Source organism: Magnetospirillum gryphiswaldense MSR-1 v2 (genome assembly GCF_000513295.1).
GTDB lineage: Bacteria > Pseudomonadota > Alphaproteobacteria > Rhodospirillales > Magnetospirillaceae > Magnetospirillum > Magnetospirillum gryphiswaldense.
In genome coordinates this window covers 2,042,006-2,087,500 of record NC_023065.1, presented here as the reverse complement: position 1 = coordinate 2,087,500, position 45,495 = coordinate 2,042,006, and the positions used below count along the sequence as shown (strand labels likewise).

Genomic DNA, 45,495 nt, shown 5'->3' with positions numbered 1-45,495 from the left:
TAAGCCTGCGAAGGCGTCATCGTGAGAGGCGCTGGAGGTATCGGAAGTGAGAATGCTGACATGAGTAGCGACAAAGAGTGTGAGAAACACTCTCGCCGAAAGTCCAAGGGTTCCTGCGCAAGGCTAATCCGCGCAGGGTGAGCCGGCCCCTAAGGCGAGGCCGAAAGGCGTAGTCGATGGGAACCACGTTAATATTCGTGGGCCTGCTGGAAGTGACGACCTTCGTAAGTTGTACCTGCTTATCGGATTGTGGGTGCAGCGAAGAGGGTCCAGGAAATAACTCCAGCGTATAGACCGTACCCGAAACCGACACAGGTGGACTGGTAGAGTATACCAAGGCGCTTGAGAGAATGGTGTTGAAGGAACTAGGCAAATTGACCCCGTAACTTCGGGATAAGGGGTACCTGTCCTTACGCAAGTAGGGATAGGTGGCACAGACCAGGGGGTGGCGACTGTTTACTAAAAACACAGGGCTCTGCGAAGTCTGTAAGACGACGTATAGGGTCTGACGCCTGCCCGGTGCCGGAAGGTTAAAAGGAGGAGTGCAAGCTCTGAATTGAAGCCCCGGTAAACGGCGGCCGTAACTATAACGGTCCTAAGGTAGCGAAATTCCTTGTCGGGTAAGTTCCGACCTGCACGAATGGCGTAACGACTTCCCCGCTGTCTCCAACACCAACTCAGCGAAATTGAATTCTCCGTGAAGATGCGGAGTACCCGCGGCTAGACGGAAAGACCCCGTGCACCTTTACTACAGCTTTGCAGTGGTACTAGGGAATGAATGTGTAGGATAGGTGGGAGGCTATGAAACATCGGCGCCAGCTGGTGCGGAGCCATCCTTGAAATACCACCCTTTTGTTTCCTGGTATCTAACCGCGACCCGTGAAACCGGGCCCGGGACCCTGCATGGTGGGTAGTTTGACTGGGGCGGTCGCCTCCTAAAGAGTAACGGAGGCGCGCGATGGTGAGCTCAAGCTGGTCGGAAATCAGCTGTCGAGTGCAATGGCATAAGCTCGCCTGACTGTGAGGCCCACAAGCCGAACAGAGACGAAAGTCGGTCATAGTGATCCGGTGGTCCCGCATGGAAGGGCCATCGCTCAACGAATAAAAGGTACGCCGGGGATAACAGGCTGATCTCCCCCAAGAGTCCACATCGACGGGGAGGTTTGGCACCTCGATGTCGGCTCATCACATCCTGGGGCTGGAGCAGGTCCCAAGGGTTCGGCTGTTCGCCGATTAAAGTGGTACGTGAGCTGGGTTTAGAACGTCGTGAGACAGTTCGGTCCCTATCTACCGTGGGTGTCGGAAACTTGAGAGGACCTGTCCCTAGTACGAGAGGACCGGGATGGACGTACCTCTGGTGTACCGGTTGTCATGCCAATGGCATTGCCGGGTAGCTACGTACGGACGAGATAACCGCTGAAAGCATCTAAGCGGGAAGCTCCCCTCAAAACAAGGTTTCCCTATCAGAGCCGTCGTAGACCACGACGTCGATAGGTGGCGTGTGGAAGTGTGGTAACACATGAAGCTAAGCCATACTAATAGCTCGATCGGCTTGATCGCTCCTAACTAGCGGCAAGCCCGATATCAATGACACTCTTCGAAATACAGCGCTGCACGCGGATCAGAAAAACCTTACATTCTTCGACGACCTGGTGGTTATAGCGGGGAGCCTGCACCCGATCCCATCCCGAACTCGGACGTGAAAATCCCCAGCGCCAATGGTACTGTGTCTTAAGGCACGGGAGAGTAGGTCGCTGCCAGGTCTTCCAAGAATGTAAGTAAACCTAATCACGATACAAACGCCTAGGCCCGGTCAAAAACCGGGCCTAAAACTTTTCCGCGGGGTGGAGCAGCCCGGTAGCTCGTCAGGCTCATAACCTGAAGGTCGCAGGTTCAAATCCTGCCCCCGCAACCAGAAAAATGGCGCTAAGTCAAAGGCTTAGCGCCATTCCCATGTCCGGAGCCGTGTTGCAAGAGAACGCAACGCGAAACCACGCGATTCCAAACAGTTACGGACGGTGACGGCGATTCCGTGCAACACCAATGCGACACGGGAATCTGCCGATGTTGCCCTGATGTTCGCGGAATTACGCGGCGACCGTCGCCACCCCGTCCAGGCGCACCCGCACCGTGGTGGCGCCGTTGCCGGAGGCCGTGATGGCGATGCCGACCGGATAGAGCCCGACGCCGGGCGGGGCGATCACCTTGGCGGTGTCGTCCCACGCCACCCGGTCGCCCTGGGCGAACACCGTGGCCGGGGTCTTTGGCAGGTCGTAGACGCCGGTGGTGGCGATTTCCACATTGGTCCCTTCCTGAGCCGTGGTGGCGGCGATGCCGAACAGCCCGCCGAGGATCATGCCCTGGCCCGAGGCGATGCCCCCGGTCGGGGCCGGCATGGTGATCATGGCGCCGGCCTGGATGAAGTTCTTCATGCTCTCATACTCCCTTGCTGGAATTGATCCGCACCTGGGTGACGCGGGCATTGGTGCCGAGGCGGCGCTCCAGGTCGGCCAGGGCCGAGGCCATCTCGGAATCGGAGCGGTACTCGACCTTGCGCCCGTCGCATTCCACCGTGCGGGTGCCGGCGTAGCGGGCGCGCAGCAGCGCCTCCCGCCAAGCCAGAAGCTGGTCGCTGTCGGCCATTACGCGGCCCCCGCATTGGCGTACCAGCCACGGTGATCGACGAAGCCGGCGCCGAAATCGAGGATCACCCGGATCTCGACGCCGTCCACGTCCCAGCCCGATTTGGATTCTACCTGCGGCCCCTCGCTGCCCGACAGATAGGCGAATTCCAGGCCGTCGATCTCGGCCGGATCGGCGGTGACGTACCACCGGCCGGCGCTGGACAGGCGGGGCTCGACCACCATGGTCAGCGAGCCGGCGAAGGGATTGACGTCGGCCGCCTTGGCCGCCGCCACCGAGGCCAGCCAGCGTTCCGCCTCGGTCTCCAGGGCGGGCGGCACCAGCAGGTATTTGGGCGTCACCCGGATGATGCGGTCCTCGATGCCCTTCTGGGTGCGAAGGGCCAAGCGGGCGGCGGACAGGGTGGTGTCGGAGATGGCGGCACCCGAGCCTGCCTTGTTGCCGTGGTCGGCATGGAACAGCGGCTTGCCGTCGGCGAGCTTCGGCCCGTTGCCGGAATTGGCCTCCACCAGTTCGACCAGCAGGCGGGCTTCGGTCTCCGCCGCCCCCTGGCCCATGCGTCGCGCGAGGTCGGAGAAGGCGCCGAGATCGTCGTTGACGATCACCTGGCGGGTGATGCCGATCTTGCGCGCCCAGGTCTCGATCTTGTACGCCTCGCGAGCCTCGGCCATGGTGCCGGCCTTGATCTCGCCGTGCTCGCCCAGCTTCTCCAGCAGGGGCGCCTCGCCCAACATGATCTTGTTGACGGCGCGGAAGTCGCGGGCCGAGGTCTGGCGGCCCAGCTGGCGGATGCCCGAGGGTGCGGCCTGATAGGCGGCGCGCAGGGTGCGCCCCACCGTGTCGCCCAGGATGATGCCGAAATCGCTGGTGGTGTGCAGGGCGCGGGTGACGATGGCTGCGGGCGACAGGCCGGTGACGGCATGGCCACGCAGGGTCAGCAGTTCTCGCGCCATCTCGGCGCAGGTGGAATAGGCATAGCGCCGGGCCGGTTCCGAAAGCGCGTGCGCCGGATTGATGCGGGCATAGAGCGCCTCGCCCATCTCGCGGGCGCGGGCGTCGGGATCGTCGTGGCTGGCGACGTGCTCGACCCGTACCTGCTCGGTGCGGATGGTGGGGCCGCTGCGCTGGGCCAGTTCGGCGAAGGCGGCGCGGCGGGCCTCGTCGGCGCTGGCGTCACGGTCGATCAGGCCATCGACGAAGTCTTGCCCCAGCCCGGCAACGCGGGCGACGGAGCGGATCTCGGCATTGATGGCGGCGCGGGTGTAGACACCATCCCCTTCGGGGATGGTGGGGACGGCTTCGGGCATTCTCTCCTCCATGCGGATATGGGCGCCGGGATCGGCCGGCGTCGGGACCAGGGAAATTTCAATGGGTGTCCAGCGGGTGGCGGTCAGCACCCGCACGCCCTTGTCCAGGCTTTCGGCCCATTGCTCGACGGTGTAGCCGACCGAGATGTGGCGCAGGATGCCGCTCATAACGTCCTGCCAGACCGGCTCCACCTCGGGCCGGGCCGAGAACTGCACCAGAGCCACGCCCTGGGTTCCATCGACCGAGGCCCCCCGCACCGTGCCCAGCACGTCGCGCACCGCGTCCTGGCGATGGGCATCCAGGACCGAGGCGCCGATCAGGCGCGACAGGTCTACCGCATCGGGGGCCAACGACAGCCGCTCCTCGTAGGGGCCGGAGAGGTCACGACGGCGCACACCGGCCCCGGTGCTCCACACCACCTCGGCGGTGCGGGCCTCAGCGTCGATGCTGGCCGGGGCCAGGGTGCTGCGGCGGGTGATCAGGTCAGCCATTGGGCGCCTCCATATTCAGGCCGAGGCGCTTCTCCCGCTCGCGGTCGGCGGCGATGGCGGCATCCACGTCCTCCGCGTCGTAGCCGCGTTCGGCAATGCTCTGGCTGCGGCTTTTCAGCCCCGCCTTGATCTGCTCGATCTCGGCCCGCGCGTCCTTCAGCGGATCGACCCAGTCCCATTTGGGCGGCAGCCAGTCGCAGGCGAGGAAGGCGTACGGATCGCGGTCGAAGCCGGCGGCGGGCAGGTGGCCGGCCAGCACGGCAAGCCGCACGAAGCGTTCCCACACCGGGCGGCAGAACTGATGCACCAGCACCGTGTGCTGCACCTGCTCGATGCGGCGGCGGAATTCCACCAGTCCGGCCCGGATGCTGGAATAGGTGACGCCCTCCAGGTCGCCCGAGACCAGTTCGTAGGGCAGGCCCAGCCCGCTGGCGATGGCGCGGATGTGGGTCTTGGTGTAGGCGCCGTAATCGCCGGGATCGGCCGGATCGGAGAACTGGATGTCGGCGCCGGGCGGCAACGGAATCAGGCTGCCCGGTTCCATGCCCACCTGCAACACACCCCCGATGCCGCTGCCGTCGTTGAAGCCGGCCACCGTGCCGTCGGGATCGCGGATGAAGCCGGTGAACAGGGCGGCGACCTTGGCCTTGACCAGGGCCGCGTCCTCGTATTGGTCGAGTTCGTGGACGCGCAGCAGCACCGGGGCCAGCCAAGTGATGCCGCGCACCTGCCCCGGCGCCAGCGGCTGGAACAGGTGGGCCACGTCGCCGGCCGGCAGGCGCACGGTGTTGAGCGACAGCGGTGCCAGGGCATCGCCGGGACGGTTGGCATAGCAATGGTAGGCGACGCGGCGGCCATTGCCGTCGAACTCGATGCCGGCCTGGATGCGGGCGCCGGCCCCGATGTCGCGATGAAGGTCCAACGGCACCTGTTCGCGGTCGAGCAGGTCGATGGCGAGCGGCAGGGGGGAAACATCCTCGGCGATGCGCAGGCGGGCGAAGCTCTCGCCGCTCTCCACCATGGCGCGGAAGGCCAGGGCCTGGAGGCCGTAGAAATCGGTCAGGCCGGCGGCGTCGGCCCGATCCGTCCAGCGGTCCCACAGCGCATGCAGAGTGTCGCGGACCTTGGCATCGGGATGGCGCGAGCGCGGCTTAATGCCGGCTCCCACCGCATTGGCGGCCAGCGACTGCACCGCCGCCGACACCCAGGGATTGTTGCGGGCATACCAGCCGGCCCGCCGCGCCGCCGTGGTGGCGCCGGCCTGGATCGAGCCGTTGAGGCCGTCCACCGTGCGGGCGCCATCCCAACGCCGACCACCGCCAGCCGCGTCAAATGAGCGGCGGCGGTCGAGGCCAACGGCACGGAGAAGGGATTTCCACATGCCACCGATTATCGGAGACGGCGGATTCCCTGGCTATTCGGAGAGTTTTGGAATGTTTGGTGCAGGTTCGTGATCGGCGGGTGTAATGGTGGTGCGCTTTGTGTAATTGCTCACGGGGCCGGCGAAAAGACTATGAAAGCAGGAGCTTGCATCAAAACGAGCGGTCAGCCCGTAAAGCTTAGACCCCATCTTCCTTCTATGCTACGTCTATTTCCTGGGCGTGTTTTATCCACCATACACTTCGCGTAATGTCTTAGGGTTTCCATCTCCCAGTCCAAGGAAACCTCGTCCTTCAGTGAACACCAGAACATCAGGGTGTTTGCGCGCAAATTCGATTACAGATAACCCCTCCTTTTGCGCATATTGCTTGAGAAGTTCATCTTGAACCATGAGCTCGGGAGTTTTGTAGCGGTCGCTGTCAGCTTGATATGCGGACACAATAAGTGAAACAGTCTTATTAACCTCGGATAAGGCATCTTCAATATTTGAATTTGCCTTTTTTGCATTATCTATGATGGCGTGCACGCTTTTAAGTGCTCTTGCTGTGCCTGTGTCTCCAGACGCTTCAGCAAGATAAGAAACAAGGGTGGAGAGAGAATCTAGTTTATCTACAGCAGGGGCATTTGATGACATTACGTCAGAAAATGCTGATATTTTCTGAGACATGTTCTTTAGCGTTTGGATGTCCCTTGGAATATCGCGAATTCCATTTATTGCATCTCTAGTTAGGTCTGGAATGTCTTTTAAAAGTTCATATGATCCCTTCGCCAGTGACGCGATGTTAAAGGCAGACGAAATGCCTGAGCTCACATCGGATAGAGCGCCAAGGGCTTGGGATGTGGCATCAATGGCGCCACCTGAAGCGCCAATAACTCTATTAACTGCCCCTGAATGCTGTGCAACGAGATAGTCTGAGCGCATGTGACCGCCTGAATACCAGCTGCCTATGTCTTCTGCTATGGATCTCTGAAGGGCGGCGACTGCGCTTGGATCTCTCTTCATCAATAAAGATGCATCCGACAAAAATGAGCCAAATGCGTCGTTAAAGGCAAGAAGGGCTCCAGTAGGAGTTGATGCCTGCATAATTTGTGAAACAATGTTTGGGTCAACCTTTGGAGGGGTGTACCCGGGATTTGGCGTCGGTGAAGGCGTCGGTGAAGGCGTCGGTGAAGGCGTCGGTGAAGGCGTCGGCGATGGAGGTTGCCCATTCAGATCGCTGTTAGACGGAATGTAGGTGGCCGCGCCGGTTCCGACCTGTGTGTTTTCTTGTGCCGTTTGGGCTGCGTTGCGAGCTGATGCGGTACGCAACATGGCGCGTCCGCCACTCATGACCCAAGGTCCGGTTTGGCTGAAGTCAAATCCAGAATAGGATATTGGAGACATTAGCTCGGAATTTGCCAAGCCTCTTACGTTTAATAGCGATGCAGCGCTGCCGCCTGTGACGGTACCCGGCACTCCAGAGGCTCCAGTATACCAATACGAGTTTCTTATCGATGTTGGGTTTCCGATATTTGTAAATATTGATGTTGAGTATGTGCCAAAGACGCTGCCATATACATAGCTATTAACAATAGAGCCTCCGGATAGTTGACCGGCTATACCGCCTGTAGTCGACTCTCCATTTACCTCGCCAGAAAATAATGAATTAGTTACTGATATGTTGTTTCCAAATCCAACCAACCCACCAAACCATGTTGGGGTGTCGCTAGCATTGCGCCGGACTGATCTGACGACACCAGAGCTTTGGATGTAATGAAGATTGACCCCCTGTATCTCACCGACGACACCTCCTGCGAGATCACTTCCAGTAACATTCAGGTTCGAATTAATGTCTGATACCTTTGTCGTGAAAGTGGTGTTTTCATTGCTGCCGGATGTCGGCCCTTCCATTTTCCCAGCTAACGCTCCAACTCGTGCTCTGCCAATCACATCTCCATTCGTAAGGGTTACGTCATAAATAGAGGCACCGTTTGTATATCCAAAAAGTCCGACATAATCTTCCGTTGGCCTATTAATGTGAAAGTCTGTTATCGAATGGCCATTGCCATTCAGAACTCCGGTGAATGCATTGGAAATGGAGCCAATTGGAACAAATCCAGCCCCAAAATTTGATGTCTCTGTTGCGCTCGCATCAATGTTTTTTCCTAGCACATATTTTCCACTCAGATTGCCGTTCATCAATTGCAACTGCGTCAAGCTGTTGACCAACATAAACGACGGATTGGAGTGCTGCATTCCGTCATGATAGACGTAAGAACTATATGGGTTACTTTGGCTATTGGAGCGGGTTGCGGGATCGATATAGCTCCCAGGGTTATAGTGAATGCCTACGGCCCCTTCCCCGGTTACATCAACCCTGCCACCTTGCGAAAAGTACACCGTTCCTATTCCTGTTCCCGTATTGTCAGAACGCAGCAATACAGATCCGGCGCCTTGCCCATTAATGGCAGACATCACATGAATATCTCGGTAGGCATCAAGCGTTAATTTATTTCTTGAGCCCCAAATTATTGGAGATAGAACAAATATGTCGCCGGCGCCCGGTCCATCTGCCTGTGTTTGAATCCTAACATTATTGGAGTCTAGCAGACTCCGTATGCTGGCGCTCGAAATATCACCGCCATCTCCAATGGTATAGTCAGTCGGATCAAGAAGGTAGCTACCAACCTCGCCACGTTCCGCCCTGGTGTTAACTTTGATCCCATCCACCCGCAGAAAATGACCCGAGGTTTCGATGGCGCCGCCATTGCCTCCGTATTCGCCGCCCTTGGCTCGCAAGAGGCCGAAAACTTCGGTGTCCGCGGCGATCACGGAAATCTCGCCGCCGTTGCCTATTGTTTTGGCTGAAGCATCGACTGTCGCATCCGAGGCCATACGGGCGGTGCTGCTGTTCCAGCCTCCCACCGTGACCTTGCCTCCACCGACATCGCCGCTGGCATCAAGCGAGGCGCCGTCGGCAAGGGTGACCCCGTCACCCTGAACGGTGATCTTGCCGCCCGTCTGCCCTGTGCCGACTCCGGACACATCAAGACGGCCCGCCACCTGGACGGAACCGCCGTCTTCGCCTTTCAGCACGATCTCACCACCCTGCTGCTCGACGGCGCGGGCGCTGATCAGGCCAGTGGTGTTGATGGCATTGTCCACCACGCCCTTGGCGGCATTGGCGCTCATAAGCACCCGCCCGCCATCGGCGTAAATCTTGCCGCTGTTCTCGATCAGGCTGGCGACGGGTTGGCCATCGGCTCCGACGATCTGGTTGGCGATCTTGTCGCTGGCCTGAAACAGGATGAGGTTGTCGCCGTACAGATCCAGGGTCACGCCATTGGCGGCGGCAAGCGCCACCTTGCCCAGGCGAGCGGAGATGATGCCGGAATTGCGGAGATAGGGGGACACGATGGCGACCAAACCGCCATCGGCGGCGGTGATGGTCCCTTCGTTGATGATCTGGGCATTTGCCTTGCCGGGGATATCGAACTTCATGTTCCCCGCCATGAAGTTCTCGTTCTTGATATTGGCGGTGGAGGCGACCAGGGCGGCAACGTCGATCTTGGAGCCCGCGCCGAAGACGATGCCGTTGGGATTGACCAGGACGACGCGGCCATTGGCCTGAAGGTTGCCGAGAATCTGCGACACCTGATCGCCGGTCACCCGGTTCAGGGTCATGGACGAGGACGAGGGCTGAATGAAGCGGGTGGTTTCGCCCGCTGCGATGCTGAAGCTTTTCCAGTCGATGACGGCGCGGTCGCTGGATTGGTTGACCTGCACCGTCTTGGCATCGGGCTGGCTGATGACGGCGGAGCCTTGCGCCACCGTGCCGCCCTGCGGATTGGCATGGGCCAGCGAAATCGTCAGGCCGAGCATGGGCAGGCTCCCCACCAGAGCGGTGGTGGAGCGGAGCCACTGGCGGACGAGGGAGCGGCGGGCGGGAAGGGGGCTCATGGCTTAATACCTTGCCGAGATGCTGAAGAACAGACGGGGTTCCTTGCCCTTGCCGCCGGGGAGGTTGGCGGATACCGGGCGCGTCAGGGGCTTGTCGATTTCCAGGCTGCCGCTGAAATAGTCGGTCAGGCCGAAGCGGATGCCGATGCCCGCCGAGGTGCCGGTACGCACGGCATTGGTGTTGACCGGATCGCGGTCGTGGGTGAGACCGGCATCGTAGAAGATGAACGGCTGATAGTATTTCAGCCCGATATCCTCGACCTGGTTGGTGTACTGGAGCTCCAGCTTTCCGGCGATGCCGTTGTCGCCGGTGATTTCGGACGAGTCGTAGGCGCGACCGTATTGCGAGCCGCCGTAGCCGAATTCCTCGGACGACAGCAGGGCATTGGCCGACCATTGGCCGGTCATGCCGATAATCAGGGCAAACTGATTGGGCAGTTGCTGGGTGCGCGACGCATCCAGGGTCAGCTTGGTGAAATCGGCGCGGCCCCGCGCCCGCGACTTCAAGCCGTATTCATAACGGGTGGCCCCCAGGCCGTCGATGCCCCGGTACAGGTCAAGGGCGAGCAGGTTGACGCCGTCCCAGGAATCCGAGAAGTCGTAGGAGCCGCCGAGCTTGAACGCCCTGGTATGGTCGCTGGACGATATCTGCCCCAACTGCTCGGAGCGTGAATCCCGCGACGTAAACCCGGTGGACAGGGAGAAGTTTTCCGCCCTGGTGCGGATTAGGGGATGAGAGAGGGCGGCGCTGAGGGTGACGTTGCGGGAGCGCTGTTCCAAATCGCGCAGAGACTCGCCCGGCTCACCCCGGCTACGGTTGCCCGACAGGGTGAGCTTGGTTCCCTCGGAATTCAGCACCTCGTCATGCTGGATCGCCAGATAGCGCAACTCGCTTTGCTCGGTGGTGTTGATCCAACTGACGGAAGTCTTCTCGTATAGTCCCAGGACCGAATTGATCCCCGCACCCAGGGTGTATTCACGCGGGCCGCTGGTCTTGGTGCCCCGGTTGTCGAAAGAGGCCGACAGGTCGATATATTTATGCTCGATGACGAACACCACGTCCGACGCGCCCGGTGTGGTTTTGGACGGGCGCAGCACCGCCTTGGCCTTGACGCCCGGCAGGTCGTTGGCGAGGAGCGAGTAGCGTTCCAGTACCTTGTTATCGAGGGGCTTGGATTCCTTGATCCGCTCGCCCCATTCGTGGAATAGGGCGGCGCGACCGTTGGCCTCACCCTCAATCAGCACCTCGTTGACATGACCTTCCACCACGCGGAGGGTGACATTGCCGCCCGCAATGCGCTGGGGCGGGACGATGGCCTTGGACAGGATATAACCGGCATTGCGGTATTTGGCGGTGATTTCGTCCGCCACCTTGTAAATCTCGGTTAACGAGACTTCCTTGCCCAGCTTGTCGGCATGAAAAACGGAGAGCTCGGGAACGGAAAACACCGTTGCGCCCTCGATACTCACCCCGTTCAAGGTGAGGCGGATTTTATCCGATTGGTCGGGCGGCATCTGCTCGTCGATCTCGGGGGCTTGGGGCTCGATGACCGATTGCGGCTTGCGCGGGGCTTCATAGCGCTTCTCGATCCGGCCAGGATCGGCACCGCCGGGAACGACGGCGACGTTGACTTGCGCCCAGGCGTTGGCGGTCGCAGTCAAGGCGGCAAGGCAGACGCCTGCGGTCAGAACCAGACGGGAGCGGCTCATTTCTTCTCTTTCTCCTTCCCGGAGGGGAGAAGGATGATGTCGTTTCCGTCCTGAATGATCTGGGGCGTATTGTCCTTGCGGACGGTGGGCACCGGATGGTTGCCGGAGCCGGGAGGGGTGGACATATCCGTGGGCGTTTCGCCGCGCAGCATGTCGGCAGGGGATGGGAAGCGACGCTCGATCCGTCCCGGATCGTCCGAGGCTGGGAGGCGATTTTGCGCCAGGGCGTCCGGTATCACTCCGAGCGAGACAACAGAAGCAGTCGCGACCAGAAGGCGAACTTTTCCGGCAATTCCTCGTGTCATCACCAGCACGGATTTCCCCCTCGACCAAACACCGAAGATTGCATACACCCCGCCGTGTATATGGCACATAAAAAATGCGGGTATCAACCTGCTATTTCTACCAAGGAGACTCCCTTTGCAGGGCGTATGAGAGTCCCTGGCTGCTTCTTGTGATTCATTCTAAACTTCACCGTTGTACGGCTTGCCGTACCGCGCCCATCGAATCGTGAACGAGCAAAGAACCTCACGCGCGGGCGGCAGGGGGATGATAACGAGTGATTTTCACCCATTCAAGCATGATTAATACACTTTCAGTTTTCGTGTGCGCCTTGGTATCGCCTCATTGCGTGCATGATATCAGCACGCCAAATTCGGGCCGCCAGGGCACTTCTGGGATGGTCTCAGCAAGAACTCGCCGACAGAGCAATTGTATCGGTGAACGCAATCCGAAGGCTTGAGCGTTCACAAGTCGATCCACGATTGAGCACTATTGCCGCCGTCAAGGCAGCCCTTGAAAACGCGGGCGTCGAGTTTCAGTTTACAGACACCACAAGAGGGGAGGGCGTCCGACTGCGCTCACCTCAATAGGGCCGGGCATATGGAATGCCCCCACCGTTTGGAAATTCGGAAATTCAACCTCCCCCCTCCATGCGCATTGGATGCTGTAACGGGCTACCCCATCCACCGCGACCGGATCGGGGCCAGCGCCGGGCGGGCGGCGGGGGCTGTGTTCGTCGTAACCGGTACCCCCCGTGTCGGCAGCATCGCCATCGCCGCCGCCTCGTCGTTCAACCGCAGTCCCATGGCAACGAGGCCATGCAGGGCGGCGGTGGCGTAGACGAAGGTGTCCAGGGCCTCGTTGCGCTCGCCGTCCCGCTTGGGCTGCCACGAACGGATGGGGCGGCCCCGGTCGTAGCGGGTGACGACTCGCTCGGCGGTGAGCTGGCGGAAGTAGTCGGCGTCCATGCTGCGCGGGAAATGCACGGCGCCGGGGCCGGGTTCGCTCAGGCGCAGGCGGGCATAGAGGGCGTCCTTCACAGCATCGACACCGACGATGAACAGCGGCACTTTGCCGCGCACGCGGGTGGGACGGCGGGGCCACACCGGGATGCTGGCGCCGCCTCTGCCCTTGATTGCCCAGATGCGCCGCGCCAGCCGGGTGCGGCAGAATTCGTAGGCCGCCTTGGTGTGGTGGCCGCCGGTGTCGATGCAGGCGGCGCGGATGGACAGGTCGGCGACGGATTTGGGATGGGCGAAGGTGGTGGCCAGATAGGCATCGAGATCGGCCCAGACGCGCGGGCCGGAGGGATCGCCCCACAGCACGCGATAGTCGACCACCCAGGATTCCTCGTCGGCGCCCCAGGCGACCACCTGCACCTCCAACCGGTCGCCCTGGACATCAACGCCAGCGGTCAGCACGGCGGCCGCCTCGGGCAGGCGGTCGCCCCAATCCTCGCGCCGGGCCATCAGCGGATCGGCGGGCACGGTGTCGCCGGCCTGATCCTCCCAGGATTCGCCCAGCTTGGTGTTGACCCAGACCTGGAGCCGGGGTGGGTCGGACTTGACGCGGCCATGCTCGATGGCGATTTCGGCCCAGGTCTCCCAGGGGGAATAGAGGGCCGACAGGTGGAAGCCGGCGGTGCGGCCATCGCCCGCCGCCGTGGGGTGCCATTCACCTGCCGCCAGCAGAGCGGGCTTGTCGTGCTCGTGGTGGATGCCGCCGCAGGACTCGCAGATCAGGAACGCCTGATCGCGGCGGCCCTCGGGCCAGCGGATGCGTGCCCAGGTGATGGGGGCCATGTCGCCGCAATGCAGGCACGGGACATGGAAGTAGCGTTGGTCGGATTCCAGGAACGCTGCCTCGATGCGGGAATGGCCCTTCAAGGTCGGCGTTGAGACCATGTAGATTCTGCGCCGGCCCCGGAAGGTGGCGGTGCGCTGGATGGCGAGATCGACCGGATCGCCCTCGCCGTCGGCATCGCCGGGATAGCCGTCCACCTCGTCCAGAAACAGATAGCGCACCGGGGTCGAGCGCAATCCGGCGGCGGAATTGGCCCCGGTCATCACCAATTGCCCGCCGGGGAAGGATTTGCGGAACAGGCTGTTGCCGGCGTCCCGTGACCGAGCGGGCGAGACCAGTTCGCGCACGCTGGGGGTGGTCTCGATCAGCGGATCGATGCGCACGGTGGTGTTGCGGCGGACCATGTCCAGCGAGGGCTGCACCAGCATGGTGATGCCCGGCGCGTTGTGGATGATGTAGCCCAGCCAGTTGAGGCCGGCCTCGGTGCCGCCGGTCTGGGCGCCCTTCATCAGCACCACCCGCTCGAAGGGGCTGGCGGTGGACAGCGCATCCATCACCGCCTTGAGATAAGGCGTGCGATTGGTGCGCCAGCGGCCCGGCTCGGCCGAGGTGGGCGGCAGTACCCGGTTGCGGTCTGCCCAGTCCGATACTGGGATGGGCGGCTCCGGGCGGATGCCCCGTCGCCATGCCCGATCCACCACCGACAGCGCGGTTTCATTCGCCATCGCGCAAGGTCCAGACCGGGGTGTCGGACAGGTGCTCCAGATGCTCGCGCATGAACCGGTCGAGGGCGGCGAAGGTCGCCTGGGGATCGGCGCCGGTCTCGGCCGCCAGCAGGGGCGCGGTGCGGCTGACCCAGGCCATGTGGGAATCGCGTTCCGCCTTGGCGCGGGAGAACACCGCCGCCGCCGCTTCCTTGGCGTCGATCACTTGGCCGCGTTCCTTGTCGTAGGCGAGGCGGGCGCGTTGCACCTGCACCACCATGTACATGCGCCGGGCCTCGGCCAGCGACAGGGTGCCGGTGGCGACCGGGGCCGGGGGGCCGCCCTTGTTGCGCCGGGCGGGATCGAGGTTGGCTTCCATCCAGGCCAGTCCCTCGGCGATGGCGATGGTGCCGTCGGGCTGCACCGGCAGGCCATCGGCGACCAACTGCGAGATGCGGCCCTTGGTGAGGCCGACGCGGGCGGCGAACTCGGTCTTGGTCTCGACGGTGTTTAGTTTAGTCATTGTGCGGCCCCAGGCTGGCAAGGTCGTGCGCTGAGGCTCCCCGCATAGGGAAAGGCCCAGGAGGAACCGCGGTTTCGTCACTCCTGCCCGGAAGTTTCGTCACCGGCGTGACGAAACTCGTCGTGCCCCGTGACACTGGCCGGTGGTGATTTCTCCTTGTCTTGCAATGGGTTGAAGGTGAAATGACGAAAGTGACGAAACTTGGCGCATTAAATAACCATACGAACATGAATACTCGGGATTCCCGATCCTCAACAAAGCTTCCTTGCGGGCGCGATAGATTACGAATCATGGGATTCATCATTTCCGTATGAGATATTAATGGCCGAAGTTTCGTCACTTTCGTCATTCTCCCTCACGCGGCGGTCCGAGACGCGTACCAGTGGCCCACGATCTCGATGCCGTGGACGACCGAGCCGGCGCTGGAATGGGCGACGCGATAGCCCAGGTTCTCCAGGTTGCGCTTGATGGTGTTGCGGGCAGGGATGTTGCGGATGCCGGCCTCCTCGGCCCATTCCCTGAAGCGGGTGTAGAAGGCGCTGGTGGGGACGCTGGCGGCGAGGTCGGCCCGGCACGTCTCCTCGATGAATCCGGCCAGCGGGTTGGCGTGGGCCAGCCAGTCGTTCATGGCCTTCCGGCAATCGGTGGGCTCGGCGAAGCCGCTGCGCTGGCGCAGGCGTTGCAGTCCCTCGATGGCCCGGTTGAGCACGCCCGGCAGTTCGTTGGCCCAGATGCCGGGAAACAGGCGGTCGTCCTTGTCGGCATCGGTGAAGATGCGGTCGAAGGGGATGATCTTGGCGCGGCGGCGTTGCCCCCAGGAGAGGTCGGAACAGCGGGGGTAGTTGTTGGCCAGCATCACCGGCAGGCAGGTGGCGACGAACTCGAAGGCGTCCTTGAACTTCAACTGGCCGGTGAGGATCTTGCGCTCGGAGACCTTCTTGAGGAAGCCGTCGGGCAGCAGGGTGTCGGTGTCCACGTCGTCATCGAGCAGGATCAGCTTGCCGGCCAGCGAGCCGATTGCGAACCTGTCGGATTCGATGTTGGCCATGCGGTCGCTGTAGATGGCCCGCTTGTTGATCAGCCGCTCGATGGTCTGCATCAGCTTGGTCTTGCCGTTGTTGCCCTGGCCGCGCAGCATGAAGTAGCAGGCGATGTCGCGGCGGGGCTGGATGGCGTAGCCGAAGAACTCCATGAAGTGGCGGGCCATGTCGGCGGGATCGGTTGAGCGGGCGAAGATGTCGAGCAGCGCCCGGTCGAAGCGGGGGCAGGTGGCGGCGGGATCGTAATCGACATCGAGGACGTAGGTCAGGTAGGTGTCGAAGCGGTGCGGCAGCAGGCGGGTGGAGCCGTCACCGGAAATCCACAACTCGCCGTTCCGGCAGTTGATGACCGGAGCGGGTTCGTCGGTCAGGCGCAGCACGTCGCCGGGAAGGGCGCGCAATCCGGTCAGCAGCTTGAAGGCGGCATCGGCCACGGTGCGAAAGCCGATGTCGTCGGGATCGATGTGACGCTCGACCACATCGACGATGCGGTTCAGCACCTGCTCGTCGGTGAGCCGCGTCCAGTGGGTGCCGGTATAGGCCCAGAAGCATTTGTCGACGCCGCGCACAAGATGGTCGCCGCCGGCGAAGAACTCGGCCAGGGTGACCTTGGCCACCTTGAGGCCGAGGTCTTCGGACGGCCCCCGGCGCTCGGCGCGGATGGCGGCCAGCCCCTGCTGGAACACGGTGAGCGGCAGGCCGGTCTGCTTCTTCATCAGCCCCAGGACCATGCGCAGGGCGATGGGATCGAGCCGGGCCTCGTAGATATCGGTGAGCGCCTTGTTGATCTCGGCCGGCGTGGTGTCGGGGCCGAGGGCTTCGGCGATGGCCATGCAGTCTTCATAGGTGGGCACGTCGCCGGGCTCGCCCTCGTCGGCCCCCAGCAGGAAGGCCGGTTCGGTCAGGTCGGCGGGCGAGAGCCAGCCCCGCTCGATCATGCGACCGAGGAAGAACAGCCGGTCCTTTCCGTCGCAATGGGCATGGCGGCAGTGATGGACGAAGCCGCCATTCTCGGACTGTCCGGCGTCGATGACGAAGGTGGCGCCGTCGGGGCCGGGGACGGTGTGGGAGTCCTCGTTGACGCAGCGAATGTGGTGCTTCACGCCATCGGCGACATGGCCGATGAGCACACCGGGTGAACGAGCCGCCAGCGCCGTGGCGATCAGGAAGCGGTCACCATGGGTCGCGGCCCAGCGGGCGAGGTCGAGCATTTCGCTGGTGGCGGGGTCGGCTGCCTGCACGGGGGCGGCGGAGGTGGTGGCGAGTTTGGGGCGGGCCGCCTCCATCGGCATGGGGGCCGAGGCCAGGGACCACAGGTCGCAATCCGCGCCCTCGATCACCAGCGTCTCGAACGGTGCGCCCGGCGCATGGCGCGGCAGGTAGAACAGGCGGCTGGTGTCGGTGCAGGACTGGTCGTGGTGCAGGCCGAGCGTTGCGGCCAGGGCCTCGATGCGCTCCTTCCAGGCGGCATTGGCCGTCTTCTGGTCGGGGAAGTCGGCGGCCCGCCACGGGTGGACCAACGGCATGGCGACGCGGAACTTGGGGCAGGGACGGTGCCCGATCGTCACCTCCTTGTCGGCGGTCTCGATCACCGTGGCGCCCGCCGTGACATGGGGCAGATAGCCCTTGTCGCGCAGGAAGTAGTCCTCGGCGGCGATGGGGCAGTCGGCTTGGAACGACTCCCACCGTGCCCGATTCGCCCTGGTCTGGGTGGTCATGTGCGAATGGGTGGAGTGGACGATGGCGGCCCAACCCGTGGCGCGGATGGCGGTGGCGATCTCCTCCAGGGTGTGGCCACAATCGGCATCCAGCATGACGATACCGATCTCGTCGGCCTCGGCCTGCTTGCGGTTTTGCCCACGGAAGCGGGCCGGAACGATGCAGGGGCCGCGTTTGCCGCCCTCGCGGTGGTCGGTCAGCAGGGTGCAGAGATCGGACCAGGAAAGGGAGCGCACATCGGTCCAGACGCTGTCGGTGCTGTCGTGCCCCAAGGTGACCGTGAACATCCGTGCGCTCTCCCCCACCGTATCCATGGTCACCGCATGTTTTCCTGGCGGCTGACCCACTCCAGCAGGGTGCTTTTGCGGGCGCAGATCACCGAGCCGATGCGGAAATGCGGCATGCGGATTTTGGCATCGTTCGCGTAATAATAGATTTTGCGGCGGTGCTTGGCCGAGCCGAAGATAAACTCGGCGATGGCGTCGGCGCCACGCAGTAGGTCGTCGGCCAGCGGCAGGCAAAGCTCTCCCGTGGCGGGCTGAACCCGCGCAGCTTCTGTCATGTTCGATCTCCTTCGTTCTACTTACGGGCGATCAGTTCGCCGACGCGGGCGATACCCGTGAAGTCAAGTTGCGTCGATCTCTTGAAGTGTTGCGACTTGGATTGCAGGGTTGGGTGGGAATAGGAGTACTGGAAGCTGGTCTGGCGCTCGCCGATCATCGGGACATCGGCCAGATTGATGTCGAAATAGACCAGTGCCTGGTAGTCGTCGCAGTCGAAGTAGATGCTGGAGTTCCGCGTCCTTTCCTCGAACATGGCGGGGTCTTGAGCTGCCAATTCGAGGATGCCGGTCAGCATCTCGACGAAGGTGTGTTCCCGATCCAGCAGCACCGGCAGGATGCCGCGAAGGCGGGCCAGCATGTCGGGCGAGCCGTTCTCCTGCACCTTGTCCACGTCGGCGGTGAAAACATCCATGTTGCCGATATGCTTGAGGATGGTCTCCGCCTCCTGGGCGATGCCGTTGTTGAGGATGGCCACCAGCAGGTGGGCCGCATCCCCGGCGGTCATGTGCGCGGCGCTCAGGCCACGACCGGATTGCGACAGGTACCCCGCCTCGCGGACGAAACGTGCGTGGCGGGTGACCGTGGCATGGTCGATGGCGGTGAGGGCCGCGATCAGATCGACGAGTTCGGCGGCGCGAGCCATACTGGGGGCATCCTCCTTTTTGACATCCCATTTGCTATCACGACTCATGACTTCCCGACAAGTGCCATTTGCGGTAAAGTCAAATGAAGGTTGGGAATGATCGGGAAGCGTTTGGGAACCGCTGGAAATCATGGCCAGATCGAGGGTGTATGGACGACGGATGCGAGAGGGAGGAAGGCCATGGCGACCATCAGAAAGCGGACCCTGCCCAGCGGAAAGGATCGCTGGCAGGTCGATTTCTTCGATCAAGCGGGCAAGCGAAGGGCCAAGCTGTTCACCCGCAAGAAGGACGCCGACGCCTTCCTGGTGACGGCCCGCGCCCAGGTGGCCACCGGCACCTATGTCCACGATGCCGAAAGCATCTCCCTGGGCGAGGCGGCGCAGGCGTGGCTGGATCACTGCGCCACCCGCCGCGATACCGGGCGGCGGATGGAACGGGCCACCTTTCGGGATTACGATGACAAGGTCCGCTTGCACATCAAGGATGCCGAGGTGGGGATCACCACCATCAAGCTGTCGCGCCTGACCCGCAAAGAGGTGAACGAGTTCCGCGACCGCCTGCTGGCGTCGGGCCGATCCGAGGCGATGGTGCGCAAGGTGCTGGGTGTGCTGCGCCTGATTCTGTCCCACGCCATGGACAACGGGCAGGTGCCGGGCAATGCCGCCCAGGGGGTGAAGGTGCTGCGCGCCAGCCGCATCGATCAGAAGGTCGCCGTGCCCAGCAAGAAGGACGTGAAGACGCTCATCGACAATGCCGTCGGCCGCCTGCGCCCGTTGCTGATCGTCAGCGCCCTGTGCGGCCTGCGGGCCTCCGAGGCGCGGGGGCTGCGCTGGCAGGATGTGGACTTCGCCGATGGCTACCTGCATATCCGCCAGCGGGCCGACTTCTACTGCGAGATCGGCGAGCCGAAATCCGCCGCCGGCCACCGCTCGGTTCCGGCCGGGCCGATGGTGCTGAACGCCCTGCGCGAATGGAAGCTGGCCTGCCCCAAGGGCGAAATGGATCTGGTCTTCCCCGCCAACGACGGCTCGGTGTCGGACCACAACAACACCATGCGCCGTCACTTCAAACCGCTGTGCCAGCGCCATGGCATCCAGACCCGCTGGCACGACCTGCGCCACTTCGCCGTGTCCCTGTGGATCGAACAGGGGTTCGGCATCAAGGAGGTCATGACCTTCGCCGGCCATTCCTCGGTGCAGATGACCATGGAACGGTATGGCCACATGTTTCCCAGCCCCGACCACCAGAAGGCCATGGCGCAGGTCGAGGCGCGGCTTCTTGGTTGACGGGGAGTACAAAGCATTCCGTGCAACACGGGCGCGACACGGGCTTTGCGATATAATGTAACGCTTTGATATTTCGATGAAAAACGGCCTTCCAGATGGGCCTCATAACCTGAAGGCCGCAGGTTCAAATCCTGCCCCCGCAACCAAATTAGATAGAAATATCAAACAATTAGCCGCCCCTCGGGGCGGCTTTTTGCGTTTGGGCAATCGCCATGGACTCACCATGGACTCATTAGGAATCGAAATTCTGCGCAGGTGGATGTGCCGTTGATCGTTGAATACCAACTCGGGCAGGACGACCTCCCACTCATGTCGGCGGTACTGGTGCTGAAAAGCCTTGTCACCGTCCCCGAAGCCGGAAAGGGAGAGGGGGCGGGAAAGATAGTGGCAGATGGCCGCTTTCAAACATTGCGGCTATCCAACGGGTTTTCGTCCATCGGCCCTACATGACCCGTAGCTGCCATTCATCACCGTCCTCACGGCGAGGACAGCATCGCCGAGCTGTGCCGCCGCGAGGGCAAGGGCCATAGCGGGGCGACGCCCGACCGTTGTCGGGGGCCCAGCGGTCCAGCGGCTCGCCCCCGCGCCGCGATCTTGGCGTTCAGTTGGCTATCCTTAGATTCCGACCGGCGTTAAGAACAAGTCTCCCATTGCGACATGGCAATACCGTCGCAAGGCGTCGGCCGCCGCAACACCGTTTCCAGGTGTCAGAAGATCCCACTGTCCAGGGTGGGGAGGTGAGGATTTAGTTGGACTCCGCCATGAATTGCGTTGATCTGCAGTTGAGGCAATTGCCTCGCAATGCATCTTTTTTCCATTCCAGAAGCATCACGCAATGGCGCGTTTATCGTCTGTTCACTCCACAACGGTATCTTCGCTATATCGACATGATATGACGTTCAGATTAGACGAGACTTGCCCCTGAGACGCGCCATGAATGAAGTCATTCGCATCCACCATACCATGACCCCGCGCATCAGTCGCGCACATGCCGATGAATGCCGTCGCCTTCAACTCTTTCCTGCCAGGGCATGATGGCCAAGATGGACCAGGAACTCGTCGATTATAGTGGCAAGCAGGAAGCTGCCCGCATTGCCACAAACGCCCCCCTCCACCCCTTCAAGTTAGCCAAATATTTCTCCCTGTTGTCGATGATTCTGCTGCTGATATTTGGCGGGTTCTTGGCCACCTTTCTCCGCAACAGTGAGATCGACGCCATGAAGCGGCAGGCCGAGGAGCGCAACGCCTCCATGACCCAGTTGCTGGGCAACCTTCTGGTGCAGGACATCGAAAGTCTGTTGGCCGAGGCGGTCGGCAAGACCAAAGGTGAACTGCATACCCTAGCGTCGGTGCAGCGACTGAATACCCGCATCACCTCAATCGTCCGCGGCTCCGAAATCGTCAAGGTAAAGATCTACGACCCGCGGGGGCTAACGATTTTCTCGACTGAACTAGCTCAAATTGGCGAAGACAAAAGCGGCAATGCCGGGTTCAATGCCGCTAGGACTGGCAGCATCTACAGCGAACTCGTCAATCGCGACAAATTCAGTTCGACAGAAGGTGTCATTGCTAACGTCGATCTAGTGTCGAGCTACATTCCTTTCGTACGGGATGGCGAGGTTTTTGCCGTTTTCGAGCAGTACCAGCACGTCGATAGGCTGCTCCGGCAGGTGGAACGCTCGGTCATCAAGACATTAACAGTCATCGTCGTTGTTTTTGCGATCCTGTATATCCTGCTGTTCTGGGTGGTGCTCCATGCCGAGAAAATCGTCAAGGCACAGGAGGCACAGCTTGAATCCGCCAATCGCGATCTTGACCGGCGCGTCGAGGAACGCACGCAGGCCTTGCGGGAAAGCGAGGGGCGGTTTCGCAGCCTGACGCAAATGTCCTCCGACTTTTATTGGGAAACCGACGCCGACCATCGCTTCAAGGTGCGGACCTACAGCTGCCGCGAAGCCGCGGATCAGGTTCTTCATGAGAAATCATTCATCGGCCAGTTGCGCTGGGAGGTACCTCACTTCAGCCCCGGCGAGGCTGAATGGCAGGCCCACCGTGAGGTGCTGGACGCGCATCTGCCCTTCAGGGACTTTGAAATTTCTCGCTACGGCGTCAACGGCAATGTCTCGAATGTTTCCGTCAGCGGCGACCCGCTCTTCGATGCGGACGGTTGCTTTTGTGGCTATCGTGGCGTTGGTCGCGACATCACCGAACAAAAGCAGGCGGAGAAAAGGCTGAAGTTGTACGCCGACCTGTTCGAGCAGACCAACGAGGCGATGCTCGTCACTGACAGCGACAATCGTATCATCCATACCAATGCGGCACTGACGCGGATCACCGGTTACAGCGCCGAGGAGCTTCTCGGGTGCAATCCGCGTATCCTTTCGTCGGGACAGACGTCCGCGGAGGTCTACGTGGAGATGTGGGCCGCCCTAGGCAGCAATGGCTACTGGTCTGGCGAAATATGGGACCGTCGCAAGAACGGCAGCGTCTATCCGAAGTGGCTGACCATCTCGGCGATGCGGGATGCGGAGGGGGTTGTGACGCATTATATCGGCCTGTTCATTGACATCACCGAACGCAAGCAGACCGAAGCACTCATTGATCATTTGGCGCACCACGATAATCTGACCAAGCTGTTCAACCGCCACAGCTTGCAGGGGCGGCTTGGCCAGGCACTGGCCACCGCGCAGCGAACGCGTGCGCCCCTGGCGGTGATGTTCATCGATATCGACCGCTTCAAGAGAGTCAACGACACCCTGGGCCATCATACGGGCGACCTGCTGCTTATTGAGGTGGCGGCGCGGCTGCGCGAGTGCGTGCGCGAGAGCGACATCGTGGCACGCCCCGGCGGCGACGAGTTCGTGGTCGTGTTGACCGGCATGGAAGATGCGCGAGATGCCTTCCCGGTGGGCAACCAGATCCTGCAGATGCTCGCTCAACCCTATCACCTGGCCAACCAGGTGCTGCAGATCACCCCGAGCATCGGCATCAGCATCTACCCTGATGACGGTATTTCTGTCGATGACTTGATGAAGAATGCCGACATGGCGATGTACCACGCCAAGTCGCAGGGCCGTAACAATCTGCAGTTCTTCACGGCGGCCATGAATGCCGCGGCGACCGAGCGCATGGCGATGGAACTCGAACTGCGGCAGGCCATCGAAACCGGTCAGCTCGAGCTGCATTACCAGCCGCAGGTGTGCACCCACAATGGCGCGGCCTGCGGAGTTGAGGCGTTGGTGCGCTGGCGGCATCCGCAGCGTGGCCTGATTTCCCCGCTGGCCTTCATACCGTTGGCCGAAGAAACCGGTCTGATCGAGCCGCTTGGCGCCTGGGTGCTGGAGGAGGCATGCCGGCAGTTCGCCATCTGGCGCGCGGAGGATGCGCCGATCCTGCGCATTGCGGTCAACTTATCGGCTCAACAACTGCGCTCGCCAGGGCTGCTGGCGCAGGTTGAGGACGTCATGGCCCGCTACCAATTGATACCCGGTGAACTCGAGCTGGAAGTGACCGAATCGGAGGCGATGAGCGACCCGGAACGGTCATTCGACACACTGCGCGCCCTGCGCGACTTGGGCGTCCAACTCGCCATCGACGATTTCGGTACCGGCTACTCTTCGCTGTCCTACCTCAAGCAGCTGCCCGTCCAGATCCTCAAGATCGATCGTTCCTTCGTCAAGGACATCGAGACCGACGAGAACGACGCTTCCATCTGCGCCTCGATCCTCGCACTGGCGCACAGCCAGGGTCTCAAAGTCGTAGCCGAAGGCGTGGAAACCATGGCGCAGCGCGAGTTCCTCGCCGCCCACGCATGCGAATACCTGCAGGGCTACCTGTTTGCAAAGCCAGAACCTGCGGAGGTTTGCCTCGGAAGACTGCGGGAGCTTAGCATTGCCGCTGCGTCACCCTGAAAACTCGGCGCTGGTGGGGCGACTTCCCTCCAGCATGAACAAGTGGCAGGCCGGTTATGGCACAACTGGGCCATAGCGGACGCTCCAGCCGAGTGGCGGTTGCCGGGGGTACAGCGGTCAGATACCAACGGGTTGCGCACCTCTACCGCCAGCTTACGCTGTGCGGAGAAATAGGGTTCGCGGCAAATGGTGGCGTGCCCCCGCAACCAAATTAGATAGAAATATCAAACAATTAGCCGCCCCTCGGGGCGGCTTTTTGCGTTTGGACAATCGCCATGGACTCACCATGGACTCATCAGGAATCGAAATCCTGCGCAGGAGGGTCATGGCCTCGGCCCCAGCAAGGCCATCATCTCGGTGAGCCCAATGGCCTCCAGGCCATCCTTCAGAGGATATCGCTCGGTGCCGGGATAGACCACGAAACGGGCATCGGGCTTGATGTCGTCGCAGGCCAGCCAGAATCCCTTCGATGGCTGCGGTGACAGGCTGCGCTTGATCTCGATGGCCCATAGCCGGCCAGGTCCGGTGGACAGGATCAGATCCACCTCGGCGCCCGCCGACGTCCGGTAGAATCCGGCCTGGGCATTGTCCGGTGCTGCCGCCAGCAGGTTCTCGATGACATAGCCTTCCCAACTGCTCCCGGCGACCGGGTGCCCGAGAAGGTCTTCCATTGTTTCCAGCCCCAGCAGTGTATGCACGATGCCGCTGTCGCGGACGAAAACGCGAGGCGACTTGACCATGCGCTTGCCGGTATTGGACAACTGCCGTCGAGCATCCCTCTCGTCTTCGCTATACTCCACCGGCAGCGCCTCAAGTCGCCGCTCGGGGTAAATGCGCTTGCCATTCGCATCGACCAGATCGCTCTTCAGCCGACGCACCATCACCCGGGCGAGCTGGGGGTCACTTGGGAGGACGTTTCTCGCGAACCGCTGATCATCGAGGAGTTCGAGGAGTGCGGTGAAGGATTCGGTGTAGCCGTCGTGCGGCGTGGCGGTGAGAAACAGCTTGTGCTGGAAGTGTGGCGCGGCCAGACGAACCAGCCGTGTCCTGAGGCTTTCGACGGCATAGCGACCGACGGTCGGGGCGACGTTGTGAGCCTCGTCGATGATCAGCAGGTCGAACTTCCTGGGATGGCTGACGTGCGGGGGCAGTGCGTCCCGCAGAAGGCGCAAGCCTTCACCCTGCTTGGCCCAGTCCATCGACGTGATGAGACGGGGAAAAGACGTCCACGGATTGGCGTGCAGGCCTCGCTCGCGGCGCAGACACTTGACGTATTCCGTATCGACGATCCGGAACTCGAGACCGAACTTCTCCTGCATCTCGACGCGCCACTTTTCCTGTAACGAGGCTGGGCAAAGAACGAGAACTGTGCGGGCACGGTGCCGCAGTAGCATCTCCTGAACGACGAGACCGGCCTCGATGGTCTTACCGAGGCCGACATCGTCGGCGATCAGCAGATTGGTGCGCGCCATGTCGATCGCGCGCACGAGCGGATCCAACTGGTAGTCCTCAATGCTGACGCCGCTGCGGAATGGTGCCTGCAGATAGCCGCGATCGGCATTCGTCGCAGCCCCCCAAACCACCGCATCAAGAAACGCTTGAAGCGTCGAGGGGTCATCCAGTCCGGTCATGCGCGGCAGCCCGGCCCGCTCGATTACATGGGCTCCGGGCTCGAGCTCCCAGAGGACTTCGATCTCTTCACCCAGCGCATCCTCGTCGATTGAAGCCAGCCGGACGAGATGCCGCTTGGGGAGTCCGGGTGCAACCGAACCGCCTTCGACCTCGGAGACGATCCATTGGCGGCGGCGAACCTCGACCAACTGGCCCGGCTCTGGGGCAGTGGCGAGAGCGATGCCGGCGACCATTTCATCTGCGATCATCGACATGGATGGGCCCCATTCTTCTTGCGCGCATCGACGAGTTCAGCGATGCGGTCTGCGGCTTCGCGGGCGTCTTCGTGTTCCCAGATCCGGACCGTCTTCCAACCAAGAGCGTTCAGCCTCTGATCGGTATCTGCATCCCTGGATCGATTGGTTTCGATCTTCTCCCGCCAGAAATCGGCATTGCTCTTCGGCCAGGAAGCGTGCTCGGGACACCCGTGCCAGAAGCATCCGTCGACGAACACTGCTAGCCTCGCGCTGGTGAAAACGATATCGGCGACGCGTCTGGGCTTCGTCAGGAGCGGAACGTGGAGGCGATAGCGCAGCCCTTTGGCATGCAGAACCCTGCGGAGGTCGATCTCCGCTTGCGTGCCCTTCTGTCGCACGCGAGCCATCCGACGACTAGCGTCATGCGACGAGGGACTTACGCGCGTCATCCGCGACGGCTCCCTTCCTCTTCCTGGTCTTCTCAGCTTCGATCCCCAGATGGGCTGCGATGCTCCGGCCGATCACCTCGCCGAGAGTGACCGGAACCGCGTTCCCAATCATCCGTCCCAAGGCCTTGAAATGAACGGGATCCCCGTCGGGTATGAAGGAATAGGATTTGGGGAATCCTTGAAGAATCGCGCCCTCTCGCAGAGAGATGGCGCGGTCCTGTTCGGGATGTCCGAACCGACCGTTTCCGAAGCCGTAGAACTGGGTCGTCAAGGTCGGAGCGGGCTCATCCCATACCATCCGGCCATAGACGCCCGGATAGGTATGGCCCGTCTCACGCCGATGGCAGTCGGCAACGAGATGCTTTGGCCAGTCCCGCCATGTCCCGCCCGGTCGGGAGGCACGAATTCTTTCGAGGTTTAGGTCGGAGAGCTTGGATGCGGCATGCAGCACATCCTTCGGATGTGCGCCACCCTGAGTGATCGGCGTGAGTCTGCCGATCGCCGCGCGAACGGTCGTTGGGCGACCATGTGTCGGGGCGACCAGCTCAATGGAGCCGAGGCGGGAGGCTAGCAGTACCATGCGCCGTCGGTTCTGCGGCAGTCCGTACAGGGAGCAATCAACCACCCCCTGGTGGACGTGATATCCCATTTTCTGAAGGGTCTCGACGAAGTCTTCGAACACGGCGTGTTTAGCGACCGACGGCACATTCTCCATCGTGACCAGGTGTGGACGTGTGGCTTTGACCAGTCGTCCAAATTGGTAGAGCAGACCCCAGCGAGGGCTCCCAACGACATCGTAGCGCTGGGCATAGGTCGAGAAAGGCTGGCAGGGTGCGCAACCGGCGAGCACCCGGACTTCGGCGCTACCGAACAACTCTTTGAGGTTTTTCGGAGCGAAGCGCCCCACGTCTTCGTTGATGAAGCGCGCTGCATTGTTGGCTTCGAAGGGATGACGGCATGCTTCATCGACGTCAATACCCGCGACAACCCTGATGCCCTCCGAGATTAGGCCATGCGTAAGGCCCCCGGCCCCGCAGAAAAGGTCGACGCACGCGACATCAGCCATCCGCTTTCTCTCCCCCCGCATGCTTCCTTTTGTGTGAAACGGGCTCAGCCGCTTCGTTTTCCTTTTGATCGTCGGATGCTTTTCCGTTTCTCACCCAGTCATCGACTTCATCGGTCTTGAACTTCCAAAGCCTTCCGACCTTGTGGGCCGGCATGTCTTTCTTCGCGATCCACCCATAGACCGTGTCTTTGCTGACACCGAGATACTCAGCGATCTCCTCCACGGAGACCCATCGGTCAGACATGGCTAGGTCCTTCGAAAACCAGTTCAATGCACGCTTTAGCATGGCACTAAATCCAAGATCAGTAAACCCGATCAAGTGTGATTTAATCCGATTAGCTTGGAAAGAAGCCGATCCTTTCTTTGGATCGTAAACCCCCATCTAGCCGAGAGCTAGCCGGAGAGAGGTGGCAACGGAGTCGGCCGCCATCTTCACTGGTTCGGCAGCAAGGTGAGCATAACGCGCCGTGGTCTGCACCTGGGAATGCCCCAGCAGCTTGCCGATCATCGGCAGTCCCTGGCCATTCACCACAGCGACGGAGGCGAAGGTGTGGCGCAGATCGTGGATGCGTACGTCCTCGATCCCGGCCCGCTTGCGGATGCGCTGCCACGGCGGCTGAAGGTCGGTGAGGCGGGCGCCGGGCAGGGTGCCGGTGATGACCCAGGGGTTATCGGGCAGCCGGTCGATCTTGGACAAGGCGTCAACCGCCGGTGTGCCGATGTGGACGGTTTTTGCTCCGGTCTTCGAATCAGGTAAGTGCAGGGCGCTGTTTTCCAGATCGACGAAATCCCACTTCAGCGTCATGATCTCGCCCAACCGACAGCCGGTGAAGATCAGCAGGCGGATGGCGTTGATCGCCGACTGGCTCTCGATCCCGCTCAATTCGCACTGGCGCAGCACCTCGCCGAGTTTGGCCAGTTCCTGCTTGGACAGGTAACGCTCCCGCTTCTTCTCCGGGTACTTCTTGACGTGGCGGCAGGGGTTCGAGCCGTCGGGGCGTAGCCCCCAGACCTCGGCCAGATTGAACATCTTCGACAGCAGTTGGAGGCATCGGTTGGCCTGCACCGGGGCGAAGCGTAGATCGTGGTGGAGGCGGGCGATTTCGGCCCGGGTGATCGCCGCCACCTGGAGCTTGCCGGCGCGGGGATTGATGTAGGTCTTGAGGTAATAGCGGTAGCCGACCACCGTGCCCGGCTTGCAGTGGTGCTCGGCATGGTCGCTGAGAACCCGCTCCCCCAGTTCCTGCAAGGTTGGGTCGTGGCGGGCCTTGTCGCGGGCGGCGGCGGGGTCGTTGCCGTCCTGTACGGCTGCCAGCACCTTCATGGCCTCGGCCCGGGCCTTCTCGGTGGTCAGGATGCCGTGCATTCCAAGGCTCATTCGGCGGAACGTCCGGCCGGCTCGGTACTGCACCATGTAGGAGCGTTTGCCGCTGGGCAGGATGCGGACTCCGAACCCCGGCAGATCGCTGTCGAAGATGATGTAGTCCTTCTCCCGCGGCTCGGCTGCTTCGACGATTCGCTTGGTGATCTTGGGCATGGGGTAGGGGCCTTCAGGTGATGACGGTGGCCGCCGCGCGGCCTTCTTGCGGACCACACTGAAGGGTGCTTGAATAGATAATCAAGTCGAATCAATGGGTTGTCGAAATGGTGCGGAGTCTTTCGAAGCCATTCGCAATCAGAGCCCAGAGGGCTGGCACAATGCTGACGATGACGCGATTGGGGATCGCTTATCGTCATCCATCCATGGACTCCCCATGGACTCATGAGGGCACAAAATGCTGCGGTGTGGTGCGAAGAGGCGAGGGGGCAGGAACTTGGCTATCGCTTTAATATGGCGGAGAAAAGAGAAAACGTGAGTGGTGTGTGGAAATGCTGAGAAACACAAAATATGGGTCTCATAATCTGGAAGTAGCAGAGCGAAATCCTGCGAAGCGGAGTGACAGAGGAGCGAAAAGCTGGGTACGAGTTTCCGGTGGATGCATTTTCGATCAATCCCGCAGGAATCCGCCATTTTTCGCAGTTCTATGAACCCTCCTCAGTTCCCGGTCGAAGGCCCGCCGCCGCAGTTTCAGCATTTCTGCGACTTGGCCGAGATACGACCTTCAGGTAATTTGACAAAATGCCGATTGCTCAGGAAATGCATCTAATAAGAGAACCGGTGACGCCCATGCTACACTATTGCGATACAGAATTTAGCCGACTTCAATCCTTCCACCACTTCACATAGCCATCTGCAGTCAGCTCCATATCGGCGTTTGCGGGCGCGGATTTCTTCTTGCGGGCAGCGGGCTTCGGCTGGGACGGGGTCTCCATTGGCGGAGCCGGTGAGGCGACCATGTCCAAGCCGAACAGGGCGGCCACGTCGTCGGTCTCCAGGATGTTGGCCGAGGATGGAGGCGCCTTGGCCAGCGGGCCTCCTTGGCCGAAATCGGTGATCAGTTCGTGGTGATCGACGCCGCGCAGGGCGAACAGCAGTTCGGGCTGGTGGTCGAGGCGGGCGCCGATGCCGTAGAGCGTCGCCGCCACATGCTTGCACATGGAGGCCCAATCGGGGCAAGAGCAGGAGAACTTGATTTCCGAGGATTTGGGAAACAGGCCGGTGCCCGGGCGGCACAATCGTTCCATCACCGGCTTGGACAGTTTCCCCTGCAGCAGATCGACCAGCGAGTCGATGCTGTCGGCGCAGTCCTTGCGCAGAATTTGCCAATGGCTCTTGGGCAGGGGGTGGATGGTCACGGTCACCGCATAGAGGGACGATCCCGCGACCTGGGCGGTGACCTTGCCGGCAGTGATTTGAAGGTCGACCACCGACCCGTTGCGGACATAGCTACGCCCGCGCGGCAGGCGGCTGTCGTAATCGCCGAAGCTCTCCATGGTGTCGCACCATGCCTTGCCCCAGGCGGAGGAGGCGATGGTGCGGCCGGTGATGACCACCGGCGACACCGCCTGGCCGGCCTTGCGCCGCTTGACCATTTCCCGTTCGGCCTTCTTGCGCCGTTCGGCCACCGGGACATAGGGCGCCCATCGCACCATGCGTGTCACTCCTTCGCGACGGCGGCAAGATCAAGAGCGACGAGGCGCAGCAGGTCGTCATCCTTCATCTCGGTCAGGTTGATCTCGGCCGATCCGCTCAACAAATCCTCGGACAAGGATTTCTTGGCCTCGATCATGGCGTCAATCTTTTCCTCGACGGTGCCGGCGCAGACGAATTTATGGACCAGAACGTTGCGCTTCTGGCCGATGCGGTAGGCGCGGTCGGTTGCCTGGTTTTCCACCGCCGGATTCCACCAGCGGTCGAAATGCACCACATGCGAGGCGGCGGTCAGGGTCAGGCCGGACCCGCCAGCCTTCAGCGACAGCACAAAAAACGGAACAGTCTCATCTTCCTGAAATGCCTGGACCAGGGACTTGCGCTCCTTGACCGGCGTGTCTCCATGCAGTACCAGCCCGCGCCGGCCAAAAATGCCGGACAGGAAGGCCTCCAGCGGCGCCGTCACCTCGCGGAACTGGGTGAACACCAGCATTTTGTCCTGGCGGGCAGCCACCACCTCGGCGATTTCCCGCAGGCGTGACCATTTGCCGCTGTCGTCTTCGGCCCAATCCCCATCATTCAGCCATTGCGAGGGGTGATTACAGATCTGCTTGAGCCGCATCATGGTGGCCAGCACCAGCCCCTTGCGCTGAATGCCCGAGGCATTATTCAGTGCTTCGGCTAGATCCTCCACCGTCTGGGCGTACAGCGCCGCCTGTTTGCGGCTTAGCAGGCAATGAGCCTTGATTTCGGTCTTGTCGGGCAGGTCGGCGATCACGGATTTGTCAGTCTTCATGCGGCGCAGGATGTAGGGCCGCACCAACTCGCGCAGCGGGCCAAAGGCGTTGTGTTCGCGCGCGGCCAGGACCTTGGCGTAACTGGAGAACTGCTTGGCGCTGCCCAGCAGGCCAGGATTGATGACGTCGAAGATCGACCACAGATCGCCCAGGTGGTTTTCCACCGGCGTGCCGGTCAGCGCGATGCGCGCCGCGGCGTTGATGGATTTGACCGCCTTGGTTTGTTTGGCCTTGGGGTTCTTGATGGCCTGGGCCTCGTCCAGAACCAGGTAATTCCAGTCAGTGGCGGTCAGCACCGGCAAGCGCAACAGCGTGCCATAGGAGGTGATGACCAGATCGACGTCATCGAAGCCATCCAACTGTTTGATCCGGTCCGCCGGCATCGCCGAAGGATGAAAGATCAGGGCGCGCAGATCGGGAGCGAAGCGGTCGATCTCCGCTGCCCAATTAGCCAGCAGCGAGGCCGGAGCCACCAGCAGGGAGGGGCCTTTGCCCCGATGCGTCAGCAGCAGCGCCAGCACCTGGATGGTCTTGCCCAGGCCCATGTCGTCGGCCAGGCAGGCGCCCAGCCCCAACCCGGTCAGCAGGTGCAGCCAGTGGACGCCGACCTTCTGATAGGGCCGCAGGGTCGCCTTCAACATCGGCAGCGGCTCGGCGAGGGCTGCGGGGTCGCGTAACGCCTTCAGGGTCTCGGCCAGCCACGGGCCTGCGGTGACTTGCGACCATTGGCGGGTGGCCTCGTCGGGGCTGTCTTCGGCGATAGCGGCGCCGGCCAGCAGGCGCATGGCCTCGGCGAAGCTCAGGCCGTCACGTTCGGCCATGGCCTCGGCGTCCTGGAAACGCCGCAGCTCGCGGTCCAGACGGTCGCGGTCGACCTCCACCCATTGGCCGCGCAACAGCACCAGCGAGTCGGTCCCCGTCAGCAAAATATCCATGTCCTCGGCCGACAGCGTCTCGCCGTTCAGGGTCACTTCCATGCGAAAGTCCAGCAACCCGTCCAGGCCCAGCGCCGTGGGCTGACGGCTGCCGATGGCGGCGGTGACCTTGGGCCGCGGCGGTCGGGCGGCGGCCCATCCCGCCGGCATGCGCACGATCACCCCGGCGGCGTCGAGATCGGGCACGCTGCCCATGAATCGGGCGGCGTCGGACGGCGTCCAGCGCAAGGGATGGTAGATTTCTCCGTCCTCGACCATCGCCTTCAGCCAGGGGCAGGACTGGCTGGCACGGCTTACCGGGATTAGCAGGTTCAGCAACCGCGGACGGTCGGCGGCATAATCGTGCAGCGCCTGGCCCAACGGTACATGCCGTGCCTGGCCGCTGGCTGCCAGCTCGGTGGTATAGGTGGCCATGAAGGCGAAGGGAAAATCGGGGTCGCGGCGGTTCTCCGCCAGATTGAAATGGACCCGTCCCACCGTGTTCCAGGTCGGGTTCAAGGAAGACAGAAAGGCCTGCAAGTCCGAGCCAGCAGAGCTCGCCACCGCCGCCACAATCTCATCCCACAGGGCGCGTAGCACCGAGGGGGTCAGGTATTCGGCCCCTTTCATCATCGGCGCGGTGAGCGCCAGGGTCGCCAGTTCGGCCTCGGTCGGAGGCGGAATATCGGTGGAGGCCTGATGGCACAAGGCCGACACGGCGCGGCGGACAAAATCGCGCCACCATAACAGGGGCGGCGGCAACGCCTTGGCAGTTCCGGCTCCCAGATGCAGCAAGCCGTGACCGGCTCCGCGTGCAAAAGCCGTGGCCAGCGGGTCGCCGCCGGAGTCCAGCAGCAGGTGTCCGTGGGGCGTCAAGCGCAGGGCGGGTTCGTCAATGGCGGAAGGCGAGGGCAATGTCACGACGATGAGCTCCCGCGATTATCGTTCGGACAGCCAGTCGCGGATCTCGGGCAGCAGCGCCTCGATGTCGGCCAGTGCCGCCTCGACGTCGCCCGGATCGGGCATGGCCGGGAACCAGCCGCCGGGGCTGGGGTAGCGCCACGCCGTGGCCGCCGCCGACAGGTTATCCAGGCCCAACAGATCTTCCTTGAAAACATGGCCGTCGGGAAGGGAGCCGGCGGCCTGTCCGATATTGTGGGTGCGGCCGACGGCGAGTCCTTCGCCTTCGCAGACCGCCCGTGTCATCTTCTCCGCAGCCTGCTGGGCATGGAAGATCGCCTGATCGGGCATTTCGGGAAGCAACCGTCGCGCGGCTTCAATGTCGCGCTCGGCAGCGGTCATCAGGGCGGAGAGGCGCCGGTTCGTCATTGGCTGACCGCCTGACCGCGCCAGCGGTCACGGAAGGGAGAGCCGGGGCTGGCATATAGCAACCGGCCTGCGCTGTCCGCCGCATGGGCAATGGTGCCGGGCCGTTGCCGTTCAGCCTCGAAATCGGCGAGGCGGCAGGGCACGACGTCGACGCCGATGCCGCAGCCCGCCACCGGCGCATAGGCGGCGAAATAGTCCGGGGGGCCGCTTTCGTCGTTGGGCAGGATGACCAAAAGGTCGAAATCACTGTCCGGGCGTGCCGATCCGGCGGCGCGGCTGCCGAACAGGAAAAGGGCCACCGGACGGAGCGCCGTCTTGAGGCGTCCAACCAGGAATGACAACGCCGCGTCCTCGTTGCGGAACGGGCCGATGTTGCGGATCGCGGTGTCGCCACCGGTTCCCGGAACCAGGGACGGGCGTGTGCGGATGAATTCCAGCATGGCCGCCGTCATGCCCGGATCATCCTTGATGGCGTTGACGAGTTCGCGGACGGCATGTTGCCGATCGGGCTTTACCCGGAAGGTGATCGTGGGGGTGGACATGCGGAGCGTTCCAGCCTTGTGACACGGACTTTCATATGTGTAATACGCAGCCGTGACGCAGGCAAGAGCTCGTATGGAAAGCACCCTGTGGTCCGATGTTCCTGCGCTCATTGCCATCGATCCATGGACTCCTCATGGACTCAATGAGGCACAAAATGTAGCGCGTCGGTGCGAAAGGGAGAGTGGGTTTGATATGGGCTATCGCTTTGATATGGCGGAGAAAAGCGAAAACGTGAGTGGCGTGTGGAAGTCCCGAGAAACACAAAATATGGGTCTCATAACCTGAAGGTCGCAGGTTCAAATCCTGCCCCCGCAACCAAATTAGCCCGCAATCTCAACAGGTTGCGGGCTTTTTGATTCTTGGCCCTAAGCGCACCAACCGCCGCTGGTAGCACCGTGGTAGCAAGAGGGCGCTAAACCCCGAGAAGCAACGGAGATCGGCCAAGGGCTTGGGCCAAGTTGGCTGGCGAATGGCCTCATGTGGAGCTGGAAAGCTTCTGAATGGGTATTCTCCTGGGAATCCTTTTGCCACCCAAAGTTGGCACTAACTCGAAGACCTCACGCTTGTTCTCGGGGCCGTAGCTGACATGGATGGGGCGGTCGCGGCCGTAGAAGTACAGGCGGTCGAAGGGCGTATTGGCTGCCACCCACTTCGCTACCTCGAGCATGTCTTCATCATCGACGATGAAGTCGCAGGCGGCTCCAAGGCGCGGGCAGATGGGCTTTCCTGTTCGAGTGATTTCGTGAGCAGCGTGCTGGTCCAGTGGAGGCGAGGTAACACCGGTTTACTGAATACACGCCGAATCGTGACCGAAGTTCACGATTTGGGGAGTATTCGTTGGCAGTTCGTTGGGGTCAAGCAAAACGTGAAGTCGCGGCCCTCTGGCCTTTGATTTCCTTGCGTCTTGCTGAGACGACTATCAGGCAAATCTGGCTTGAATTTAAGGCATCTGGTCAAGTGACCAGTTGTCAAAGCAAGTTCTATGCCCAGGTCAATGCCCGCCTAAACAGCCCGCTTCTGCCGTCATCCAGCCCGTCTACAGGTCGCGACCTTGTAGCCCTGGCTGCTTCTCTCCTCCCCGTGACCGTTTCGGTCAACCGCCAGAACGTGGCGCATCCGGCTTCCTCCCAGGAAGCCGGCCCCACTGCCACGTTCGATCACAACGCTCGGGCCGATCTGGACGAGCAATGGTAACGGGAGCACTTACAAATGCAGGTTGAAATGATCCTTCAGGGCAAGGGCGGTGTCGGCAAATCGCTGATCGCCTCGTTGCTGGCGCAATACATCAGCACGCCCGACCTCAAGCCTTTGTGCCTGGACACCGATCCGGTCAACGCCACTTTCAGCGGCTATCGGGCCTTCGATGTCGAAACCCTCGATATCATGGAAGGTGACGACATTAACCCGCGCACCTTCGATCACCTGATCGAGCGGATCATGACCGGCAGCGGCGAACGCATGGTCATCGACAATGGTGCCAGCACATTCGTTCCGTTGTGCAGCTACCTGCTGCAAAACGACGTGGCCGGTCTGCTGACCGAAGCCGGGCATTCGATCCGCCTTCACTCGGTGATTACCGGTGGCCAAGCCCTGGCCGACACCATCGAAGGCTTTTCGTCGCTGTGCCGCAACATCCCCGCCGCCCCGGTCGTCGTCTGGCTGAACGAGTATTTCGGCAAGGCCGTCCACAACGGCAAGGGCTTCGAGGACAGCAAGGTCTACGACAAGCATAAGGGGCGGGTTGAGGCCCTGGTGACCATTCCGGCGGTCAAGCCGGAAACCTTCGGCCTGGACATGAACAAGATCATGACCCGGCGCCTGACCTTCGATGAGGCGGTGGCCAGCCCCGATTTCACCATCATGGAGCGTCAGCGCCTCAAGATGATGAAGCGGACACTGTTCGCCAACATGGCCAAGGCGAACCTGTAATGGATACGCCGATCTTCGACCCTGAAACGGGCGAAGTTCTGCAAGCTGGCGGCGACACGCCGCCAGCGATGCAGGCCATGAGCCTGGACGAGGCCCGCGCCATGCTGGTGCGGGCGCATGGCGTTGCCGTGTCCAGCGACGATCCGATCCTGATGCTGGTCAGCCTGCATCAGGGCTTCATCGCCGATTACGAGGCCATGCTGAAGCGTCACGACGGCGCCATCCGGGGTTTTCTCGGCGCCACCGGCGAAGCCTGCGCCGAAGCGGTGGAAAACGTTCTGGCCAGCCTCAAGGACAAGACGGTGAAGGCGTCCATCGACAACGCCTTCGCCCTGGTCGAACGCCAAGCCGTCACCATGGAACAGCTTCGCGCCGAACTGCGCCGGCACCGCCGCGTTCACATCGTCCTCACCGTTCTCACCCTGCTCGGCGCCGGTCTGGTTGCCGGCACCCTCACCCTGTTCATCCGTTGAAAGACACCATCATGACCAAGAAGCAAATTCTCTTCCTCGGCGCCTTCGTCGTCACCCTGGCGGCGGCCTTCGCCCTGCCGGCACTGGCGGCGGACGCCGATTGGGTGCAACCGCTCAATGAAGGCGTCACCTCGCTGACCGCGTCCCTGGTGGCCATCGCCGGCGGCGTCATCGGTCTGTGCATCGTCGGCTTCGCCATCTGGTCGGCGGTCAAGCAGCGGCTGGAAGGCCCGGTGCTGGTGACCTTATTCGCCTGCGGCCTGCTGGTCGGCATCGGCCCCGCCGCCATCATCTGGTGGATCGACTTGATGAAGCAAGGCCAGGGCTGACCGTCATGAAAGCGCGGTCGGTCATCTTCACCCATGTCCAATATCCCATGACCATCTTCGGTCTGCCGCCCATCCTCACCATCCTCAGTCTGGCCGGCGGCGCCGTCGCCTATGTGGTCCTGGTCCTGGCCGGCGCCGTCCCCATCGCCCTGATCGGGGCGGCGGTGGTGACGGTGATCGGCTTGGTCAAAACCCATCGGCTGGGACGGACCGACCGCCACATCGAATCCGCTGTTCTCAGCACCTTCAAATTCTGGGGCTTCTCTTCCCGCCGAGGGCTACTCACCGGAGCGTTCCCCAAGCAACGCTCCCACACCGGGGGCCGCTCATGAGTCTGTGGCCGCTCGCGCTCGGCATGGGAAGCGCCGCCCTGGCCGCCAGCACCTTGATGGTGCCGGCGGCCAGGCGGCTGTCCTTCGGCTCGGTCGCCTTCGACTGGCTGGGCCAGGAACTGGAACTGGATCGCATCGATCCCGACGGCATGACCGTGCGGACCAAGGCCGGCACGCTCATGCGCGCCTACCGCATCGGCGGCATGGCCTATGACACCAAGCCGGAAGGGGAACAATTCGCGCTGCATCAGGGCCGCACCGATTTCATTCACGCCTGCGCCTCGCGGGGCGTGGTCATGCGCAACTTCGCCGTCAAACGCCGCAAGGAAACCCTGCTGGGCACCACCTGGCCGTCGCCGGCGTTGCAGGAGATCGGCGATGCCGAAGCCGAACGCTACCGCAATTCCTGGGCCTTGCGCCGGTACATGACCTTGCAAGCCCCGGACATGACCAAGCTGGAAGAAGCCGACGAGAAGGTGGCTGCGTTGATGGCCAAATACCAGCCGGAACGGCTGGAACGTCCGCTCGATCCGCTGGGCGACTGCCCGTTGACCGGCTTCCTCAATTTCCTGGTTTGCGGCGATCTGCGCGACGATTTGCGCGCCGTGTCGTCGAACATCTCGGCCAATCTGCAAGCATCCTCACCGCTCTTCGACAAGGCCAGCGGGCAATTCACCATCCATCTGCCGCACCCCTGGCTGCACCGGATTATGGCCGTGCATGAATGGCCGGACCTGATGTCGGGCCACCTGCTGCACGAGCTGATGGCCATCGCCGGCGAGATCGAAGTGTCGCAAGTCTGCGTGCCGCTCAACCGCGACACCGAAGTGATGCTGTTGAAGCGGGCGGCCAACAATCCGTTGGCGTCGGCCATGGCCAAGGCCGAAGCCCTGGCCTGCATCGAAATCCTGCAACAGGGCAAGACCTCGCGCCTGAACACCCAGGCGGCGATCACCATGCGGGCGCGAACGGCGGAAGAAATCGAAACCCTGACGGCGACCATCGCCCGCATCCTCGGCAATCGCCGCGTCACCTATTCGGTGCAGACCAGAGAAGCGGCGGTGATGTGGTTCAACCGCATGCCGGAACGGGAAAGGCTGGTGCGCCCGCTCAAGCTGATGGGCGAGAACGTGGCGGCGATCTGGCCGTTTGAAAGCGCCCCGGTCGGTCTGGCCGAATCTCCCTTCGGCCCGGCGCCGGTGCGCAGCTTCACCACCGGCGGCGGCCAGGATTATGCCTTCCAGTTTCACTGCAAGAACGAGGAAAAGGCCCTGGCCAATTTCCTTGTCGTCGCCCCGGCGGGTGTCGGCAAGACCAGCCTGATTATGCATCTGCTGGGCGGCTTGGCGAAATTCGACCGGGTGCGATCCTTCGTGCTCGATTCCAAGGAAGGGGCGCGCTTCACCGTCGAAGCCATGGGCGGCCAGTATCAGCCCTTCGACAAACTGGCGCTCAATCCCCTCGATATCGAGGATACGGGGCTGAACCGCCAGCGCCTGGCGCTGCAAGTGCGGTCCATGTTGGGCGATGCCGGCCAGGATGACGGCATCGAGGACATTTTGTCCCATGTGGTCGAAACCGCCTTCACCCTGCCCATCGAGGCGCGGACCTTCGACAAAATCTTTCCCCTGACCTTTCCTGCGCAAAGCAATGCGCGCAAGGTCTTCGCCCGCTGGGTCACCGACCAGCGCGAGCGGACCGGGCTTTATGCCAACACCTTCAACGCGCCCCGCGACAGCCTTGCCAGTGTCCTGAGCCAGTCGTTCATGACCGGCATCAACATGAACGAGGCACTGGAAGACCCCACCCTTGGTCCGCCCGTCGTCGCCCATATCGCCAGCGCCATCGAGCGTCTGGCTAGATCCGGTCGCACCCGTGGTTTCGCCATCTTCATCGACGAAGCGGCCAAGCTGCTGCTCAACCCGGCCTTCTGCGCCCTGGCGGCGGAAATGTACCGCGAATACCGCAAGTTCGGCGGCGCCGTCGGCATGGCCTTCCAAGACCCCGGCGCCCTGCACAAATCGGGCATCGCCGATGCGGTGATCGAGAACACCGCGTCGTTCTTCTTCTTTCCCAATCCACAGGGCAACCGCAAGGCCTATGCCGCCTTCAATCTGAACGACGAGCAAGAGGCTTTCATCTTCGGCGCCAGCGAGGGCCGCAAGGTGCTGCTGGTCAAACGCGACGCAGCCACCGGTTTCGAGGAATCGGTGATCCTCGACGTCAATCTGGCGCCGCTGGGCAAGCCGCTTCGTTTCTACCGCTCCGGCCCCGACGCCGTGCGCGATCTGCTCAGAATTCAAGAACAGTGGGGGGACCAATGGCCCGCAAATATCTGATTGCCGGCGTTGCTGCCATTTCCCTGGTCGTCGCCGTGCCGATGGCACGGGCCGATTACCCGGTGTTCGACGGCACCATGGTCGGCAAGGCGATTGAGCAAATCAAGGAAATGAAGGCTTCGGTGGCTGCTGAGTTGCAGCAACTGGCCGAGCTCAAAGAATCCGTGATGTTCCTCAACGATATCAGCAAGTTCGTCAACGAGGTGTCGGACGCCATCGGTGAGATCACCAATATCACCCTGCCGATCCCCAACATCATGAAGATGCAGGCGCAAATCAAAAGCGACATTCGCTGCCTGATGCCCGACGGCATGGGCTGGGGCATCAAGTTCACGGATTTGAACCTTGCCTCCATTTGCGAAACCTCGGGCAAGTACCGCGACGCCCTGTTCGTCAACCAAGACAAACTGGCCAACCTGCCGTTCAACGAGCAAAAGGCGCTTCGCCATGCCGCCGCCGCCCATCGTAGCGCCCTGCTGGCCGACACTTCGGTCAGAAGCTTGGCGCAAGCAGATGTGCAGCTTCAGCAAGCGGAAAAGCTGTCCGACGCTGCCGACGATCTGCAAGCCAATTTAGGCCAGGCGAAAACCGTGCAAGAGCGCCTGCACGTCCAGGCGCAGACGGAAATCCTGCAAGCCCGCGCCATGGCCAGCCAGAACCAGCTTCTAGCGCAGATGCTGAAGCTGCAAGCCGCCGGCCAAATCAAGGCCGGCCTGCCGGTGGATGATCTGAAGCTGGAAGAGGAGGGCGATCAGTGAACGCGCCGTCAGGGGCCGAATATTTTATTTCGGATACCACGGGCAGCCTTTACCGCAATCGGGTTCTCGTAGTGCTCGCCCAGCATCATGGCTTCGGCAGCATACGAACCGCCAAGAGGACGGTTCTTGGAGGCTTTTCCTTTCAAGAACAGGGAAAGCATCACGAGCGCCACCAGGGTCATCAATCCCCAGCGCAAAACCTCAACGACAGCTTCGTAAGCCCGGACCACGAAAAGGACCGCATCGGCATAAAGCCGCTCGGCCCAGGCCATGCTGGCAGCCATCCATCCGGTGGTTGCGCCGTGCTGCACCGTTTCACCGGCAAAAGCATCCCCAACCACTACGACAAGGCTCACAGCCATGGATAACACCAAAGATTTGGCCAGCACGTGCTGGACCTGCAAGCCGCTGGAAAAATATGTCGAGCTTACCCAGTCCTTTACCAACGATCTCAGCACGACGTTGTACGAACCGATGCTCATGTTGTTCGCCTCTCTGGCCGGACTTTGGGTCGTCGTGTCTGCCATAAAATTGCCGCTACGGCTTACCGACAAATGGAAAGTAATTCAGGATTTTGTCTTTATCACGATAACGGGGCTACTACTGGGCAGTCAAGCCAACGCCCTGATTTCATATGTCTATTCATCCGCACTTGCGATCATGGGCGGCTCATCGGCGGCGGTCTTTTCCATTGCCGGCGACGGCCAAGCCAGCACCGGTAAAACCGGACTGGTGGCGCTGGCCGCCAACGGCGAACTTGCCGTTGTCAAGGTCTTCCAGGCGGCGGAAACCATCGCCAAAGCCGGGGCGCTGTACGAAATCCAGAACTATGTCTATGCCATCGTTCTGGTGGTTCCTTACTTCCTGCTGGTCGTGGCCTATTCGGCCCAAGTGGTTGTCGCCATCTTTCGTGCCACCATGGTCGGCGTTTTCGCCCCTTTCCTGTTCATGGCCTTCGCCTTCGGCTGGGGCCGCGACATGGCCAAGGCAGGCGTAAAAACCCTGCTGGCCTCGATCCTGGTCCTGTTCGCCTGTACCGCAGCCCTCGCCTTGACCATCTACGGCGTGAAGGGCCTGCCCATTGAGCCCACCGATTTGGTGGGTGACAAGCTCAACGATTTCGCCTCGCTCGGAAATCCAGACTTCCTGGTGATCCTGTTCCTCGGCTGGGCCGGCACGGCGTTGATCGCCGAGGGTACGGCGATTGCCAATTCCATCGCTCAAACCGCCCTGACCAATACCGCCGCCGGCATCATGACCGCCGGGGCCACCGCCAGCGCCATGTTGGGCATGAAGAAAAGCGGTCAAGTCGCCAGTGCGCTGGGCGGCCCCGCCCTGGATATAGCCAAAACCCAGACTTCAAGCCTCGTCGACAAATTCAAGAACATCAACAAGCCCGGCGGCGGGGCCTAACGGCCCGCCCGTGTGCTGTTTCACGACAGGAGAAAGTGATGAAAGCTTTGTATCTGAGCCTCTTCCTTGCCGTCACCTTGACCGCCTGCGGCAGCAGCCGGGAAATCCAGAAGGACGGCAGCGGCACCGACGAGATGCTGAAAAGCCCGTGCGTCTGCGTGCCGGTGCCCTATGACGCCCCGGGTTACGAGTGGGTGTCGTGATGCACCGCTTGCCCTGGCTGAAACGCTTGTTCAAAGGCAAAGCCCGCCGACGCCGGCGACCGGCCTTATTCAATCCGGTCGATCACAGCGCCGTGCGCGCTGCCGATCCCTATGCCTTCGAGGCGGCACACCGCCGGCTGGCCTGGATGCTGCGCTTGACGGTGATGGTGGTGGTCGGCCTGGGCGGTGTGGTCATCGTCCAGGCCTCGGCGATCTCCACCCTGGTGCCGTTGAAGGAAGTCCAACTCGGTCTGGTCCGTATCGAACAGCATGGCGGCAAGACCGTGCCGGTCGATCCCGCCACCATGGTCCGGGTGCTGCCGATCACCAAGGACACGCCTGGGTTCGATCTGCTGATGGAAAGCTTCGTGCGGCGCTACGTCCGCATCCTGCTGGAAATCGACACCGCGTCCCAAGGCGACCGCATGCGCGAAGCCAACATGCATTCGGACACCACCTGGTGGAAGAAATTCACCGACGAACGGCTGAAGGAAATCACCACCGCGCTCGACACCAAGCTCAACCGTTCCGTCGTCGTCGAAAGCGCTGACCGTATTTCCTTCCGCGACAATATCGGGCGCTACGCCGTCGATATCGTCCAGACCGACGAACGCGGCGGCAAGGTGGTCGAGACCCGCAAGCTGCGGGCTTATCTGGCCGTCACCTCACGCCCGCATACGGTGCGGGAAAGCGAAAAATTCGAAAATCCATTGGGGCTGCGCGTCCTTGATGTCTCGCTCAAGGAAAGGGGGAATTCATGATCGTTATCGCTGTTGGCGCCCTGGCGCTGCTGGGCTTGGCCGTGATGCCGGCGGAAGCGCAAACCCCGTTCGGCGGCAAGGGCCAGCCGGTGCCGGCGACACCGCCGGCGAAGGCGCAGCCGGCCCCGGCCCCGCCGCAATCCACCGTCCCGGCACAGCAACAGCCCGTTGCTCGGGTGCCCATGTCGCCGGACATGAAGCAACAGGCGGAATTCCAGGCCGAAGGCGTGTTTCCCGAAATGAACCGCCCCGGCGCCGGCGGTCAGGTACAGGACGCTTGGAGCGATGCCGAACCGCGCCAGGGCGTCTATGTGCAGCGGCTGTGCGAAGACTGCGTTTACAAGGTCCGCACCCGCGAATTCATGACCACCACGGTGATCCTGCCCGAAGATGCGGTGATCACCAGCGCCGATCCGGGCGATGCAATCGGCTTCTCGGTCAAGATCAAGGCCACCAACAAGCTGGCGATCCGGCCCGCCAGTTGGGGCCAGGACACCAACGTCAACGTCTACACCAAATCGGGGGCGGTCTATCCGCTCTATGTCCGGTCCGAAACGGTCAATTCCATGAACGTCCCCGACCTTGTCGTGAAGATCGTCGGTCGGGAGAAGCCGGCGGCAATCGAGGCGCCGGCACCGGTGGTTGACGACACGGAAAAGAAGGAGCCGGCCAAGCCAGGGGCGTCGGCGCTGCAACAAGGTGCCGTCCCCAAGAAGGATTTCGTCCGCCACGTGCCGGTGGACCCGGCCAAGTTCCACGGCTGGGGCGATTACAAGCTGTCGGGCGATGAGGAACTGAAGCCGGAAACCATCTGGCGCGATGACTTTTTCACCTATGTCCGCTACGGCGCCAAGTGGAACGGCATGGAATTGTCCAGCGGGTTCGTCACCGTCGATGGCATCGACGAGTTGGTGAATTCCCGCGTCGAAGGCTCGGTGTTCATCATCGAAAGCACGGCGCCGCTGATCACCCTGAAGAACGGCAAGCGCTTCCTGTGCATCCAGTACACCGCCGGGGCGAAGGCCTGATGTCGGCGTTCTGCGATCTCGCCTTGGCCCTGGGCCTGACCTTGTCGGGCGCTTGCCAGCCGGCGGCGGCACCGGTTGATCCGCTGCCGGCGGATGATCCGGCGGCATGGACGCATCGCCCGCCGGCGCCGAAGGAGGAACCGAAGCCGGCGCCGGTGATGCCGCCGGTGATCATCCAGAAGGAAGTCATCCGAGAAGTGCAAGTGCCGGCACCGGTACCGGTAGCGGCTCCGGCGGCGCCGGCGCCGCCCGCTCCCGATCCGTTGGAACTGGCGGTGCGGGCCAGCTATCTGCACCGCTCTGCCGGGGCGCCGCCGTCGGCGGTTTCCCTGGTGTCACTGCCCGATGCCGGCACCGACCTACCCCACTCCCCGATTCTGCCCATGGGCACAGGTGCGGGCGGACGTGGCGCCGGCGGGACCGAATACGAAGAAACCGGCCTGACCTCGACCAGACCGGTGGACAACACCCGCATCATCACCACCGACCGTTACATCACCGGCATCCTGGAAACCGGCATCAACACCCAACTGGACGGCTCCACCGGCGGCCCGGTGGTGATCCAGGTGAGCCGTGACACCTTCGGCTATCACGGTCGCAACATCCTGATCCCCAAGGGCTCGCGTCTGGTCTGCGCCTTCAAGAGCCTGGACAAGGTCGGTTCCAGCCGGGCGCCGTTGCGCTGCACCCGCATTCTGCTGGCGGAAAGCCGGGCGGAAATCTTCGGCATGAAAGCCCTGATCGCCGACCAGCAGGGCCAGCCCGGCGTATCCGGTGAAGTGGATAACCGCTTCGCCGAACGCTACGGCACCGCCTTTATCCTGGCAGGCATCTCGGCGGCGGTCCGGGCGGCCACCGCCAACACCAGCACCACCAGTTCCAGCAGCACCGCCTCGGCCACGGGTTCTTCCTCGACGTTTTCCGGCAATGGCGGGGCGCTGAGCGAAGGCGGGGCGGAATTGTCGCAGCGCCTTGGCGAGATCACCGCCGCCACCTTGGAACAGACCATCAATCTCACCCCGATCCTGAAGGTGGCACAGGGCACCCGTGTGCAAATCCGCCCCGACACCGACTGGTACATCACCGAAATGGAGTAAGGCCATGCGTATGAAATTCGCGGCGGCACTGGTCGCCCTATTATCCCTGTCGTCACCCTGTTTTGCCCAAACCCCGCCGGCGACGACTACCCCCGGAACGGGGGCCGCCGACAAGGTGGCGGTGCCGATCTGGCCGGTGAGTACCGTCGCCCTGCCAGAACAGGCGGTGCCCGCCTCGTTCTCGCTCGGGCAAATCGAAGGCGTCGATCCGGCGCTGCTGTCGGGCGTCACCGCCAAGGGCTTCGCCCGCAAGGTCGCGGTTGAAAACCAATCCATCGGCCAAATCCTGGTCATGTCGGTGGCCAAGGGCGAGCGCGAGGAAACCATCTCGACGGAAGGTCTGACGGCGCAATTCGACGCCAAGGACACCAATCAGCTTTTCCCGGAAAAGACCATGGAGGTCTCGGGTTCCAAATCCGCCCTGGTGGCGGCGCTGGAACGCCTTGCCGCGCCGAAAGCGGACGACAAGGAAAAGCGCGAGATCAAGGACGACGTGTCGGAAAACCCGGCTTCCGGCAGTGGCGACAACAATTCCGAAGCGGCGGGCTACAAAACTCCGACCGTCACCGCCGCGCCGGCCACCGAAGAAAAGGAGCCGGTGACCGAATACCGCAACAACACCGCCGAATGCCCGGTACGAATTGACCTGGTGCAGGAAACCGCCTTCCAGCAAAGCAAGGTCCAGACCTTCACCGATGGCGCGCTGACCAATGACGGCGAATGCACCGACGGCGCCGCCAGCTATCCCCTGAAGAAATCCTATCCGTCGTGCCCGATCGACATTGTGGACATAGCCAACATGAAGGCTTGGCCGCAATTCCAGTGGTACTACATCGACGATGCCGGCGAAAACCACCCGGTCGGCGAATGCCAGAAGGACGAGGAAACG

At 62.0% G+C, this 45,495-nt stretch carries 38 protein-coding genes, 1 tRNA gene and 2 rRNA genes (2 of these 41 only partly in view); 19 read left to right on the top strand and 22 right to left on the bottom strand.

Annotation, left to right across the window (positions count from 1 at the left end):
• From MGMSRV2_RS09860 to MGMSRV2_RS09850, 3 genes are all read left to right on the top strand, one after another.
• Window positions 1-1,560, top strand: a 23S ribosomal RNA gene (locus tag MGMSRV2_RS09860); it begins 1,183 nt to the left of the window's first position.
• An 88-nt stretch (window positions 1,561-1,648) separates the two neighbouring features.
• Window positions 1,649-1,763 (top strand): 5S ribosomal RNA (gene rrf / locus MGMSRV2_RS09855).
• Between the two features lie 75 nt (window positions 1,764-1,838).
• Window positions 1,839-1,915, top strand: a tRNA-Met gene (locus tag MGMSRV2_RS09850).
• 172 nt (window positions 1,916-2,087) lie between these two features.
• On the opposite strand, the gene MGMSRV2_RS09845 is transcribed toward MGMSRV2_RS09850, so the two are convergent.
• The 7 genes from MGMSRV2_RS09845 to MGMSRV2_RS09815 form a co-directional block, all read right to left on the bottom strand.
• On the bottom strand, window positions 2,088-2,432 hold the full coding sequence (locus tag MGMSRV2_RS09845; protein WP_024080207.1) for a DUF2190 family protein: 345 nt from the start codon (window positions 2,430-2,432) through the stop codon (window positions 2,088-2,090).
• A 4-nt stretch (window positions 2,433-2,436) separates the two neighbouring features.
• Window positions 2,437-2,643: a phage head-tail joining protein gene (locus MGMSRV2_RS09840; RefSeq protein ID WP_024080206.1), complete on the bottom strand. Its 207-nt coding sequence runs from the start codon at window positions 2,641-2,643 to the stop codon at window positions 2,437-2,439.
• On the bottom strand, window positions 2,643-4,442 hold the full coding sequence (locus tag MGMSRV2_RS09835) for a prohead protease/major capsid protein fusion protein (RefSeq protein WP_024080205.1): 1,800 nt from the start codon (window positions 4,440-4,442) through the stop codon (window positions 2,643-2,645). Before MGMSRV2_RS09835 ends, MGMSRV2_RS09840 begins: the two co-directional genes overlap by 1 nt.
• On the bottom strand, window positions 4,435-5,823 hold the full coding sequence (locus MGMSRV2_RS09830; RefSeq protein WP_024080204.1) for a phage portal protein: 1,389 nt from the start codon (window positions 5,821-5,823) through the stop codon (window positions 4,435-4,437). Before MGMSRV2_RS09830 ends, MGMSRV2_RS09835 begins: the two co-directional genes overlap by 8 nt.
• A 225-nt stretch (window positions 5,824-6,048) precedes the next feature.
• On the bottom strand, window positions 6,049-9,762 hold the full coding sequence (locus MGMSRV2_RS09825) for a two-partner secretion domain-containing protein (protein ID WP_024080203.1): 3,714 nt from the start codon (window positions 9,760-9,762) through the stop codon (window positions 6,049-6,051).
• Between the two features lie 3 nt (window positions 9,763-9,765).
• Window positions 9,766-11,472, bottom strand: a complete 1,707-nt coding sequence (locus MGMSRV2_RS09820; protein ID WP_024080202.1) for a ShlB/FhaC/HecB family hemolysin secretion/activation protein — start codon at window positions 11,470-11,472, stop codon at window positions 9,766-9,768.
• Window positions 11,469-11,786: a hypothetical protein gene (locus MGMSRV2_RS09815; RefSeq protein ID WP_024080201.1), complete on the bottom strand. Its 318-nt coding sequence runs from the start codon at window positions 11,784-11,786 to the stop codon at window positions 11,469-11,471. The genes MGMSRV2_RS09820 and MGMSRV2_RS09815 overlap by 4 nt, the downstream gene beginning before the upstream one ends.
• Window positions 11,787-12,107: 321 nt before the next feature.
• On the opposite strand from MGMSRV2_RS09815, the gene MGMSRV2_RS09810 reads away from it, so the two are divergent.
• Entirely contained in the window at window positions 12,108-12,344 is a 237-nt protein-coding gene (locus tag MGMSRV2_RS09810; RefSeq protein WP_041633561.1) for a helix-turn-helix domain-containing protein, read from the top strand.
• Between the two features lie 84 nt (window positions 12,345-12,428).
• Here MGMSRV2_RS09810 and MGMSRV2_RS09805 read toward each other — a convergent pair whose 3' ends face one another.
• The 5 genes from MGMSRV2_RS09805 to MGMSRV2_RS09785 form a co-directional block, all read right to left on the bottom strand.
• Complete coding sequence (locus tag MGMSRV2_RS09805; RefSeq protein WP_024080200.1) at window positions 12,429-14,282, bottom strand: phage terminase large subunit family protein; 1,854 nt, start codon at window positions 14,280-14,282, stop codon at window positions 12,429-12,431.
• Window positions 14,272-14,784, bottom strand: coding sequence for a hypothetical protein (locus MGMSRV2_RS09800; protein ID WP_024080199.1), 513 nt, complete (start codon window positions 14,782-14,784; stop codon window positions 14,272-14,274). The genes MGMSRV2_RS09805 and MGMSRV2_RS09800 overlap by 11 nt, the downstream gene beginning before the upstream one ends.
• A 355-nt stretch (window positions 14,785-15,139) precedes the next feature.
• Window positions 15,140-17,830 (bottom strand): DNA primase family protein, encoded by a 2,691-nt coding sequence (locus MGMSRV2_RS09795; RefSeq protein ID WP_024080198.1) that lies wholly within the window; start codon window positions 17,828-17,830, stop codon window positions 15,140-15,142.
• Window positions 17,831-17,859: 29 nt separating this feature from the next.
• Complete coding sequence (locus MGMSRV2_RS09790; RefSeq protein WP_024080197.1) at window positions 17,860-18,105, bottom strand: hypothetical protein; 246 nt, start codon at window positions 18,103-18,105, stop codon at window positions 17,860-17,862.
• Window positions 18,106-18,122: 17 nt separating this feature from the next.
• Complete coding sequence (locus MGMSRV2_RS09785; RefSeq protein ID WP_024080196.1) at window positions 18,123-18,797, bottom strand: hypothetical protein; 675 nt, start codon at window positions 18,795-18,797, stop codon at window positions 18,123-18,125.
• Window positions 18,798-18,929: 132 nt separating this feature from the next.
• On the opposite strand from MGMSRV2_RS09785, the gene MGMSRV2_RS09780 reads away from it, so the two are divergent.
• Together MGMSRV2_RS09780 and MGMSRV2_RS09770 are read left to right on the top strand one after the other, a co-directional pair.
• Window positions 18,930-20,036 (top strand): tyrosine-type recombinase/integrase, encoded by a 1,107-nt coding sequence (locus MGMSRV2_RS09780; protein WP_024080195.1) that lies wholly within the window; start codon window positions 18,930-18,932, stop codon window positions 20,034-20,036.
• 1,043 nt (window positions 20,037-21,079) lie between these two features.
• The gene (locus MGMSRV2_RS09770) at window positions 21,080-23,947 is read left to right on the top strand and encodes an EAL domain-containing protein (RefSeq protein WP_197538560.1); all 2,868 of its coding nucleotides are present in this window, start codon (window positions 21,080-21,082) and stop codon (window positions 23,945-23,947) included.
• Window positions 23,948-24,270: 323 nt separating this feature from the next.
• On the opposite strand, the gene MGMSRV2_RS09765 is transcribed toward MGMSRV2_RS09770, so the two are convergent.
• The 9 genes from MGMSRV2_RS09765 to MGMSRV2_RS09725 form a co-directional block, all read right to left on the bottom strand.
• Window positions 24,271-25,833, bottom strand: a complete 1,563-nt coding sequence (locus MGMSRV2_RS09765) for a DUF4143 domain-containing protein (RefSeq protein ID WP_024080192.1) — start codon at window positions 25,831-25,833, stop codon at window positions 24,271-24,273.
• Window positions 25,824-26,264 carry a very short patch repair endonuclease gene (locus tag MGMSRV2_RS09760; protein ID WP_041633560.1) on the bottom strand — a complete coding sequence of 147 codons (441 nt, stop codon included), beginning with the start codon at window positions 26,262-26,264 and terminating at the stop codon, window positions 25,824-25,826. The genes MGMSRV2_RS09765 and MGMSRV2_RS09760 overlap by 10 nt, the downstream gene beginning before the upstream one ends.
• A complete protein-coding gene (locus MGMSRV2_RS09755; protein ID WP_041633559.1) occupies window positions 26,236-27,330 on the bottom strand; it encodes a DNA cytosine methyltransferase in 1,095 nt (364 codons plus the stop codon). The genes MGMSRV2_RS09760 and MGMSRV2_RS09755 overlap by 29 nt, the downstream gene beginning before the upstream one ends.
• Window positions 27,323-27,574, bottom strand: coding sequence for a methylation-associated defense system helix-turn-helix domain-containing protein MAD1 (gene mads1 / locus MGMSRV2_RS09750; RefSeq protein WP_024080190.1), 252 nt, complete (start codon window positions 27,572-27,574; stop codon window positions 27,323-27,325). The genes MGMSRV2_RS09755 and mads1 overlap by 8 nt, the downstream gene beginning before the upstream one ends.
• 138 nt (window positions 27,575-27,712) lie before the next feature.
• The gene (locus tag MGMSRV2_RS09745; protein ID WP_024080189.1) at window positions 27,713-28,867 is read right to left on the bottom strand and encodes a tyrosine-type recombinase/integrase; all 1,155 of its coding nucleotides are present in this window, start codon (window positions 28,865-28,867) and stop codon (window positions 27,713-27,715) included.
• 665 nt (window positions 28,868-29,532) lie between these two features.
• Window positions 29,533-30,363 (bottom strand): SWIM zinc finger family protein, encoded by an 831-nt coding sequence (locus MGMSRV2_RS09740; protein WP_024080188.1) that lies wholly within the window; start codon window positions 30,361-30,363, stop codon window positions 29,533-29,535.
• 5 nt (window positions 30,364-30,368) lie between these two features.
• Entirely contained in the window at window positions 30,369-32,993 is a 2,625-nt protein-coding gene (locus tag MGMSRV2_RS09735) for a DEAD/DEAH box helicase (protein WP_024080187.1), read from the bottom strand.
• Between the two features lie 18 nt (window positions 32,994-33,011).
• Window positions 33,012-33,401 (bottom strand): HEPN domain-containing protein, encoded by a 390-nt coding sequence (locus MGMSRV2_RS09730; protein ID WP_024080186.1) that lies wholly within the window; start codon window positions 33,399-33,401, stop codon window positions 33,012-33,014.
• Window positions 33,398-33,943 (bottom strand): nucleotidyltransferase domain-containing protein, encoded by a 546-nt coding sequence (locus MGMSRV2_RS09725; protein ID WP_024080185.1) that lies wholly within the window; start codon window positions 33,941-33,943, stop codon window positions 33,398-33,400. Before MGMSRV2_RS09725 ends, MGMSRV2_RS09730 begins: the two co-directional genes overlap by 4 nt.
• 838 nt (window positions 33,944-34,781) lie before the next feature.
• Here MGMSRV2_RS09725 and MGMSRV2_RS21055 point away from each other — a divergent pair.
• The 7 genes from MGMSRV2_RS21055 to MGMSRV2_RS09690 are packed head-to-tail and all read left to right on the top strand — an operon-like array spanning window position 34,782 to window position 40,104.
• Window positions 34,782-35,138, top strand: a complete 357-nt coding sequence (locus MGMSRV2_RS21055; protein ID WP_144084290.1) for a hypothetical protein — start codon at window positions 34,782-34,784, stop codon at window positions 35,136-35,138.
• 15 nt (window positions 35,139-35,153) lie between these two features.
• Window positions 35,154-35,873, top strand: coding sequence for a nucleotide-binding protein (locus MGMSRV2_RS09715; RefSeq protein ID WP_024080182.1), 720 nt, complete (start codon window positions 35,154-35,156; stop codon window positions 35,871-35,873).
• Window positions 35,873-36,346: a hypothetical protein gene (locus MGMSRV2_RS09710; RefSeq protein WP_024080181.1), complete on the top strand. Its 474-nt coding sequence runs from the start codon at window positions 35,873-35,875 to the stop codon at window positions 36,344-36,346. The genes MGMSRV2_RS09715 and MGMSRV2_RS09710 overlap by 1 nt, the downstream gene beginning before the upstream one ends.
• 11 nt (window positions 36,347-36,357) lie before the next feature.
• Entirely contained in the window at window positions 36,358-36,675 is a 318-nt protein-coding gene (locus tag MGMSRV2_RS09705; RefSeq protein ID WP_144084289.1) for a hypothetical protein, read from the top strand.
• 5 nt (window positions 36,676-36,680) lie between these two features.
• Window positions 36,681-37,007: a hypothetical protein gene (locus MGMSRV2_RS09700; RefSeq protein ID WP_024080179.1), complete on the top strand. Its 327-nt coding sequence runs from the start codon at window positions 36,681-36,683 to the stop codon at window positions 37,005-37,007.
• Window positions 37,004-39,346 carry a VirB4 family type IV secretion system protein gene (locus tag MGMSRV2_RS09695; RefSeq protein ID WP_024080178.1) on the top strand — a complete coding sequence of 781 codons (2,343 nt, stop codon included), beginning with the start codon at window positions 37,004-37,006 and terminating at the stop codon, window positions 39,344-39,346. The genes MGMSRV2_RS09700 and MGMSRV2_RS09695 overlap by 4 nt, the downstream gene beginning before the upstream one ends.
• Window positions 39,328-40,104, top strand: a complete 777-nt coding sequence (locus tag MGMSRV2_RS09690) for a hypothetical protein (RefSeq protein ID WP_024080177.1) — start codon at window positions 39,328-39,330, stop codon at window positions 40,102-40,104. The genes MGMSRV2_RS09695 and MGMSRV2_RS09690 overlap by 19 nt, the downstream gene beginning before the upstream one ends.
• 8 nt (window positions 40,105-40,112) lie before the next feature.
• Here MGMSRV2_RS09690 and MGMSRV2_RS09685 read toward each other — a convergent pair whose 3' ends face one another.
• The gene (locus MGMSRV2_RS09685; protein WP_144084288.1) at window positions 40,113-40,466 is read right to left on the bottom strand and encodes a hypothetical protein; all 354 of its coding nucleotides are present in this window, start codon (window positions 40,464-40,466) and stop codon (window positions 40,113-40,115) included.
• Between MGMSRV2_RS09685 and MGMSRV2_RS09680 the strand changes: the two genes are divergently transcribed.
• The 6 genes in view from MGMSRV2_RS09680 to MGMSRV2_RS09660 are tightly spaced (at most 38 nt apart) and all read left to right on the top strand, a layout consistent with a single transcriptional unit that may run on beyond the window.
• Window positions 40,465-41,517: a hypothetical protein gene (locus MGMSRV2_RS09680; RefSeq protein ID WP_024080175.1), complete on the top strand. Its 1,053-nt coding sequence runs from the start codon at window positions 40,465-40,467 to the stop codon at window positions 41,515-41,517. The two genes, MGMSRV2_RS09685 and MGMSRV2_RS09680, sit on opposite strands and share 2 nt — an antisense overlap.
• 38 nt (window positions 41,518-41,555) lie before the next feature.
• Window positions 41,556-41,720, top strand: a complete 165-nt coding sequence (locus MGMSRV2_RS21605) for a hypothetical protein (protein WP_024080174.1) — start codon at window positions 41,556-41,558, stop codon at window positions 41,718-41,720.
• Window positions 41,720-42,481 (top strand): VirB8/TrbF family protein, encoded by a 762-nt coding sequence (locus tag MGMSRV2_RS09675; protein ID WP_011899516.1) that lies wholly within the window; start codon window positions 41,720-41,722, stop codon window positions 42,479-42,481. The genes MGMSRV2_RS21605 and MGMSRV2_RS09675 overlap by 1 nt, the downstream gene beginning before the upstream one ends.
• Window positions 42,478-43,509, top strand: coding sequence for a TrbG/VirB9 family P-type conjugative transfer protein (locus MGMSRV2_RS09670; protein ID WP_024080173.1), 1,032 nt, complete (start codon window positions 42,478-42,480; stop codon window positions 43,507-43,509). Before MGMSRV2_RS09675 ends, MGMSRV2_RS09670 begins: the two co-directional genes overlap by 4 nt.
• Complete coding sequence (locus MGMSRV2_RS09665; RefSeq protein WP_024080172.1) at window positions 43,509-44,606, top strand: TraB/TrbI/VirB10 family type IV secretion system protein; 1,098 nt, start codon at window positions 43,509-43,511, stop codon at window positions 44,604-44,606. Before MGMSRV2_RS09670 ends, MGMSRV2_RS09665 begins: the two co-directional genes overlap by 1 nt.
• Window positions 44,607-44,610: 4 nt before the next feature.
• Window positions 44,611-45,495: the start of a hypothetical protein gene (locus tag MGMSRV2_RS09660; RefSeq protein WP_024080171.1), read on the top strand. It continues 1,299 nt past the right edge of the window; 885 of the gene's 2,184 nt are visible here — the first part of the coding sequence; the start codon lies at window positions 44,611-44,613; its stop codon lies off the right edge, out of view.

Bases quoted from the DNA above. Each gene is read 5' to 3' on its own strand.
- mads1 (WP_024080190.1), bottom strand. From the start codon at position 27,574: ATGTCTGACCGATGGGTCTCCGTGGAGGAGATCGCTGAGTATCTCGGT.
- MGMSRV2_RS09715 (WP_024080182.1), top strand. From the start codon at position 35,154: ATGCAGGTTGAAATGATCCTTCAGGGCAAGGGCGGTGTCGGCAAATCG.
- MGMSRV2_RS09690 (WP_024080177.1), top strand. From the start codon at position 39,328: ATGGCCCGCAAATATCTGATTGCCGGCGTTGCTGCCATTTCCCTGGTC.
- MGMSRV2_RS09700 (WP_024080179.1), top strand. From the start codon at position 36,681: ATGAAAGCGCGGTCGGTCATCTTCACCCATGTCCAATATCCCATGACC.
- MGMSRV2_RS09820 (WP_024080202.1), bottom strand. From the start codon at position 11,472: ATGAGCCGCTCCCGTCTGGTTCTGACCGCAGGCGTCTGCCTTGCCGCC.
- MGMSRV2_RS09770 (WP_197538560.1), top strand. From the start codon at position 21,080: ATGGACCAGGAACTCGTCGATTATAGTGGCAAGCAGGAAGCTGCCCGC.
- MGMSRV2_RS09710 (WP_024080181.1), top strand. From the start codon at position 35,873: ATGGATACGCCGATCTTCGACCCTGAAACGGGCGAAGTTCTGCAAGCT.
- MGMSRV2_RS09745 (WP_024080189.1), bottom strand. From the start codon at position 28,867: ATGCCCAAGATCACCAAGCGAATCGTCGAAGCAGCCGAGCCGCGGGAG.
- MGMSRV2_RS09830 (WP_024080204.1), bottom strand. From the start codon at position 5,823: ATGTGGAAATCCCTTCTCCGTGCCGTTGGCCTCGACCGCCGCCGCTCA.
- MGMSRV2_RS09835 (WP_024080205.1), bottom strand. From the start codon at position 4,442: ATGGCTGACCTGATCACCCGCCGCAGCACCCTGGCCCCGGCCAGCATC.
- MGMSRV2_RS09760 (WP_041633560.1), bottom strand. From the start codon at position 26,264: ATGACGCGCGTAAGTCCCTCGTCGCATGACGCTAGTCGTCGGATGGCT.
- MGMSRV2_RS09665 (WP_024080172.1), top strand. From the start codon at position 43,509: ATGTCGGCGTTCTGCGATCTCGCCTTGGCCCTGGGCCTGACCTTGTCG.
- MGMSRV2_RS09825 (WP_024080203.1), bottom strand. From the start codon at position 9,762: ATGAGCCCCCTTCCCGCCCGCCGCTCCCTCGTCCGCCAGTGGCTCCGC.
- MGMSRV2_RS09840 (WP_024080206.1), bottom strand. From the start codon at position 2,643: ATGGCCGACAGCGACCAGCTTCTGGCTTGGCGGGAGGCGCTGCTGCGC.
- MGMSRV2_RS09810 (WP_041633561.1), top strand. From the start codon at position 12,108: ATGATATCAGCACGCCAAATTCGGGCCGCCAGGGCACTTCTGGGATGG.
- MGMSRV2_RS09755 (WP_041633559.1), bottom strand. From the start codon at position 27,330: ATGGCTGATGTCGCGTGCGTCGACCTTTTCTGCGGGGCCGGGGGCCTT.
- MGMSRV2_RS09780 (WP_024080195.1), top strand. From the start codon at position 18,930: ATGGCGACCATCAGAAAGCGGACCCTGCCCAGCGGAAAGGATCGCTGG.
- MGMSRV2_RS09670 (WP_024080173.1), top strand. From the start codon at position 42,478: ATGATCGTTATCGCTGTTGGCGCCCTGGCGCTGCTGGGCTTGGCCGTG.
- MGMSRV2_RS09845 (WP_024080207.1), bottom strand. From the start codon at position 2,432: ATGAAGAACTTCATCCAGGCCGGCGCCATGATCACCATGCCGGCCCCG.
- MGMSRV2_RS09725 (WP_024080185.1), bottom strand. From the start codon at position 33,943: ATGTCCACCCCCACGATCACCTTCCGGGTAAAGCCCGATCGGCAACAT.
- MGMSRV2_RS09785 (WP_024080196.1), bottom strand. From the start codon at position 18,797: ATGAGTCGTGATAGCAAATGGGATGTCAAAAAGGAGGATGCCCCCAGT.
- MGMSRV2_RS09740 (WP_024080188.1), bottom strand. From the start codon at position 30,363: ATGGTGCGATGGGCGCCCTATGTCCCGGTGGCCGAACGGCGCAAGAAG.
- MGMSRV2_RS09680 (WP_024080175.1), top strand. From the start codon at position 40,465: ATGGATAACACCAAAGATTTGGCCAGCACGTGCTGGACCTGCAAGCCG.
- MGMSRV2_RS09705 (WP_144084289.1), top strand. From the start codon at position 36,358: ATGACCAAGAAGCAAATTCTCTTCCTCGGCGCCTTCGTCGTCACCCTG.
- MGMSRV2_RS09695 (WP_024080178.1), top strand. From the start codon at position 37,004: ATGAGTCTGTGGCCGCTCGCGCTCGGCATGGGAAGCGCCGCCCTGGCC.
- MGMSRV2_RS09800 (WP_024080199.1), bottom strand. From the start codon at position 14,784: ATGACTAAACTAAACACCGTCGAGACCAAGACCGAGTTCGCCGCCCGC.
- MGMSRV2_RS09730 (WP_024080186.1), bottom strand. From the start codon at position 33,401: ATGACGAACCGGCGCCTCTCCGCCCTGATGACCGCTGCCGAGCGCGAC.
- MGMSRV2_RS21605 (WP_024080174.1), top strand. From the start codon at position 41,556: ATGAAAGCTTTGTATCTGAGCCTCTTCCTTGCCGTCACCTTGACCGCC.
- MGMSRV2_RS09805 (WP_024080200.1), bottom strand. From the start codon at position 14,282: ATGGCGAATGAAACCGCGCTGTCGGTGGTGGATCGGGCATGGCGACGG.
- MGMSRV2_RS09795 (WP_024080198.1), bottom strand. From the start codon at position 17,830: ATGTTCACGGTCACCTTGGGGCACGACAGCACCGACAGCGTCTGGACC.
- MGMSRV2_RS09765 (WP_024080192.1), bottom strand. From the start codon at position 25,833: ATGTCGATGATCGCAGATGAAATGGTCGCCGGCATCGCTCTCGCCACT.
- MGMSRV2_RS09675 (WP_011899516.1), top strand. From the start codon at position 41,720: ATGCACCGCTTGCCCTGGCTGAAACGCTTGTTCAAAGGCAAAGCCCGC.
- MGMSRV2_RS09685 (WP_144084288.1), bottom strand. From the start codon at position 40,466: ATGGCTGTGAGCCTTGTCGTAGTGGTTGGGGATGCTTTTGCCGGTGAA.
- MGMSRV2_RS09790 (WP_024080197.1), bottom strand. From the start codon at position 18,105: ATGACAGAAGCTGCGCGGGTTCAGCCCGCCACGGGAGAGCTTTGCCTG.